The sequence below is a fragment of the Chryseobacterium sp. L12 genome (assembly GCF_056133985.1).
The window spans coordinates 1-57671 of the sequence record NZ_JBVYOF010000019.1; the positions used below are offsets into that span (position 1 = coordinate 1).

Below are 57671 nucleotides of genomic sequence, written 5' to 3' on the forward strand. Positions count from 1 at the left end.
GGTATCCCAACATGTTATTGTCTCCTACATTCACAAACCAATCCCAGCTTGTCTCTTTCTGCTTTAAAGTAGCTTCTGCAATCTTCATCTGTGCCAACATGTGCCGTAAAACTAAATAAATTCATCTCAATAATCTGATTTTAAACAAATATACAGAGATTATTGCTAATTACGGATATTCAAAAACTAAATAAACTCAGATGAAAAAAATCAGTTTTCTGATGCTTTTTGCATTCTTATGTATCTTGTTGAACTGTAGAGAAGAAGAGATCTACATTCAGAAAAACGAATCTGTTTCTGGCTCTCAAACCACAGATGTTCATAAAAGATACAGAACCTCTTACGAAAGTGATAAAAGTGTACAAAAAAATCTAAAAAAAGTACACATCAGCTCTTCTTTGCAAAAAGTATCTTCCGTAGTACATCAGGATAAAAATTCAAAATCAAAATTTGCGGCATTGCAGGTGTATGAGAAAGTTGTAGATACTTATACCAACATTACTACCTATACTTTGCCCATCATCAACTATACTCAGGATCATCCTTATTTTCTGAAACATATCATTACTGAGAAAGACGGAGTAGAAAAGGCAGGATTTCTGAAAATCATTCCCGACAATTACACAGCGTCTTCTTCTTTGTCATGGAACAATTTCTCAGGAACTGTGCAGATGTATAGCCACAAAATGACGCTCGTAAGCCAAAGCAGATATGTAAATGGTGTTGTACAGGCTTCACAGCCTTCGGCAGGAGCTTCTGCAAGAACAAGCAGCCAATGCTGGAATCAGACAGATATTATCGTGCATACCTGCAGCAACGGAGGATATCATTTACCGGGTGAAGTGTGTGATGTAGGGACGAATGACGCATACTATGAGATAAGAACCACTGTGAAGTGCGGGGTTTTTGTAGAGCAGGAGAATGAATATCTTACCCCGGACACGGGAACTTTAACGGGTGGTGGTTTTGCAGGGACATCTATTGCTCATCAGCTTCTTACGCACAGCCAATTTCTGCATGCTGATTTTCTGATGCAGCCCAACAGATCAGATCTTTTTAATTTTGTGATGAAGTATTTGTTTGACAATGGCTATCCTAACGGCACCACATTAGACAACAGCATCGTCAACAGCCTCAATCAGCTACTGGATGTTTTTGTCAATAATCCTCAGCTTTTCCATGATTTTGATTTTCTGCAGGATCAGTGGAATGCTACTAATTATTATTTTCAAGGAACTCCCAATTATTACGATCAAAGAATTGTACATCTGATCAAGAATTTATTTGAAAACCCTACACAGCAAAATGCAAACTTTACTTCTTGGGCAGTACAGTTTTATTCGCAAAATCCTACTATTAGCTGGGCGGAGTTTGAAAATTGGTTTATAGGGAAATCTGAAGGACAGGACGGAGATTACATTGACAATTTAGATGATATTTTAAATACTTTACAGTATCAAGTAAAGCAAATGCCAAATTATTCTAATTTTGTCAATGCTTTCCCTAAACAGGATTATCCTGGATATCCTGGTTATTATAAGCAATTGCCTGCATCGCAAGTTTACCCATTAGTTGGAGGTATACTTGAAAATTTGTATAATACATCCGGTAAGGATGCCGGTCCATATAGAAATGCATGTACTGTGAGATTTTCTTTAGCAATGAATAGGTTAGGATTCTATATCCCAAATAATTCATTAAGTAGAAAGGGAGCAATTGTGAATGGAAATCAATGGTATTATTATTTACAGGCAAAAACAGCTGGAGATTTTATGCAGAAAACGTTTGGAAATCCAACTCATAAATTAGAAGGTGCAAACGCAAACGATCCAAATCAGGTAGCGAGCTTTCTAAAAGGTAAAACAGGAATATATGTTATTGTAAATAATAATCATAAACCGACAGATCAAGGTGGAGCTGGGTATACAGGTCATGTAGACTTAATACAGAATGGTCATATTCCAGGAGGAGCGAACGCATTTAATGTTCCAGGCGGAATTAAATCAATAAGAATTTGGGAATTTACACCTTAAAAAAACTTTATGAAATCAACATTTTCTATACTAATTATTTTTATATTTTCTACATTTTACTCTCAAGAATATCAATCTAATAAAGTTAAAATTGGAAAATATAACTACGAAATCTATTTAAAAGGATTTTATAATTACGAAATTGATGAATATGGAATTAATTATTATATCCGATTAAAAGGTAAAGAAAGTTTTATCGGCTCTTTTTTATCGTACAGAACCTTCTTGAAATCTCGAAATACTCCAATATTAGATGATAAATTACCAACCAATCCTCTTTTAAAGTTTAAAGACCGAGAGGTAACAGGTGAGGGTAAAATAGAAATCAAAAAAGATAAGAAGGAAATTATAAATACTTTTATAAAATATACCAAAGCAAACGATGAAGATTCAGATTCAACAAAATCAGTTTACAGGCAAGGAAAAAATGGTTATTTCAGACTTGTTTCTTTTACAGAATACAGAAAGGGTACAAAAAAAACAGTAATCGAAAAGTAAAGAATTTTCCTAATCTAGCTAACTATTTAATTGAAGAAGGAACGTTCGTTGGAGCTGACAACCTTTGGAAAGGAATGCAGGATAAATTGTCATATTATATAAATAGTAACGGAGGGAATGCAAATAAGCTACCGGAAAAAACTTACAGACCTAATTATGTTAAAGTTAGAAAGTATCTCAAGGGTCAGGCTCCTATTAGTTCTTTAGGCTGTAACTAAATTCTAATTTATGAAACTTTTCAAAGATGGTTTAAAACTTATAGTGATAATGTATATTTTCATATTATCTAAAATCCTTTTGCAATTAGTTTTTGGATATGTGTTTAGTATAGAGACAGACATTAAATTTTATAAAATATACAATATTCAAAAAAGCGTTTATACAATAAATTATGTACTTCTTTTAGCCATCTTATATGAATGTATAATTTTTGTAATAGCCTATTTTTTATTTTTTTTTATTCTTTATTTCATTGTTGTAAATTATGGGAATAAATTATGGTTACACTCAATATATTTTAGTAGTATTTATGTCATTATAATATTTGCCATCAACAACAGAATGGATGATTTTAATATTTTTTATTTGTCAATGATGTTCATATTAGGAGTATTAAATTGGTACCTATTCAAAAAATGGATAATTCTTTAAAACACAACATTATGAGAAAAATTTTCGTATTGCTAATAATAAGCTTATCAACCTTTTTACACTCACAGGTCTTTAAAGAATCATATTATTATGTTGGTTCAGATGAAATGCATATATACAAGCAAAGCAACGATACACTGTATAAATCTAACACCTTTTCTTTACAGCCGGTAAACATCAAAAAATACAATGCACATTATAAGATATGGGATATAATAGAAAAACCCCAAAACTTAATCGCCGTTAAACTGGAAAGTCTGGACAGTATTCCGTTAACCACAGATCCTTATCCTGAAGATCGTTTTAAATTGCTTCTTTACAAAAAGATTAGTGAGAAAGAACTTTTGCTGATCAGAGATATTAATCACTTGAAGCAAGAGGAGATGACAACATATAATATTGATACGATTCAGACACAAAACAGCTATGGAATGACTTTGTTTAGCCTTTCATACCTGAAACAATTATCTACACTAAAAAAAGTAAAGAGTAAAAAAGATGCAAATGCAATAAACAATAAACTTAATAATTCTAAATATACAAGATTTGCGGAAAGTTATGTAAAATTCAATAGTTTATCTGACGCTTCTATTTTATCGGCATCATTAATTAATACAGCTTGTATAAATCTTGGATATAGTCCTATTGGTGCAAGTTTCTCAATCAACATACTCAACACTGATAGGAGGCAGGAAGAAAAGGAAAAAATTATTGATGAACTTTATAAGATGATTTATGATAAATAGCTATAATAAAAAAATCATACTAACTTTTTTATTCCTTATAGGATTGGGCATACACGCTCAATCCTATAAACCTATTAAACCTGCAAAAGGTGAAATAGTGTTTAGAGAGATTTCCAACATGAATATATGCCACAAAAGAAAATAATATGAAATATAGAGAAGGAGACTATTTGCGATACATTAAAATAAAAAATTGATGTTATTTGTAGCTATTTTTATAATCATTCTATTATTGCTTACAGGCATCTTTTTCATATTCCTTTTGGTTATTTCCATTCGTGGTTTTATGAAAGGTGATAAAAGTGTTGGTTATTTTTTTCTAATTGTCTTTCTGGTCTTTACATTGTTGCTTGGGTACTTTTTAGTAACGCAAAAAGAAAATAAACAAATCCTTACACATCATGAAGCAAAAGAAATACTAAAAAGGGAAAAGATTATTTTGAAAGATAGTATTTCTATTCTAAACTATAAATACGAAAATGATCTGTATTTCTATCGACTTCAATTTGATGTCAAGATATCAAACAATGATTATCAATTCTACTCAAATAAAGGACTTAAAGATCATATCATACAAGATTATACAAAAGAAGAAATTCAAATACATGACACTATCAAAATACATATCACAAATGATAAAATTTTGCATTTTTATAAGTGTCACTTTGATACAAATAATTAAAACAATTTTAATAGTTTCTGAGTTTTAGCCAAGCCATTTATCTTTAAATGAGTGGCTTCATAGCGAAAGAGAAAAATCTACGGAAAAATATAAAGAATGAGAAATCTAATAATTATAACATTTATATTAATTTCTTGTATTGCTTGTAAACCAATTATTGTAAAAGAACATTTAATGGATGATTTACCAGAATCGTTTGCAGGTAAATTAAAAAAAATTGAAGCTGAGAGAAATCTTTTCATTACAAATTCTACTTCGGAAAATACAACAATAGAATATTACAAAAATAGACCTATAAAAGGAATCATTATTTACCCAACTAATAAAAGTGAAATCGAGTTTATATATGGAAAACAGTCTAAAATTATGATTGATAAATCTGGTCAATCAGGAGAAATATTAAACAAATTTAATTTTTTATATGATAAATTTGGGAATGAAATTTATTTTGATCATTATTGTGAAGGTAAATTAGTTAGCTCTGTTACATTTGAAAATGATTCAAAAGGAAATCATATTAAAGAAGTATATCGACATTTTAATAGTAAAACAGAAGTTTCAAGTTTTGAAAGTGAATATAATTACAAACTAAAATATTTTATAACGAAAAAAGTTAATGGTAATAAGCCTTATTATTTTAAAAAATATTTTAATAAAAAAGGATTAATTATTAAAGATGGTGTTGTTGACGAGAATGGTGTTTTTATTAATGATTATAGCATTTATAATTATGATAAAAAAGGAAATATTTTAAGTGTGAATAGAAGAGGAAATAATGGTAGAATATTTGATAAAAACTACAAATATCTGTTTGACAAAAAAGGAAACATCATTGAGAGAGAAATATATCTGAATAATAAACTTATAGATAAACTGAAAATAAAGATTACATATAAGTAAATAAACCATAGTAATTAAATGCATACGGAAGTATTTATCTAGATTATACATGTGATAAGAAATTATAAATATCCACAATTTTTTCTAAATATTTTTTCATCTAAACCATTCTCCAAAATCCTCTAAAGGATTTTACCAAAAGCTCCCAGCGATTTTCCAAAATCCACGAGAGCTTTTCAAAAAAGCAGGCGTGCATTTTTAAAAAGCACGCCTGCTTTTAATTTTTGCTTATAGAGCTTTTTTAAATTATAAAAAGTAAGATTAGATTGCAGTAAAATTTCTGTAACAATAAAACCATTATCTTTACTAATGTTTAAAAGAAATCTACCATGTTTTTAAAATTTCTGAGATTAGAGATCAAAAGTTTTTTCCGGGGAACTTCATTAGGAATCAATCTGGCGATGAAGATTTTTCGCTTTTTGGGAATTCTGTCTTTCATTTTGTATTTCATTGGAGGAGCGTTTTTAGCGTTTTTTTACGTGGAAAAGGAGTTGGAGCAGGATCCTTTGAAAGTTGTTTCAAAATATCTGATTTTGGTTTGGGTAGCAGATCTCGTGTTTAAATACATGATGCAGCAAATTTCCGCACAGAATATCAAACCATTTCTTACTTTAAATATTCCGAAAAGAACATTGGTCAACTATACCTTGATTAAAACCTTTCTCTCGCCCTTCAGCTGGATGAATTCGTGGTTCTTCATCACGTTTTCTATTATTCTGCTGTATAACGGTTACAGTATTTCGGGAGTTTTGTGCTGGTTGGTCGGGATTTCGTCTCTGCTTTATCTGAACAACTTTCTCAATATATTTTTTAATGATAAAGAAAATGTTGCTATTGGAGTAGGAGTGGTTATTGCTGCTTTTGCTTTGCTGGAATATTATCAGATTGTTCCGGTACTCAATTATTCAGAAACATTATTTTACAGTCTGTATGAAAGCCCGTATTTTGCTCTGATTCCGGTTGGGCTTTTTATTGTGCTTTGGCAGTTGTGCTACCGTTATATCTTCAAAGAATTTTATCTTGATAAAGGTCTTGAGGTAAAACAGGAGGTAGGAAAAACGGAAAATATTGCTTTTTTAAATAAATATGGCTCTCTGGGTACATTCATCAACAATGATATCAAAATGCTCAGAAGGAACAAAGTAACCAAAGGGGTACTTCTTGGAAGTCTGATGTTTACTTTCTACGGTTTGTTGATGTTTACCTCACCTGTTTATAAAACGCCATATATGATGATGTTTATGGGATTATTCGTAACCGGAGGATTCCAGTTTCTATTCGGTCAGCGCGTTCCTGCATTCGACAGTTCTTATTATCCGCTCATGATGACGCTCAATGTACCTTATAAAGAGTATCTTAAGGCGAAATGGTGGCTGATGATTATTGTGACTTCTTTTTCTATGATTCTGGCTCTTTTTTATGCTTTGATAAGCTGGGAAATTTACATAACATTTTTTGCAGCAGGTCTGTATAATATAGGGGTGAACTCCCAGTTTACGCTTTGGTCCGGAGCATACAACAAAATGCAGGTTGACCTCAATTCTAAAGAAAAAAGAATGGGACAGAAGAATAGTTTTAACCTTAAAGCATTGTTGCTGTTAATTCCTAAATTAATTTTACCAATGGTGGTTTTTGGGATCATGAAATACTTTTCCGGAATGACTGCGGCAGTCATTAGTATTGCTGTTTTAGGATTAATTGGGTTCTTTTTAAGGGAAAAAATATTTGATATTATCGTGAAACACTATAAGAGAGAAAAATACACCACAATACAAGCATTCAAAAACAAAGATTAATACAATGATTACGATACAAAATTTATCTAAAACATACGGAAAGGCAACCGTTCTGAATATTGAAAACCTGGAAATTCCCAACGGAGAAACTTTTGGTCTTGTAGGAAACAACGGAGCCGGGAAAACAACACTTTTCAGCTTAATGCTTGATCTGATTCAGCCAAGTACCGGGTTTGTAAGTATTGACGGAATTAAAGTAAATGAATCTGAAGCCTGGAAATCCAAAGTTTCTGCATTTGTAGACGACAGTTTTTTGATTGGATATTTAACACCTGAAGAATATTTTTATTTTATCGGAGAACTGAGAGGTCAGAATAAAGCTACTGTGGATGAATTTCTCAAGCAGTTTCATGATCTTTTCAGCGGTGAAATTTTAAATTCGGGAAAATATGTAAGAGACTTATCGAAAGGTAATCAAAAGAAAGTTGGGATTGTAGGTGCGATCATCGGAAATCCTGAAATTATTATTCTTGATGAGCCATTTGCCAATCTTGACCCCTCTACCCAGATCAAGCTTAAAAATCTGATCAAAGTTTTATCCAGACAAAGCGGAGTTACTTTTCTGATTTCCAGTCACGATCTTTCTCATACCACTGAAGTATGTAACAGAATTGTTGTGGTTAACAAAGGAGTTATGGTAAAAGATATCCAAACCAATCCTGAAACTTTAAAAGATCTTGAGCAGTATTTTGCAGATCAGGTCAATATGATCAGCGAAATCTAACTAATTATTATTGATAAAAAAGGCTGTTCTCATGGAAAACAGCCTTTTTTTTATTGTTGATGAAATAATTATTTGTTAAGCTTTTTAATTCCCATTTCATACAAAGCAAAAGAAATTAAATCTGCATTTTCGCTGATTACCTGATCGGTTGCTCTTCCTGCACCATGTCCTGCATTTTTTTCAATTCTCATCAAAACAGGGTTGCTGCATCCTTGCTTTTCCTGCAATTCTGCTCCGAATTTGAAAGAATGTGCCGGAACCACCCTGTCATCATGATCGCTGGTTATAATCATGGTAGAAGGATAGCAGGTTCCTGCTTTTACATTATGTACAGGCGAATAAGATTTCAGATATTCAAACATTTCTTTGTTATCTTCCGCAGTTCCGTAATCATAAGACCAGCCTGCTCCTGCGGTAAACTTATTGTATCTCAGCATATCCAGAACACCCACTCCCGGAAAAGCAACTTTGGCTAAATCTGGTCGCATTGTCATTGTTGCTCCTACGAGAAGTCCGCCATTTGATCTTCCGGAGATTGCCATATACTCTTTTGAAGTGTAACCTTTCTGCTGCAAATATTCTCCTGCTGCAATAAAATCTTCAAAAACATTTTTCTTCTGCATTTTAGTTCCTGCATCATGCCATTTTTTACCGTATTCACCTCCGCCGCGAATATTAGGAACGGCATAAATTCCTCCGTTTTCCATCCATACTGCATTCACTACAGAGAAAGAAGGCTGTAAACTGACATTAAAGCCTCCGTATGAATATAGAATTGTCGGATTTTTTCCGTTCAGCTTGGTTCCTTTTTTATAATTAATCATCATCGGAATTTTAGTTCCGTCTTTAGAGGTATAAAACACCTGTTCAGAAACATAGTCTTCAGGATTAAACTTTACTTTCGGTTTCTGATAAACTTCTGATTTACCTGTATCTGCATTGAATTTATAGGTCGTTCCGGGAGTGATGTAGTTGCTGAAAGAATAGTAAAGTTCTTTTTCCTCTTTTTTACCACCAAAACCGCCGACATTTCCTTTTCCGGGAAGTGTAATTTCTCTGATGAGTTTTCCGTTTTTGTCATATTGTTTTACCTGATCAATGGCATCAATCATATAAGTAGCAAAAAAATAATCGCCGCCGCCGGAAATCCCAAGTACATTTTCCGTTTCAGGAATCACGTCTTTCCATGTTTCGGGAGAAGGATTCTGAATGGTAGTTTTTACCAGGCGCATATTTGGCGTATCTTTGTCTGTGAAAATATAAAGGTTGTCACCGTCCGTATCAACAATATTGGCATTGATATCAAAACCTTTATTGATCTGGATAAATTCTCCGCCTTTTTTTAAATCTTTAATATACAGTTCGTTTCCGTTGGTAGCGTTAGCGGCAGAAACAATCAGATATCTCTGATCTTCAGAAACTCCGGCTCCGATATATCTTCTCGGTGTTTTTTCTCCTCCGAAAATCAGCTGATCTGCAGATTGTTTGGTTCCGAGTTTGTGGAAATACACTTTATGTTTATCGGTCATTCCAGAAAGTACAGTTCCTTCTTTCGGCTTATCATAGCTGGAGTAATAGAATCCTTCATCTCCTAACCACGAGATTCCGCTGAATTTTACATCAACAATGGTTTCATCGATCTGTTTTTTGGTAACCGCATCCATGATGATAATTTTGTTCCAGTCGCTTCCTCCTTCTGAAATGGAGTAGGCTGCAAGATTGCCTTTTTTGTTGAATGATAGTCCGGAAAGAGAAGTGGTGCCTTTTTCTGAAAATTTATTGGGATCTAAAAAGACTTCGGTTGTTTTTGTTTTGTTATGAGTTCTGTACAGTACAGATTGTGCCTGCAGACCGTTGTTTTTATAATAGTATGTATAATCACCTTCTTTGAAAGGGGCTCCTATCTTTTCGTAGTTCCAGGTATCTGTTAATTGTTTTACGATTTCCTGTCTGTAAGGAATTTGCGATAAATATCTTTCGCTGAAAGTAACTTCCTGATCTACCCATTTTTTAGTAGCATCAGAATCATTTTCTAAATTTCTGTAAGGATCGGCAACAGAATTTCCGAAATATATATCGGTTTGATTTCCTTTGATAGCTTTAGGGTACTGCATTTTTTGAGCTGAAAATTGGGCCGAAAATAATACTCCAGCCGTTAATAAGATTGGTTTATAATTCATCTTAAAAGGATTTTATCAAAAATAAGGAAAGTTGAGTGAATAAAAAAGCTTCTGCCAATGAAGCTTTTTACATATTGAAAAAACATTAAATTGAAAGTTTACTAGCTCTTTGATTTCTTTGGTTTATAATTATTAACCCACCTACTATATAGTCTATGAAATTTGTTACTATTGCTTAAATTCTTGATTCCGTCGGAAAAAAACATTATAATTTTTTCTTTTTCTGAAGAAGTTTTAGCTAGGCAATCCTGATTATTTTCATTGAAAACAAGAACACTTGCATAGATTTCGTCCTGGTTTTCTTCACCATTTGCATACACAGAATACAATTTATCTTCATCTTTGAATAGTTTTATTTTTTCCCAAACAAGTATTGGATGAGAATCATCAATATTTGGTCTGATTTCTTTAGTCCATTTTCCAAAATTCTCATACATCATCTTTTTTGTATAAAAGCAAGAATAAACTGCATCAAATTTCAATTCGTTTAATTCTTTGGTGCTTCTATCCTTAAGTAGTATCTTTTTTGTCAAGATAGTGTATTTTCCGAAACCTTTTTTGTAAATAAATGGAGTATTTGGATTAAGAGTTCTTTGAGGATGGCCAACCGTCTTATTTTTTGTTGTGTCACCATTACTTTGAGCAAAGGAGTGTAATGAAAAATTAAACATTAATAAAATGCAGATAAATTTCCAATTCATATTATTGTATTTTACTGATAAATATAAGAAAATGCTTTAAAATAGCGTGTATTAAGTAAAGATTTAGTATCAATTACTCATCAGCTTCAACACATCAAATTTGCAGGAGTAAACATTCTGCTATCCGAAAACTCAATTTTTTAAAAATAGATTCTAATCATCCAATCAGTTCTCTTGCCTGCGTCAGAGCCGCTTCGGTAATTTTACTTCCGGAAAGAAGCTGTGCAATTTCGTTCAGCTTTTCTTCATCGTTCAACGGAATGATGGTAGACTGCGTTTTTCCTGCAACATCCTGCTTTACGACTTTGTAATTATTATTGCCTTTGGCGGCAACCTGTGCTAGGTGAGAAATGACAATCAATTGCATATCTTCAGACATTTCACGCATCAGATTTCCAATTTCTTCGGCAACTTTTCCGGAAACTCCGGTATCAATTTCATCTAAAATAAGCGTAGGAAGCTCATCACTTTCGGCAATAATTTTTTTAACAGCCAACATAACACGGGATCTCTCACCTCCTGAAATAGCTGTCTGAATCGGCTTCAAAGGAAAACCGGAATTTGCCTGAAACAACAGTTGGATATTTTCTTTTCCAAATTGATTAAAGTCTTGCGAGTCTGTAAGCTCAATATCAACTTTAGCTTTTTCCAGACCTAGTTTTTTAAGAAGATCTTCTGCTTTTTTGACGAAAACAGGAATGCTTTTTTTTCTGTTTCTGGAAAGTTTTTGGGCTAAATTCTCCATTGATTTTTCTTTTCGGAAAATATCTTCCTGCGTTTCCCGTATCTGAATTTCTATTTCTGCCGTTCCTCTCTGTTCGCCTGAAAGCTGATCCCGAATTTCAATTAAGCTCTTTACGTCAGAAACATTGTGTTTTAGAAATAAAGTGTTGATTTTATTATTCAGATCTAAAAGTTGGGCTAAATTTTCGGGATTGATTTCTACTTTTTCTGCCTCATCTTCCAGTTCAGAAATAATATCTTTTACTTCCACAAAAGAAGTTTCCAGTCTTTCATTAAGCTCTGTAAAGGTATTGGAAACATCTGCAATTTTAGAGAGTTTAGACCTTGCTTCGTTGAAAAATGTCAAAATTCCCATTTCTTCCTGATGAAATCTTGATAAAATCTGAGCAAGATTTTCCGAGATCATTCCTGCATTTTCCTGTACCGAAAGCTGGTTTTGAAGATCTTCAAAATTAATATCATCTAATTTAAGATCTTCGAGCTCATTCAGCAGAAACAGTTTGTAATCACTTTCTTTTGTGTTTTCAGAAAGCTGTATTTGTAGTTTTTTAAGCTGGGTTTTCAGGCTTTGGAATTCCAGGAAATCCTGCTGATAATTTTCTATTAAAGTCTTGTTTTCAGAAAGTCCGTCAATAATTTTGAACTGATATTCTGCCGTAAAAAGATTTGAGGTCTCGAACTGAGAATGAATATCAATCAGCTGTGAAGAAAGCTCTTTCAGAACATCAAGAGTAACCGGAACATCGTTGATAAAAGCTCTGGATTTTCCGGAAGGCAGAATTTCTCTTCTTATAATCGTGTGATGTTCATAATCAAGATCATTTTCGATGAAGAATTTCTTAAACTGATTGTTGAGGTTAAATTCCGTCTCAACAATGCTTTTCTCGTCGGTTTTTGAAATAGATTTACTGTCTGCTCTTTCTCCTAAGATCAATCGGAGTGCACCCAGAATAATAGATTTTCCAGCTCCTGTTTCACCGGTAATTACCTGTAAACCATTTTTTAAGGAAACATCAAGTGCATCAATCAGAGCAAAGTTTTTAATGTAAATTCTCGAAAGCATAAATCAGGAGCAGATTTCATTTTATACTGCAAAGATAAAATTTGGAATTCAGAATTTGGGAATTAAACTTTTTTATTTCCATTTATTCCATCGTGATTCTGTATTCTTGGGTGAAAAGACAATCATCTGCTGTTTCAGATTATTGATGTTGACAGAGCCGTTATTTCCGGAATTGAAAATATTGAAAATTTCGTCAGCTTTGGTATCCATAAATAAGTTGAAAAAATAATTCTGCTGAAAAGTATTTTCGTAAGTTTTCAACTGCATAATAGCATCGGCTATAATTTTTTTAGACTGCGTCTGATCCTGATTGTATAATCCGTCTAATCCGGCTCTGTGATAAGTATAAATCGTAGAGCGCAGCTGATTCATGTTCGGATTCAGGATTTCTCCTATTAAAATGGATCGGCTTCTTGGTTCGTTGATTTGATTCCAGCCATCGTAGCCTCTGTTTTGCGAGTTTTGGGCAATCTGCTGTGCTTTTGAAAACCACTGGCTTCCTCCCATTGATTGGAAACTGTCTGCATCATAGCCTAAAATAAGATAGACATAAAAACTGATAACGTCAATCAGGTTTCTGCCGGAGAATTGTCTTTCATTAAAGATTAAATTTTCGTTTTCAGCATATTCAAAGGCAAATCGTGTATCCTGGAGATTCAGTAAAGGAGATTCATAAGAACTGTTGAAAACCGGACGAACTGCCTGTACAACAATGGTTCCTTTGAACCGGTTTCCGTCTCTTTCGCTGAGAACAATGGCAAAATTTGATTTTATTTTCTCAAAATTCTGAAGTTTCTTGCCTGTCCAGCTTGTATTATTGATAAAATCCCGCAAACTTTTTTCTAAAGCTTTATAAGCCTGAGTATTACTTCCTCCAAGAAGCTGGGAATTTACCTGAACAGTAGCAAGAATTTCCTGCGAAAAGCTGAAATTAAACAGAATCAGGAAAAAAAGTATGATTATTTTTTTCATAAAGAGATTTCATTGTTTTGAAGCCATGCTGTTGCATTATAATCCTTATGCATCAACAGATATGGCAGTCTTATTTTTATATTAAATATTCAAAACGGAAATTTATAAAATTTATTTTAAAATCTGAGTTTCAATACAATCTAGGATGTCTATTGCTACATTTTCTTTAGATTTTAATCCAAATTCAAGTTTTTCTGTTCTGGTAAAAATTTTTATTTTGTTGGTGTCATTTTTAAAGCCGGCGCCTTCGTCTCTAAGAGAATTAAGAACGATTAAATCTAAATTTTTCTTTTTGAGTTTAGCTTTTGCATTTTCCTCTTCATTGTTGGTTTCCAAAGCGAATCCTACTAAAATCTGACGGGTTTTCTGCTCGCCCATTGCTTTAAGGATATCCGGATTTTTAACTAACTCTATTGTGAGTATATCATCATTTTTTTTAATTTTTTCTGCGGCAACTACTTTTGGAGCATAATCAGCAACCGCAGCACTTGCAATGGCAATGTCGGATGTTTCGTAGAATTCAAAAACCTTTTCGTACATTTCATTCGCTGAGGTAATTCTATGTATATCAATGTTTTCATTGATGGTTTTTAGAGAAGAAGGCCCCGAAATAAGAATCACTTTTGCGCCTCTTTTTGCTGCTTCTTCAGCTAAAGAATATCCCATTTTTCCTGATGAATGATTCCCGATAAACCTTACAGGATCAATCGCTTCGTAAGTAGGTCCTGCGGTTATCAGTACTGTTTTTCCGGCTAAACTTTTTTTGTAATTCAAATCGAAAAAACTTTCTATAGTTTTTATAATTGTTTCTGGTTCTGCCATTCTTCCCTGTCCGAAAAGACCGCTTGCCAATTCTCCGCTTTCAGCAGGAATAACAATGTGTCCGAAATCTTCTGCCATTTCCAGATTATTTTTGGTGGAAGGATGCTGATACATATCCAGATCCATTGCCGGAGCAATAAAAACTGGACATTTTGCAGACATATATGTAGCAATCAAAAGATTGTCGCACATTCCGTGGATCATTTTTGCCAACGTATTTGCCGTACACGGTGCAACCAAAATAATATCTGCCCAAAGTGCCATTTCCACATGGCTGTTCCACGTTCCGTTTTCACTATAAAACTCAGAATAAACAGGTTTTTTTGAAAGGGTTGAGAGGCTCAGCTTTGTAACGAAATGTTCTGTTTCCGGAGACATGATTACCTGTACTTCCGCTTCTTTTTTAATAAGCTCTCTGATCAGAAAATGAATTTTATAAGCTGCAATTCCGCCGGAAACTGCGATGAGAATTTTTTTTCCGGAAATACTCATGAAATATTTTTTAAACGTCTAAATTACTTATTTTTTTTCACAAACATTCATATAAACAGCAAAGGTCATAAAAGTATTCTTCTATGACCTTTGCCTATAATATAAAAATTTGATTATTTCTGTCTGTCTTCAGTTTTTCTGAAGTATACATCGTCATCAAGCCATTCCTGAATTGCGATAGATGTAGGTTTAGGAAGTTTTTCGTAATGTTTTGAGATTTCAATCTGCTCTCTGTTTTCAAAAACTTCTTCCAAAGTAGAGTTGTGTACTGCAAATTCGTCTAACTTGTTGTGCAATTCAGTACGGATCTCTGCATTGATCTGCTCTGCTCTTTTTCCCATGATGACAATAGCTTCGTAGATTGAGCCTACTTTGTCTTCAATCTTATCCTTATCGTAAGTAATGGTGTTTACTTCTGCTTTTGTATCTTTTACGCTCATTTTGAGAAAATTAATTTAATTATAAGTTGGCAAATCTACGAATTATCTTTGAATTCTGAAAGTTGCTGCGGGTGGAGGTGTATTTATTACTGCGCTGTCTCTCTGAATCTGCTTTGCCTGCTTTTCGTTGGAGATCTGGTCTTTAATCTGCTGTTCTGTTTTTGAGTCTGCAGCCAGTTTATCTGCCATTTTTTTCTGTTTTGCTGTAAGAACGGCAATTCTTTCTTCAGTTTGTTTTTTTACGACAGCAAAGTCTTTCTTTTCTTTTTCAAGTTTTTCCCTCAAATCTGCAGCTGTCTTGGAGTATTCTGTACCCGGAAGATCCTTTTCTACCTGTCTGGTGAATGCCAAAGCACTTTCAATACGTTCTTCTTTAAGGTCATAAACAGAGTTTTGAGCTAAAAGATAACGCGCCCTCATCATGTAGTCATAGATTTTCGGACGCAGTTTCGTACTTGGAAAGTCTTCCAGAACATTTTCAAAAGCAACGGACGTAGATTTGTAATCACCCATTTTGAAATATTGTCTGGCGTTTTCATAAGCTTTAAATTCCAGTTTATAAGACAATTCATCAATCATCGTATTGATGTTTTTTGATCTTTCAGAAGAAGGATAGTTGTTAATAAAATCCTGCAGCTCATTGATTGCCAATTCTGTGCTTGACTGATCTAGGTTATAATCCATAGAACCGTTGTAGTAGCATAAAGCCGACATATAGGCAGCTTCTTCTTTTCTGTTGTCCTGAGGAAAACTCACTGCGAAATTTTTAAACTGATTTCCTGCAAGTCTGTAGTTTTTATCATAATAATTGGCATAAGCAGAGTTGAATACTACATTCGGAGCATCGTCTGTTCCTGCAACAAGATTAGGAAGTCTGTCATATAATGCCAAAGCATTTTTCCATTTCTTTTTGGCGAAATTTTCGTTAGCGGTTTTCAGAATGAAGTTTTTGTCTGCACTTCTCAATGCTTTTTCCTGCTGACTTTTACATGCTGCCAAAACAGCTACGGCGAAAATACCTAAAAAATATTTTTTCATATACAATGTAACAGTTCACGGGTTTACCGTACTATCAATTTGCAAAAATATAACTTTTTTGCTAAAAGATTTTTTTTTATGATTATTTAACGTAAAAACAGAAGGTAAAGTATTTTCAAAAAGTCGAATTAATAAATTTCAACCATTTTTGATCAAAACTTCTTTAAATTTATTCTGATGCATATCCCAAAAGTGCAAAAACGCTCATCAGCAGATTCATTTTTACCTTTTTCTCTGCTTCTTTCTGATAGGATTCTGCATCTTTATGAGGAATATACAATTCGTAAAAATTTTTATTGCGGATCACAAACAGGGTAGAGCCAATCACCGTAGTAAGCAAATCTTCTGCTTTTGGAGTAAAAGTGAAAACGCCTGTTGTAACTCCTTTTTTGATTACCTCATCCAGTTTTCTTACAAAAAGCTGGTAAAATTCCATCAGTTCATCTTTAAGACTTTCGGTATGGCGAAGTTCCTGGGTGACAAAACCGTGGAAATAATTGTATTTAAAAAGTTGATTGACAATGTATTTGATCATTTCTTTCATTTGCATTTCAGGTTTGCCGTTTTTAATGGTATCGGCAAATTCAGAAAAATTTTCCCTTGTCTTAAGAACTCTGTATTGATATAATGATGCCATCATCTTCTCTTTCGAACCAAAATAATAGGAAATCATCGCTACGTTGATATTGGCTTTTGTCGAAATGTCTCTCACGGAAGTACCTTCAAATCCTTTTTGGGCAATCAGTTCTTCTGCAACATCCAAAATGTGCATTTGTTTTTCCGAAAATTTTTTTGCCATATATTCAGTTTTAGTAAAAATAGTCATTTTTTCTTCTCTTATAAACATTTGTTTAATTATTTTATGATTGTCTGTAACTTGACATAATTGAAAAACCTTTGAGTTCTTTGCTGAGTGAAACGCCTTTGCGAACTTAAAAACAGTTAGTATATAAAGGAATCTTAGCGATCCTTTGCGTTAAAAAGCGGTATGATTAATAACGGAGAATCAATATTATTTTTAATCAGGCTTAAAAACGTATTTTTGACAATGGAATTTTTTGATTTTCATCATCATAAAAAACAGGTAAGCTTCGGAATTTATAGTTTAAATTTAAATGAGAATCCGGATGACTTTCCTTATTCTGTAGGGATTCATCCTAAGGATATTAGTGTAGAAAATATTCATCAACAATTAGACTGGCTTCAATCTGCGATTTTGAAAAACTGTTTTGCAATAGGCGAGTGTGGTTTAGATTCCTTAGTTTCCATTGATGAGAAAATTCAGGAAGAAGTTTTTTTTAAGCAGATAGAAATTGCTAATGAAGTAAAAAAGCCGGTGATTATTCATTGTGTGAGAAAATATTACGAGGTGATTTCATTCAGGAAATTTTCTCAGCAGCCCATGATTATTCATGGTTTCAATAAAAAGCAGAATGTTGCTGATGATTTGCTGAAGAATAATTTCTATCTAAGTTTTGGAAAAGCGGTTCTCTATAATTTATCTTTGCAGAATACAGTGAAAAAAATTCCTTTAGATAAACTGTTTTTGGAAACGGATGACGGTAATTTTGCCGTCGAAGAGCTGTATGTTAAAGTTGCAGAACTTAAAGGAATTTCTTTGGAACAGCTTCAATCACAGATTTTAGAAAATTTAGAAACAATACAAAATGGATAAATACTGGCTGGAAAGAACAGAGCTTCTGATTAAAGAAGACGGTTTGGAAAAACTGAACAAAGCATCTGTTCTGGTTGTTGGACTCGGAGGTGTCGGGTCTTTTGCGGCAGAATTTCTTGCCAGAGCAGGCGTGGGAAATATGACGATTGTTGATGGAGACACGGTCGATATTACCAACATCAACAGACAATTGCCTGCTCTTCATTCAACTGTTGGAAAACATAAAGTAGAAGTGGTTGCGGAGAGGCTTTTAGATATTAATCCTAAACTTAATTTAGTTAAAATCAACGAATTTCTGAATCCTGAAAGAATGGATGAAATATTAGACAAAGGTAATTTTAACTATGTTTTAGATTGTATTGACAGCGTTACCCCAAAGCTTACCTTAATAAAGTCTGCAAAAAAAAGAAAGATTAAAATCATCAGTTCAATGGGAGCCGGCGGAAAAACCGATCCTTCTAAAGTAATGGTGAAAGATATCAGTAAAACTCAAAATTGCTATCTTGCTAAACAGGTGAGAAAAAGATTGAGAAAAGAAAAAATAAACAAAGGATTCAAATGTGTTTTTTCTGATGAACTTCAAAAAGATGACAGTCTTAAAATGACAGACGGAACCAATTACAAAAGGTCTTTCTATGGAACGATAAGTTTTATTCCGGCTATTTTTGGTTTGTATGCTGCTGCGGAAGTGATTAATTATTTAGTGAAAAAAAATTAATGCCTGATTATAAATATCCGAAAGCCGAAAAACTTAAAAAGAAGTCTGAAATTGACTTGCTTTTTGCAAAAGGTAAATGGAAAACCTCTGGGAATCTTCGGATTATTCTTCTTAAAAATCATCCGCAATTACAGGTTGACAGAACAAAATTCGGAGTTTCTGTTTCTAAAAGGTACTTTAAAAAGGCAGTACACCGAAATCGGATAAAACGTCTTTTAAGAGAATCTTACCGGTTAAATAAATCTTTGTTTACGGAAAGTTTCGGAGACAGAACAGTCGCAATGCTTTTTTGGGTTTCAAATGAAATGCCTGCAAATTTTCATGAGGTAGAGTCTCAGTTTATCACTCTTTGCAAATCCCAGAATAAAAGTAAAAGCTGATTTTACAGTACGTAGGAGCGCCGTTTTTTTCAAATAAATTTTATTAATGCATTGTTCAAAACAAATGGTATTTAACAATTCTGAATAATTTTTTACCAGAGATTGTATTATCTATATTTTTTGTAGCTTTAGTCAAACAATTGACGAATAAAATGTTAGATCAAATTCCCTATTTTTCTTTTTTATTAAGTGTATTTATAGGAGTCGGACTTGCTGCTGCAACGGGTTTCCGTGTTTTCTTACCTATGTTTGCTGTAAGTTTGGCATCTTACTTTCAGTGGATTCCTTCGCTTGAAACTTTTGAATGGCTTTCATCGCTTCCTGCACTTATTACCACCGGAATTGCAACTGTGGCAGAAATTTTAGCATATTATATCCCTGTTGTTGATAATTTTCTGGATACAATTTCGGTTCCTATGGCAACCGTTGCTGGTTCTGTCCTTTTTGCGAGCCAATTTTCAGATTTAGGAACTCTTCCGCAATGGGGATTGGCGCTTATTGCAGGCGGCGGAACTGCAGCAACCATCAGTTCGGGTTTTGCCGGGATTAGAGCAGCTTCTACGGCAACAACTGCAGGTCTTGGGAATAATTTTGTAGGAACTACAGAAACAGCAGGAGCCGGAATTATGACTGTTTTGGCAATGATTGCCCCGTTTGTAGCTGCTGTTTTAGCGATATTATGTGTGGTTTTAATTATTTTTTTCGGAAGAAAAGCTTGGCGGAAGTTAAGGAAAACAAAACAAATTTTGTAGATAAACTACATTCACATCTTTATCAGGAAATCATCTCTGTCGTTTAAAAACTGAAAGTGTTTTCTAAACTCGTTCAGTTCGGATAAATTTAATTCTGATGAGATCAGATTTCCTTTTTTTGTTGAAATTTCTCTTCCGTCTGCAAAAAAACAGTGAGAACTTTCTTTGTACAAAAAATTATTTCCGTCTGTGCCAATTCTATTTAAGCCAAAAACAAACGACAGATTCTCAATAGCTCTTGCCTTTAAAAGATGTTCCCACGCTCCGACTCTTTTTTCTGGCCAGTTGGCAACATATAATATGGCATCATAATCATCATTATTTCTTGAGAAAACAGGAAAGCGAAGATCATAGCAAACCTGTAACAGAAAACGGATTCCTGAATATTCAACAATAATGCGTTCCTTTCCCGGAGTATAAACTTTATCTTCGCCTGAAAATGAAAATAAGTGTCTTTTGTCATAATACGCAACTTCCGAATCGGGTTTCACAAAGTACATTCTATTGTAGAAGTTTCCTTCTGATTCTACCGGAACGCTTCCGCAAAAAGCAGCATTTTTTTCTTGTGCCATTTTCTTCAAAAACTCCAAAGATTCTCCGTTACGGTCTGAAACTTCAGCAGCATCCATGCAGAATCCTGTAGAAAACATTTCAGGAAGAATAAAAAGATCTGCTTTTTCATCTCTGATTTCGTGTGCTATATTGTCAAAGTTTTTTAGTTTATTTTTCCAGATAATATCTAAGTTAATTCCTGTGATTTTCATAATGCCTGTTTTATCTTCTATAAAAATACAGTTTTAAACTGATTTCGGTTTTATTTTTGATGCAGATATTTTTTTTATGATCTTTAAACAATAAATCTATTATGAAAAAAATGATTTTGATGCTGATGCTTTTTGCGGGAATCGCAGCCAATGCACAGGCTTATACTGGAAAAGGTGATCAGAAAGTCAATTTAGGACTTAATGCGTGGGGATATGGAACGGGAATAACAGCAACGTATGACTATGGCCTTAGTGACGTTATTTCTATTGGTGCGGGAGGTAATGCTTATTTTGACAATTACAGAGACAATAATAAAGATAACAGGGTTTTTATTTTTGGGCGGCTGAATTTTCACTTAAGAGAAGCATTGGATCTTCCGGAGCAATTGGATATTTATCCGGGTGTTGATCTGGGAGTTCTGGGAAGAGATTTCGGAATTGGAGCTCATATTGGAGCGAGATATTTTTTCACCGATAAAGTTGGTGTTTTTGCTGAAGTTGGGAATAACGGAAGCTTAGGCGTTTCATTTAATTTTTAATAGCAATATCAATATATGACAAAGCTTCTCATTACGAGAAGCTTTTTATTTGGCATCCTATTGATTATTGTTACCTTTGCAAATTAAAATCTAAAAACAATTAATGGAATTAGCAATCAAGATCTTTCAATTTATATTGAGTATTTCTATTTTAGTAATTCTTCACGAGCTTGGGCATTTTTTACCTGCAAAATGGTTTAAAACCAAAGTGGAGAAATTTTATCTTTTCTTTGATCCTTGGTTTTCTGTTGTAAAAAAGAAAGTAGGAGAAACCGAATACGGTATCGGATGGCTTCCTTTCGGAGGCTATGTAAAAATTGCAGGAATGGTTGATGAAAGCATGGATACTGAACAGCTTAAACAGCCTGCACAACCTTGGGAATTCAGAGCAAAACCGGCTTGGCAGAGATTAATCATCATGTTGGGCGGTGTTACGGTAAACTTTTTCCTGGCTTGGATTATTTATGGCTGTCTGTCGTTTTTTAATGGTGAAACAGTTTTTGACAGTACCAAGGAAGATGTACAAATGAACTATACGAATGTTGCTAAAGCAATGGGCTTTCAAGATGGAGATAAAATTCTAAAAGTAGATGGAAAAACTCAGAACAATCTTGATAAACTTTCTCTAGATATTTTACTCAGTGATGAAATTACCGTTTTGAGAGGAGGGAAAGAAGTAACATTCCCAACCAACGATGATGGTAAGGCTTTAGCTTTCAGGGACGAAAATCCAAAAGCTTTTCTCACTCCAAGATATCCTGCTGTGATTGATTCTATTTATAACCCTAAAACAGCTGAGGCTGGTTTGAAAGTTGGAGATCAGATAGTATCGGTAGATGGAAAAAGAATTAACTATTATGATGAATTTCAGGGTGTTGTAAAAAGCAATGCTGGAAAAGACATTAATGTTGAGGTATCCAGAGCGGGAACTATACAGCCTTTAGTTCTATCTGTTTCAAAAGAAGGGACTTTAGGATTAGCTTCTTTCAAGTATTTAGAGAAATTTGCAGAAACAAAACATTTTAATTTCTTTGAATCTATTGAAAGAGGATTTACGAGAAGTATTGAAAGTTTAACATATCAGGTTAAGCAATTCAAGCTTGTTTTCAATAGAAAAGTGCAGGGTTATAAGAAAGTAGGAGGTCCTTTGGCTATTATCAAAAATATGCCTGTTGATAAAGCAAAAGACGGAAGTGTTTCTATTGACTGGACGATGTTCTGGAGTTTTACAGCAATGTTTTCTGTGTGGCTGGCTTTTTTAAATCTAATCCCTATTCCCGGCTTAGATGGCGGTCATGTTATTTTTACATTGTATGAAATGATTGTTGGGAAACCTGTTCCGCAGAAAGTTTTGGAAAATGCTCAAATGGTGGGAGTTATATTTCTTTTAGGATTGATGCTGTTGATATTTGGAGCTGATATTTTTAAAATTTTCACTAATAAGCTTTAATTTTTAAAATTTTTTCACGTAAAAATTTGTGAGGTATAAATATCTGTCCTATATTTGCACCACTTAAAAACAAGGACATTCCTCCTTAGCTCAGTTGGTTAGAGCATCTGACTGTTAATCAGAGGGTCGCTGGTTCGAGCCCAGCAGGAGGAGCTTTGAAAACGAGACACTTACAGAAATGTGAGTGTCTTTTTTTATATTTGTCACGAACATTTCACGAACAAAAGTATTTTATTTTAATGCTATTTTTGTGTAAGAATATTTTAGTACGTTATCTATGACTAACTTCTATATCGCAATATATATTCTAATGGTAACCTTTACAATCCTTGTCCCCTTCTATCTTGCAGGGCGGCTTTGGTTTGCGTTCAGTCCGTTTGCGATAAACTATTACTCCAAGGAAAAGGCAAACTGGTATAACGAGTGGAACACCCAGCGGTTTTTAATCGTTTTGAATTTATTTTTGGTTTCATTGTCGCTTTCCTTTTTCTGGGGCGGGAAAATACTGGAAGATATCCATGCCGAGAAGATCGACTTTACCCAAATCCTATTCTATATCATTCTTCAAATTCTCGCCGTAATACTGTTCGAGGTAAAAATGGAACACCCATTTAAGCCAATTCAGGCATTCAAAAAATTCAAGAAAAACAGTTATAGCGAAAGGTTTGAGTTCCGAGAAAAGCAAGACGCGGCAGATAAAATAGAACACCATTCCAATGAGTTAAAAAGAGAATTTTTGAAAGTTGGCACTAAGATTTCAAACGAATTAAATAATCAACAAATCATTTTATCTGAAACCAACGAACTCGCAAAACACAACAATAATATCCTACAGGAATCCGATTTTGCTTTTGAAATAAAAAAGAATCCGAATATGGTCATTGATGATATTTTGCGGGCTTATTTTATTTCTAAAGATTCCGAGAGGGTTTTATCGGACTTTTTACTGCGGAAGAAAAACTCTGGAAAGATTCTGTTTACAAAGCCTGCAAGGAACGGCGTGAGCGTACAGCCTATTTTGGACTTTTTATCGGCCTTTACTAATGTTATGGAAAGTTGTAAATCCGGCACAATAACCCAAGCCGAAACCTGCAAAATTATCAACGCCGTCACCTCGGCAAAAGACAGGCTCGGAAATATCGCAGAAGAGCCAATAAACAGCAGGAACCTCTCAAAATATCTTTCCAACAGCGATGTTCAGGATGATATATAGTCTAAAATCCAAAAAAAACATTTTCTCTTTAAAAATCATATTTGTTTGATAACCATAATTATAAAGGCGACAGTTAGTCGCTTTTAATGGTTTATTGACTAAACCATTATCAAACAAAACCTCCTATTGAACGCACATTTCTTTAGGTTGTTTTATTTTACAAAAAACTTTTTAAGTCGCTTTTAGGCTGCTATTTCTTTGGGAAATATCTTGGGCTCAACAAAATTCAACGAAATGAAAGACCAAGAAAGACTAGCTGCGCTAGAAAGCCAAATGTCCACTTTGGTAAACTCGCAAAAAGAGTTTACCTCGAAGGCGCTACAGATGCTCGCCCTCGGAACCAAGAACATCTATTCTAAGGAAGAGGCCGCGCTGTTCCTCAACCTGGATCCGGACTATCTCTACCAACTCAAACACCACGGCAAATTGAAGGCCTACAAAAAGAAGGGGCAAAAGAAAATCTACTTTCGCAAAGAGGACCTCGAAGCTTATCTTCTGGGGGATAATGTGGAGGAAATACAAAATGATGACTATGACGCATTCGAGCAGGAAATTCTGGAGCGATGGAAGAAATAACCAACAAGCCGGCTGAAGAGCAAAAAATCCCAGTACTCTACCAAACCGCTTCCGAGACCACTACCATTTTCGATATGGTGATGAAGTATCTTGAAAGCAAGTATGACCTTCGCTTTAACGCCATCGCCCTGGAGATAGAAATATCGCTCAAGGGAAAGGACGACTGGACAGAGCTAAACATCAACTCCCTGCTGATAGAACTCGTACAGGCCGGGATGCAGATCACCATGCAGAAGCTGGAGATCCTCGTTCGGAGCCACCTGATAAAGAGATACAACCCGATAGCGGAATACTTTAAAAAACTCGCGGGCTGGGACGGCGAAGACCATATCCGGAAGCTGGCGGGATTTGTTCGGACCAACGACAGCGAAGCGTTCCGCTACCATCTCGAGAAGTGGCTGACCCGCGCCGTGCTTTGCGCATTGAAGAAAGACTATGTCAACAAGCAGTGCCTCGTGCTGGCAAGCTCCAAACAGAACACGGGCAAAACCACCTTCCTGCGATTCCTCATCCCGGACGGGCTCAGGGATTATTATTCCGAAAATGTCACAGTGGACAAGGACGGCATCATTGCCATCTGCAAAAATTTCATCCTCAACGCCGACGAGCTGGCCGTCCTGTCCAAATCGGATGTCAACACGCTGAAATCCTTTATCTCGATGGGCGGCGCAAAGGTGAGGGTGCCTTACGGGAGAAAGCCGGAGAACATGGACAGGATATGTTCCTTTGTTGCCTCCACCAACAGAACAGATTTCCTTACCGACGAGACAGGAAGCGTAAGGTGGCTGGTTTTCGAAGTTTACAGCATTGATTTCGCCTATGCGGAGGAAATAGACATAGACAAGGTATGGGCGCAGGCGTACCACAATGCTTTTGAAAGAAAAAATTACCAACCGGAAATGACGCTCTCGGACATAGAGGCTAATGAGCTGAGGAACGAGCAGTTTTCCCAGCTTTCACTTGAGCAGGAAATCGTTTCCGCACACTTCGAGAAATCGAAGGACATCAAGGACTTTCTTACGGCGACGGACATCGTTGTGGCAATGAACAACGCCCTGAATTTAAGATTGAACAACATCAAGGTCGGAAAGGCGCTCACCAGGCTCAAGTATGAAAGAATCAAGCATCCGAAACTGCAGGTTTACGGCTACCTGATCCGAAGAAAGATTGACTGAAAGAAAGTTTAAATCCTTGACATTCAATTTATCCTACCTACTTACCTAAGTGGACTTACAGAACTCATTTTCAAATTTTTATGAAGGTAATCAAATAGATAAGACTTTACCTAAACTACCATCGTTAAAGAAGGGATCCAATTAACAGGTAACAACAAGGTAAGTCATTAATTAATATAACTAACTGATATTCAATATTTAGGTAGGCAGGTATGGTAAAACGGTAAAAACATAACTGGATATAAAAAAATAAATTTTAAAAACACAAAAAATGAATTGCAAACAAGCCAACGAAAATATCAGCATCAAAGAAGTAATGGAAAGTTTTTCTCTATTCCCAAGTAAAGAACATCCGAAAACAGCCTATTATTATGCTATCAATCGACAAGAACGAACGCCAAGTTTATTAGTGAATTATGTGAAAAATATTGCCTTTGATTTTGGCACTGGAAAACAATACGATGTCGTGTCGATAGTTCAGGAGCTCAAACAATGCACTGTATCCGATGCTCTTGAATATCTTGAAAAGTTTGATTTTTCTTTTCAAAAGCAGAAGGGAAATTTAAACAATCCAAAAGAAGAAACTAAATCTTATCAAATATTAGAAGTAAAAGAAGTGTCACATCCAGCGTTGATTGAATATTTAAAATATAGAAAACTCGAATTTCAAAAATCTGAACTTCAGGAAATTCATTACGAAATGAATGGGAAGAACTATTTCGGATTAGGATTCAAAAACGATTCGGGAGGCTACGAGATCCGCAGCAGGTTTTCCAAAATCTGCCTTGGAAAAAAGGATATCACCACGATAAAAAATAATTCTGAAAACCTCAAGGTTTTCGAGGGCTTTACCGACTACCTCTCCTTTAAAATTTTAGAACCGGAAAAGACACCTTCCGACTATCTAATTCTGAACGCTGTCGCCATGGTTCACAAGACATCAGGGCTTTTTGGAAATTATAAATCTGTCGAAATGTACTTGGATAACGACCGCGCCGGCGAACAGTGCAGGGATTCAATTTTGAAAATATTCCCGGAGGCAGATGACCGGTCGAATGAATATTTCCCTCATCAAGATCTGAATGATTTCCTGATATCACAGGAAGAAAAGACACTTGAAAATAAGCTTGAAAAAAATCAAACAGCCATACACGAGTCCGAGGAAAACCGGAATATTTACAGGAGAAAAAGATGAAGATTCATACAAGCCGGCCTACGCAAAATAAGCACAGGTGGAATGCTCTAAAAAGGCTGGGTAAAAACTTGCCATGTGTCTAGTGCAAAAAGTACCCAATGTTTACAATAAGCGTATCCGCTCATCGTAAAATTGGAACATTTTGGTTTCCTCCTATCGTCGGAAACGCATGTCTGGAACTACGATTCAAGCCCATAGTTTAAAATTATAAAAAAATTAAACACCACATAAACACAATATGGAAAATGACTTTTTAAAACAGTTTGTAAGACAGATTTCCGAGCAGCAAATTGCAAAGGTTGCAGAAGAAAAAAGAAGGAACCGCTTTCGCGAAATCGGTAGAGAGGGAGGTTTGAAAAAGAAGACGGCGAACCACTTTTCAAAGGTAGTCTCAGTTCGTTTTACCGAAAAGGAGTTTGAGAAAATTCGAAAGGAAGCAGAAAAATATAACCTGAAAATTTCAAAATATTTAAGGCTGATTTCTACCGAAAAGGAACTTAAAGTAAACGAGTTCAAGACAGACGAAGTTCTATTGAATTACGGCAACAATTTTATAAGGATATCCAATCTGCTTAGGAACAGAGAATGGAACGAGTTTGAAAACAAGAAAGAGATCCTTGAGGAAATTCACACCGTCACCAAATTAATCAGAGAATACCTCTACCAACAAATTATCAAGCATGAACAATTCGGCAACGACGAGGAGGATTAGTAAGATCGCGATTGAATACAACGGCAACGACAAAGGCACGGCAGAATGTATTTATTCCAACAACCTGCTTTCAACAACGCCGGAGGAAAGATTTGAAGAGATGAAGATTGTCGCCGAGAGAAATCCCAATGTCAAGAAATGGGCGCTCACCGGCTACATCTCTCCACCAAAGGAAATCGGCGACAGGCTGACAAATGAAGAGTTGAAGGAACTGGCTATAAAATCATTGAAAGACGTGGGACTTACAAAAAATAACCAGGTTGTCCTGGACGTCCACCATTCCACGAAGCAGAAACATATCCACTTCATCGTGAACCGCATAGATGTTTATGGTAAATGCACGGTAAAATCTGCCAATATCGGAAAGCGCTTCGGTGAATCAGTGAGAAATGTTTGCAAAGAGATGAACCTGAAAACAGATGTGGAAATCGGAAAGGAGAAAAAGCAGCAGATGCTGAAAGTGCTGCAAAACTGTCTGAAGGTCTCAAGAAATTTTGATGACTTGGTCGATTATATGCGGCGATGTGGTTATAGAGTGACGCTCTCGCAGAATGTGAAGGACGGCGTGTCGGGGATGCGGATTGTGAAACTGAGCGATATTAACGACCAAACCCAGAGGCAGTACCATCCCGGTTACAAACTTTCCGAGATTACAAACAAACTGAAAATCAAAGATATCAAAGAAATTCTAAACCGGAATGCGGAAAGCCACCAGTCGGCAATTTTCAGTCAGAGTAATCCACAAACGAACGAAATAAAAAATCCGGAAAAATCAGCCCTCAGGGAGATTGAAAATGCCGTGAAGGAACTCCTCAAACCGAGCTACACACCGGCGGCTGACGACGAATTGCTGAGGAAAAGAAAAAGGAGGCGATAGGTCTTTAAAAAAAAACATCAAAAAAAACAAAATGAACAACAACGAATTTAACAACCAGGAGAATACAGAAAATTATTCTTCACAAGATGCAGGCATCGAACTTTTGCACCGCGTCATAGAAAGTAATAAGGCGGTAGAAATTTCGGGGAAGGCGATTTTCCACATGTACTGCGACATCAAGGAGGATGTAAAGAAAATCCAAGCACTGGCACATGAAGAAAATCTAAAACGGCAGGAATTGCTTAAATCCACCCCCAACAATATTATCGCAGAATTATCTCCAGACGTTATAAAGCATCTGGAAAAATTTCATCAGAAATCAGATACAGTTAAATATTGGTTTTTCGGAATCCTGGCTATATTGCTGGTTGCATTTTTTATTTTATCAGCAACTGTTTATCTAGGAAAAATCTGGTACCGCGAAAGCATCCGCACCAAGACCGAGGTTCGAGAGGAAATCCTCAAGGAGATCAAGAATGAAAACAAGGCGATTTATGAAACCGAGCAGGTAAAACAGCTGGAACACAATACCACGCTGATGAACAAATGGATGCAGAAAAATCCAAAGGACGCAGAAAAGTTTTTGAAGTTTAAGGAGGGGTATGAGAGTAGGTAGACTAAAAATTATTTGAATCTGTCTCACAATAAGAATTGAGGCGGATTTTTTATTGCAGTTCCAATCTTCAATGTTTTGGAAAAAGTGAAAAGTTGTCTTCTTCAGGCAACTTTCTTTCTTAAATTGTGTGCTAAAGCGTGTAATCCGAACTCCAATTCTACTTTTTTCAGACCTCTAAGTGTGAATCGCTTAAAATTGTTGCAATGTTTCAGGTGTGCAAACACAGGTTCTACTTCAACCGAGCGTTGTTTTCTTTTTTTAATGCCTTCTTGGCTGTTTAATAGTTCCCGGATTTTTTCTTTGTACTGTTCCAGATGATGGTTTCGCTCAATGCTCCGGTTTTCTTTGGAACTGTGACAAACGCCTCTGATTGGGCATCCATCACAGTTTTTAGCCTGATAATGGGAGAGTTTTTGAGGGTAACCGGTCTTGGTTTTCCGAGTGCTTTCGTGTGTTTTTTCCATCTTTTGACCCATCGCACAGACGTAATAATCTTTTTCCTGATTGTAGTGCAGATTTTCTTTGCTGAAAGTCTTGTGTTTCGCCTGATAATGGGCATTTTGCTCTTTATCGAAGGTGTTGTACTTTACAAATGGAATAATGTTTTTTTGTTCCAATAATTCATAATTTTCCTCGCTTCCGTAGCCCGCATCGGCAGTGAGTTCTTCCAATTCTCCGAGTTTTTTTTTGCCGAACAATTTCTCAAAATTCTCCAAATGACGCTTCAGGGTATTGAAGTCGTTGGTCTCTTGATGGATCGTGTAATTTACAATAAACTGATTCTCGGTAGAAATCTGTGCATTATAGGCCGGTTTGAGCTGTCCGTTTTGCATATGGTCATCCTTTAGCCTCATAAAAGTAGCGTCCTCATCAGTCTTGCTGTAGGAATTCCTCTCTGCCAAAATAGCCTCCTGAGCTTCGTATTTATCGAGGTTTTTCTCAAAATTATTTTTAATGTAATTCAGCTTGGCTTTAGCTTTTTTGTCGGAATCGGTCTTGCGGTCGCTGCCTTTCAATTTGGCATTGATATTTTCTACGGTTTGCTGAATTTTTTCTTTGCTGATTTCTTTAAATTCCGGCGGTTCAGGGTCTTTGTCCTCTTCCCTTGCCACGCTTTGGGCATATTTCCAAAGGTCCTCTAGTTGGCGGAGCATCTTTTCTTTGTTGGTTTTAATGGCATTGGCCCACACAAAAGTGTAGCGGTTTGACTGGGCTTCGATTTTCGTTCCGTCCACAAAAACCTGTTTCAAACTTACCAAACCTTCTTCGGCAAGAAGCAAAACCACTTGCGAGAAAATATCTTTGAAAGCCGCTTCAAGCTTGTGAGCCCGAAATCTGTTCACGGTATTATGATCCACGATGCTCATATTGGAGAGCCACATAAAGTTGATGTTTTCGCGAAGTGCTTTTTCGATTTTCCGGGAGGAATAAATGTTGTTCATATAGGCAAAAACCATCACCTTGAGCATCATCACGGGATGATAGCTGGGATTTCCCTCTTTGCTGTAGGCTTTTAGCAGCGGGTCTATATTGATCCTCTCCAAAATATCATTGACAATCCGAACAGGATGATTATCGGGAATCAACTCCTCAAAACTATACGGAAACAACACCGTCTAATTTTGGTTGTAATACTTGAAATTCATAGACAAATATCTGATTATCAGACATAAATATACGAAAACCCTCAATAATAACCAAAAAAAATCCGCCTCAGTTGTGAGACGGATTCATTTATTGACGTATTTATTACAGTTTGCTAAGAGTAACATTGTGAATAATTTAGGAAAAATAAATTTCGTAAATTTGAGCTTTGGGGTATAATGAATAAAAAATTACTTTCTGAACGCGATATGGAAATGGCGGAAATTGATGAACCTATTCGCGAAACCTACTATAAAGGTAATCAGAAATTCGATGAAGTTTCCCCAAAATACGCACTAATGAGTTCTCACGCCGGGAGACGAACTTTTATCTGCAACGCTTTGGCTTTAGGAATTCCACCGCAGGTCGTGATGAAGTGGACAGGTCACAGTGATTATGCTGCGATGAAGCCCTATATTGATATTGCAGATCAAACAAAAATAAATGCTATGGCAAAGTTTAGAGCCTGTTTAAAAATAATTAAAACCACATAGTCACATAGAAAAACTCAAGATTAATTGCAAAAAAGAAAAAATAGAAGTACAATATTTACTATTTTTTCTCTTATTTTTCCAAAAACTATGTGTCTATGTGGTTATAAAATTATTTCTGATACAAATTTAAACAGGCTCTTAATATGTTGTAAACCCTAACTTTTTTTAAGGAAGTAGTTTAACTTCTAAAATAATTTCCTATCTTTGTGCTGTTTACTTACAATGGTCGGAAATTTTAAAATACTGTTGCTTTCCCTTACACTAGCGTTATTTCTGGCGCCAGAGATTTCTCAGCCTTGCAGTACAAAGGAGAAGCAGGTTATTAAAACCACGACCAGTTCCCAAACTTTCATAAAACAGTCATTCGCACAGATACAGCCGTCTTGCGACAGCGACGATTGCAAAGAAGAATGCTGTCACCCAAAATCACACAATTGTCAAACCGATGGATGCTCAGGAAATTGCAGCGGAAACCTTTGCAGCTCTGCTCAGTACACCTTTCTAGCGGACAGCAAATTTTTAGAGGATTCTAAAAACGAAGCGTCCGGTTACGAAGACAAAAATGCTAATTTCTTTTATCAGAATCCTCATTACTCCGGTGGATTCCATACCATTTGGGAACCGCCCAAAATAGGTTAAGATCTTCTTTTACAGCCCGAATTGTGTCTGGTCGTGAAGTGTTTATGACACTTTAGCCCGTTCTTTTTTAGCGGCGCTGTAAATACATTTGAACTTCAAACGCTCCTTTAAGCTCTTTCAAAATAGACTTTCCTTTTTTAGTAAAGGATAATTTGAGGAACCGGATGTTCAAAAGCACTTTCTCAAACAAGGAGGCTCACTATTAACCTATAATATAAAATTTAATGAAGAATATTCTTTTGGGAATACTCGCTTTTATAGCGGTGTTCCTCGTTTCCTGCAACAATTCAAAAGCTGAAGGTACACAAATTGCGGTCGCAAAGTTCACCACCGGTGACATTGTTCCCAACGATGAGGTATGTATGGTAAACAATGCCTATATGGGCAAAAAACAGCTCGAAGTAAAACATGACGGCAAAACCTATTATGGTTGCTGTGAAAACTGCAAACTCAGAATCCCGCAGGAAGAAAATGCCCGCATGGCATACGATCCCATATCTCATCAACTCATCGATAAAGCGACCGCAATTATCGCAATCTCTGATAAAAATGATAATGTCGTGTACTTCGAAAATAAAGCAAACTACGAAGCCTTTTTTAATAAATAAAAATAATCTTTAAACTTATAAAATAATGAAAACACTAGTATTCAGCCTTTTGGCAATCGGAACATTGGCACTCACTTCTTGTAAAGAAAACAAAGAACAGAAAAGCACTACTGAAACATCCATGCAGCACGATATGAGCATGATGTCTGACAATTCAGCAATGGGCGATATGCCTATGGATGAAAAGGTAACCGTTACCGACGCAAAAAAAACTTCCGCTGACCTCACGGAGCTTTATTCTCATTACACCCACCTTACATTCGCGTTGTCCGGTGATGATGATAAGGAAGCGGTGAGTGCGGCCAAAGGGATCCTCGCTTCTTTTCCCAAAATAGACAAAAACGGTTTTTCTGCTGAACAGAAAAAAGAATTTGCTGATCTCGAATCAAGCATCAGTGAAAACGTCGAGCACATTGCAGATAACGCCGGAAAGATTGATCATCAGCGCGAACACCTGGATTTAATGAGCGCCGATTTTTACGACCTGCTGAAAGACTTCGGAACTCCAAAACCGGTGTACAAAGTATTTTGTCCAATGTATAACGATAACAAAGGCGCTTTTTGGCTTAGCGATTCACGTGAGGTGAAGAATCCTTATTTAGGCAAAGAAATGCTGTCATGTGGCGAGGTTCAGGAAGAAATTAAGTAAACAGATTCTAAATCATGATTCAAAATTTAATCAAACTCTCCCTCCGCAACAGGTATTTCGTTTTGCTGATTGCAATCGGCCTTTTTATCTGGGGTATTTTTGCGGTAAGGGACAATCCCATCGATGCCATTCCGGATCTGAGTGAGAACCAGGTCATCGTTTTTACGGAGTGGATGGGCAGAAGTCCCCAGATTATGGAAGATCAGGTGACTTTCCCTCTGGTAAGCAACCTTCAGGGAATTCCGAAAATTAAGAACATCCGCGCCGCTTCCATGTTTGGGATGAGCTTCGTATATGTTATTTTCGAAGATAACGTGGACATTTACTGGGCCAGAACCCGGGTACTGGAACGGCTCAACTATGCCCAACGCCTACTCCCGCAAGGCGTAACGCCTACGCTCGGACCGGATGGCACCGGTGTTGGTCACGTTTTCTGGTACCATTTCGATGCACCTAAAATGGATTTGGGAGACCAGCGCGCCCTCCAGGACTGGTATGTGAAATTTGCTCTGCAGACGGTTCCCGGTGTGGCGGAAGTAGCCTCCTTTGGCGGCTTCGAAAAACAGTACCAACTCATTGTAGATCCTGTAAAACTCCAGTACTATAACGTCTCTCTGATGGATGTCATGAACAAAGTGAAAGCCAACAATAATGATGTGGGCGGACGTAAATTTGAAGTGGCTGATATGGCCTATGTCATTCGCGGTCTTGGTTACATCAAGAACGTAGCCGATATCGAAGAAATCGCGGTGGGAAATTACAACGGTATTCCCGTGCGGGTGAAAGATATTGGCTCGGTACAAATGGGTGGAGATCTTCGGCTGGGTATTTTTGATGCGGACGGTGAAGGCGAAGTTGTGGGCGGTATCGTGGTGGCACGGTATGGCGAAAATGCGGATAAGGTCATCAACGATGTGAAAGAGAAAATGAAGGACGTTGAAAAAGGACTCCCTGAAGGCGTCACCTTCAAGACATCGTACGACCGCAGTACGCTGATTGAAGGGGCAATAGACAATATTAAAACCAAGCTGATTGAAGAAATTATCGTGGTGGCAATCATTGTTATTCTGTTCCTATTCCACTGGCGAAGTGCATTGAGCATCATCATTCAGATTCCGGTCACCATTGCCATCAGTTTTATTCTGCTCAATGCGTTTGGACTTTCCTCCAATATCATGTCCCTTACAGGAATTGCGCTGGCAATTGGGGTGATCGTGGATAACGGAATTATCATGTCCGAAAATGCCTATAAAAATCTCTCCGATTGGCAGAACCATCAACAAAATAAAAACCCATAACAATGAAGACCAACTGGTTTAAAAATATATTCAGAAAAAAAGACAAAGAGAAAGACAGTTACGTTAAAATTCCCGAAGACATTCGGTTGAAGATTATCGAAAAATCATCCTTCCAGGTATCTAGAGGCGTATTTTTTTCTACGGTAATCATCGTGGTTTCTTTTCTCCCGGTATTTATGTTGACCGGTCAGGAAGGTAAACTTTTTCATCCGCTGGCGTACACTAAAACATTCATCCTGATTGTTGATGCAATCCTGGTGCTTACCCTTGCCCCGGTGCTCATCTCCTTTTTCATGAAGGGAAAATTTAAGGACGATAATAAAAACCCAATAAACAGAGGCTTGGAACGGATTTACGAACCGCTGATAAGATGGTGCATGAAATGGAAAAAAACCACGCTGGGAATTAATATTTTGGCACTGCTCATCAGTATTCCAATGATAATGAACCTTGGACGTGAGTTTATGCCGCCTTTGGATGAAGGATCCCTGCTCTTTATGCCGGTTACCCTTCCCGATATTTCAAACTCTGAAGCCAAAAGATTACTGCAGGTACAGGATAAAATCATTAAGGGAATTCCGGAAGTGGATCATGTCCTCGGAAAAGCCGGAAGAGCCAACACGGCGACTGATAATTCACCCATCTCCATGATTGAAACCATTATTTTGTTGAAACCGCAAAGCGAATGGCGCGAGGGCAAAACAAAAGATGATCTCATCAATGAGCTGAATGCCAAACTGCAGATTCCAGGCGTAACCAATGGCTGGACCATGCCGATTACCAACCGGATCAATATGCTTTCAACAGGGATTAGAACGGATGTGGGCGTAAAAGTGTACGGACAGAACCTGGACAGTATCGCGGTCCTTTCCGAAAAAATAAAAAAGGAACTCACCGGTATTGAAGGAATAAAAGACATGTACGTAGAACCCATTACCGGCGGAAAATATGTGGACATTCAAGTGAAACGCGAAGAAATAGGAAGATACGGGCTAAGCGTGGATGATGTAAATGCCGTCGTGGAAAGTGCCCTCGGCGGAATGAAACTCACCACCACCGTGGAAGGCCGACAGCGCTTTTCGGTAAATGCCAGATACGGCCAGGATTTCAGAAATAATGTGGAATCTCTGAGAAGATTGCCCATGCAGACGATGGAATTTGGTTCCATTCCGCTAAGTGCTGTGGCTGACATTCGTCTTACAGAAGGACCACCAATGATCAATTCTGAAAATGCCATGTTACGCGGAACTGTTCTGTTCAACGTCCGTGATCGGGATTTAGGCAGTACCGTAGCAGAAGCACAGAAAAAACTCAACAGCATGGTCACCAAAATGCCAAAAGGTTATTTCGTGGAATGGAGCGGTCAGTACGAAAACCTGATTCGCGGTGAGCAGACTTTAAAAATGATTATGCCCCTCGTACTAATAGTGATTTTCCTTTCGATGTATTTTGCGTTCAATTCCTACCGCGAGGCTTTCTTTAATCTCATCAGTATTCCTTTTGCCTTAATCGGCGGCGTATTCATGATTTCGCTTTGGGGCGTCAATCTCTCTGTAGCAGTAGCAGTCGGCTTTATTGCCCTGTTCGGACTTGCGGTAGAAACCGGAATTGTGATGGTCATTTACCTGAACGATGCCATGATTCAGCTTATTGCCAAAAATGGCAACTCACGGGAGACCATTACCAATGAAGAACTTCGTGAATATGTCATTCATGGTGCAGCCAAAAGATTAAGACCAAAGATTATGACGGTTTGCGTGACCCTATTCGGGCTTGTACCCATCCTGTGGAGCCACGGCGTGGGAAGTGATATGATGAAACCAATCGTATTACCGATGGTTGGTGGTGTTTTCACTTCGGCCATTCACATCCTTTTGGTAACACCAATTATCTTTTATATGCAGAAGGAATGGGAACTGAACAAACTAGGGAAAATTGACGTCCTCGACGCTGCCCATTAATCCTTAAATGATTACAAAATGAAAAAATTAATAATAACAGCAGTACTTACCTTGCTTTTTACCGCCACTTTTGCTCAGCAAATGTCCCTGCCCGCTGTAATGGACAGTATCGCAGCCAACCATCCGGTGGTAAAGATGTACAATGCCGAAATCCGGTCAATGGATGCTGCCGCCAAAGGTGCAAGAAGCTGGATGCCGCCCACAGTGGGTGCCGGTTTCTTCATGACGCCCTATAATGCAAAACTCTGGCAGCGGGATGGCGAAATGCTCGGCATGGGTTCCGTGGCTGTATCTGTGGAGCAGATGTTTCCCAATAAACAAAAACTCGATGCCAACGAGAATCTGATGAAGGCAATGTCCTCTGTGGAAAAGGAAAAACTTTTTGCCGCCCTCAATGAAAACTTTCAGGATGCGAAAAAACTGTATTACAGTTCAATCGTCTTGGATAAAAAGCTGCAGGTCGTAAAGGAAAACGAAAAGATGCTGGACTTTATGATTAGAAACGCCGAAATCCGGTACAAAAACGGGCTTTCCAAAATATCTGCATATTACAAAGCCAAAGCCGCCCTCGGAAGCACCACAAACATGCAGCTCATGTACGAGAATGACCTCCGCGTCAACCGGATCCGGTTGAATGCCCTCATGGGAAGAGACCCGCTCGCGCTACTGGAGATTGAACCGGAATACAATCTGAATGATTATTCTCTCATGACTTTTGGTCAGGATCTATTTTATCAGAACAGAAGTGATCTCCGCGGCATCGACCGGGAAATCAATATTGCCAAACTCAAACAGGATCTGGAAAAGCAGAATCTAAAGCCGGAATTTGGCGTAAAGTTCGAAAACATGTTTGGTTTTGGTGGCCAGCCCATGCAGTTTTCTCTGATGCTGATGGCAAAACTGCCTTTCGTATCCTGGGCTTCAGGCATGAATAAAGCCAATATTGAAAGTCTCAAACTGAAAGAAGAGGCCTTGCAGGCACAGAAAGAAATGATGGTGAACGAATACAGTGGAATGGCCTACGGAATGCGCAATGAACTGGACCTGAATAAAAATCAGCTCAAACTCTATGAAGACACCATTATTCCGGCCTTAAAAAACAACTACAAATCCATGCAGTTGGGCTATGAGCAGAATACGGAAGAACTCTTCATGTTATATGACGCATGGGAACAGCTGAATATGGCCCAACTGGAATATTTCGAGATCCTTACCAAAGCACTGCAGACGCAAACTGAAATTGACCGCTTAATTGAAAGAAGATGAGAAAAATTATAATATTCACTATGCTTTTATTTGCTTTGACGGCGTGTGACAAAGTTAAGTTCTGGGAAGATGACTCCCTCTATTAAGCAAGTAAAAAAGTAGGGGCTTTGAGAAACAAATAAGTTTCTGAAAAAAAGACAGTTACAAAAGGTAAAATAATGTAAGAGATTCTATATCAAAGCATTCGNNGAATGCTTTGATATAGAATTCAAATGATTCTTTTTAGAAAGAATTTATAAGAAAAAAGTATATTTGAACATCTGAATTTTCAGAATGTTTCAAAAGAGAAAATGATCTTTGATATTTTAGAAAATAGAGGAAAAAAAATGCAATGAAATCTTGAATCTTGGTTATTTGCTCTTGATTCTTTATTTCTTACTCAGAAATTTTACAGCAGAAATTGCGATTTTCTTCCAGCCTTTGCTGGTTAGAATTTTCTAAAACCAGTTTGAAATTTGCCAGTTCGGGATTATTATGAACTTCGTTTGGAGTGTAAATCTTATGCTTGTAACAAGGTCGATTATTGTTGTAATCTTCAATAAAAAATTTCAATTCCGGATAAATCGTTGTTGAAAGAATTTCTTTGGAACGGAAGTAATACGACTTCATAATCTTGTAAGGTCCCTCCACAATGGAATTAGAAAAAGTAACATCCTTCAAAGCGATCTTTTTGCTGATATTGACGTGGCAATTTTTGATAAATTCAGTAATCGTTTTGTTGTTGTTTTCACTTCCGCCGTCAACAATAAGTTCAAGGTTTTGATCTTTCAAATCAACATCAAATTCATTTTTGATAGCTTGCTTTACGGTTTCCATTCTGATCTTCGAGCATTTCTTGGTAGAAATATCCCAAGACAGAATCTTTCGAGAAAAGTTGTCGACCACGGTGTAAATGTAGAAGGTAATATTATCCAGAGTTTTATATTGGGAAATATCCATGTGCCAAGTCTCATTCGGTCGTTTTGCATTGTAAGAGCCTTTCTTTCTAGGTTTCTTCTTAGGCTTTCTAACTTCTGAATATCCGAGTTTTCTAGCATACTTATACCAAGTGGACTCCGCCATAGAAATGACTCCATCACGAATTGCCTTCCCCCAAATGGAACGGATGCACCAAGTTTTGTGTTTACTCAGATTCATATATTTTTTGAGGATGGAAATTTCTCTGTTGGAAATCTGTTTGGGTCTTCTTTTAAAGCAGTGTCCAACTAATGATGTATTACAAGCGAATTTCCTATCGCTTAACCAAAATGAATATTGCCTTTTTGAAATCATCAAAAAACGAAGAATGTCTTTTTTAGCAATGGGAAAATCTTCAGAAAGATTTTCGATTAGAGTTACAAAAACATTTCGATTGGCTTTAATTACTTTCCGAATGTTTTCTTTTCCAAGAAGAGTAATCAAGGTAATGTATATTCTGGCAAATTGAATGAATGCTTTTCGGCTGAAATACAATCGCGAATCAAGAAATACTTTGGTATCTTCTAAATTGTTCTGAATGCTTTTGGAAAATTCAGATCCAACATATTTTTCGGAATGTTCATTTTTCCAATAATGGGAAGTTGAACCGGGAATTTCCTTGATGAATCGTTGTGGTAAAACTTCATTCTGAATTCCTAAAGCATAGCAGGTTTTGATATCCGTATGATACTTTTTGTATTTTTGCATCGGTGTGTTTTTAAAATCAATTGTAAAGATATGGCAAATAAAAAAATAATTCCTCAGAACAAATGATGGCAAAATTGGTTCAGGAAATGGAAAAGCAGGGTCTTCGCTCAGAAGAGGATATTAGAGCTTTTCTAAACGGAATGGTAGGAAAAAATATAAATGAGTTTAATTTCGGATTAAATGAAAGCAATGAAGATCAGGCGCAAGATTTGATTTATGAAGCGTGGGAAAGTACTCCGAAAAAAGCAAAGCAGCTTATTTTACAAGCCAAAGAATTAGATCCCGGCAATGCAGATGTATACAATTATCTTGGAGATATAGAGAATACTCCTGAAAAAGCATTAGATTTTTATGAGCAGGGAATCAACGCCGGAGAAAAAAAACTAGGAAAAAAATTCATTAAAGAAAATGAAGGACATTTTTGGTTGATGATTGAAACCCGTCCTTACATGCGTTCACTCTTTAATTCTGCAAGATGTTTAGCACTTTTAGACAAAATGAAGAAGCGGCTGAAAAATATTTCAGAATTTTGAAGCTTAATCCTGATGATAATATGGGAGCAAGATATGAGCTGTTCACAGTATCATTAGAAATAAATGCTTTCAAAATAATAGAGGCTCTTCTTAAAGAATATCCTGATGAGTATGGTGCAAATTGGACTTACAATAAGGTATTGTACCATATTAAGAAAAATGAAATCAAAAAAGCTGAAGAAGAATGGTTTATGGCAATTAATACCAACAGGCATGTTCCAAGATATTTGTTAGGGAAAACAAAATTACCAAAAAAGCTACCGGATTATATGAGTATCGGTTATGCAGATGAGGCTCAGTGTTATGTTGCAGAAAACCTTCATCTATGGGAAGAAACAGAAGGAGCTTTAGATTTTATAAAATCGAAAATCTGAATTGTTTTTTTTCACTTACTGCGAATTTTCGAATCCAAAATATTTCTCATTTCAAATGTTTCGAGCCTTATAAGGGGTTGTAAATTAGGCTAATATGTTGATTTATAATAGCAAGCGGTTCGAGTTCTTGTCAATAGGGGGAGCCGCCCAGTATGTGACTATGAATTAAGATAATTCATTGAATATCATCACTAATCGGTTCGAGTTAGTGTCAGTAGGGGGAGCAAAAAAGACTTACAGCAATGGGAGTTTTTTTTATTTTGTTTGTAAATGATTATTACAATAAATATTAAAATTTAATTTACTGAAAGTTAGTACCATAAGCGCTTTGCGTTAATTTTGAAGAAAAAATATTTGCGTGATATTGTTTTTCATTTTATATTTGCACCACTAAAACAATAGGACATTCCTCCTTAGCTCAGTTGGTTAGAGCATCTGACTGTTAATCAGAGGGTCGCTGGTTCGAGCCCAGCAGGAGGAGCAAAAGGCTTACAGTAATGTAGGTCTTTTTTTATGTTCAAAATTAAGCTCGCATTTTTTTCAAGAAGCTTTTATATAACTAATAAAAAACCGAGCGTTAAAGCCCGGTTGATATTATTTTTTAATTAATCCTAATTCTATTAATCTTTCATGTAAAAACTCTCCTGCAGTTGTGTCCTCATATAATTTAGGATTATTTTCATCTACACAGTTTTCCAGTGCATTCAGCGACATTTCGCTTACAGGATGCATAAAGAATGGGATAGAATATCTTGAAGTTCCCCATAATTCTCTAGGCGGATTTACCACTCTGTGAATCGTAGATTTCAATTTATTATTGGTGTGTCTGGATAGCATATCTCCAACGTTAATCATCAATTCATCAGGTTCTGCAATCGCATCAATCCATTCTCCTTTATGGTTTTGAACCTGAAGACCTTTTCCTTGAGAACCCATTAGAAGGGTAATCAGATTGATGTCTCCGTGTGCTGCAGCTCTTACCGCATCATCTGGCTCCTCCGTAATTGGCGGGTAATGAATAGGTCTTAAAATAGAATTTCCTTCTGCAATTTTATCATCAAAATAAAACTCATCAAGACCAAGGTATAAAGCTAGGGCTCTTAAAACATATTTTCCTGTTTTTTCGAGCATCTGGTAGGTTTCTTTTCCTACTTCGTTGAATTTTGGAAGTTCTTCAACGATGACGTTATCGGGATATTCGCTTTTGTATTTTGAATCATCCGAAACATACTGTCCGAAATGCCAAAACTCTTTCAAATCTCCTTTTTTAAATCCTTTTGCAGTTTCTTTTCCGAAACCGACGTAGCCTCTTTGTCCTCCAATTCCAGGAATCTCATACTTTTGTTTGGTTTCCGCGGGAAGATCAAAAAAGTTTTTCACCTCACCATACAATTCACTCACAAGCTTATCATCCAGGAAATGTCCCTTTAAGGCAACAAAGCCAATTTCTTCATAAGCTTTTCCGATTTCATTTACAAATTTCTGTTTGCGTTCCGGGTTGTCCGAAAGGAAATCACGCAGGTCTACACTAGGTATTTTATCCATTTTATAGAAATTTTACGTGGGGCTAAAATACAGAATTTTAAATACATTTGCTGTAATTAATTATAAATGAAAAAATTTTTCTCGAGTGTTTACGGAGCAATAATTGTCGTCTCACTATATGTAGCGTTTTGGTATTGGTATCTCAAGAGTGTCGTAATGGCTTTGTTTCCGATAGTCTTAATAAGCTCTTTTTATGGGATTGATTTTGTTATCAAAAGTATTGCGAGAAACCCTACATTTATCCATTATCATTTTTTTCCGAAGAAGCTACCTTTACAGCAAAGAAAAATCATTCTGGAAAATTTTTCTTTTTACAAAAGGTTGCATCCAAAATTTCAGACTAGTTTTGATCACCGTGTGGTTTGTTTCTTAAATAAGTATAAATTAATTGAAAGAGAAGGTTTTCAACTGAGTGAAGAGCGAAAAATTATGATTGCAGCCTGCTATGTACAGCTCACTTTCGGTATGTATTCTTATCTAATTGATTCTTTCAGAAATATTCTTATTTATCCTGATTTCTATTATTCTCCTATTACAGGAAAACATCATTACGGTGAATATAATCCCAAAATGAAGATTGTTGTGTTGTCATGGAATAAATTTTACGAAGGGATACAATTTGAAAGTAGTAATTATAATCTGGGAATCCATGAATTCTCTCATGCTATTCTTGGCTCTTTCAAACATAAAAGAAAAAACAGACAAAGTATTGCCGAGAACGACTTTAATCTGGGCTGTAGAAAAATACTAGTCTTATGGTCAGATTCTGGAAAAAGAAACTTAATTATCGATTCGGATTATTTCAGGACTTATGCGTTTACTAATCTCGGAGAATTTACCTCCGTTGTTCTGGAACACTTTTTTGAAACACCTGAAGATTTTAAGGCAAAATTTCCTGATCTTTTTGTAATTGTTAAAAAGATGATTAATTATAGAGAAGATTGGTTTCAGTATTAATGAATTATAGATTAATTTTGCTTTATGAAAAAATATTCTTCCAAGCGAAGTATTCAGGTGCTTGCCAATCTTCTTCAGCAATATGGCATTTTAGATGTTGTTATTTCTCCGGGATCCAGAAACGCTCCGTTGGCAATTCATTTTTCAGAGATGGATGATTTCAACTGTTACAGTATTGTAGACGAGAGAAGTGCGGCATTTGTTGCTCTTGGGATGGCAATGAGTGAGAAAAAACCAGTCGCAATTACCTGCACAAGCGGTTCTGCGGCAACAAATTATTATCCTGCAGTTACAGAAGCTTTTTATTCTAATATTCCGCTGCTGATTTTCACGGCAGACCGTCCTACAGATTATGTAGACCTTTTTGACGGACAGACCATTCGCCAAAACAATCTTTTTCAGCAGCATTCATACGGAGATTTTCAGTTGGTAGAAGACTCTAAAGACAATGCAGAAGAGATCAATTCAGAAATTATTAAAAAAGCTATTGAGCTTTGTTTTGGAAAAAGAGGTCCGGTTCATATCAATATTCCGTTGGAAGAGCCTTTATATGATTTGGTTTCAGAACTTCCGACTTTTCCGGTGGTGGAGAAAACCATTAAGCAAAAAGAATATGAAATTCCCTCAGGTCTTATCGCAGATTGGAACACCTCACAGCGTATCATGATTTTAGTGGGAACTAGAGATTATAGTGCGGAACTTGAAAATCAACTGTCGCAATTGGTGAAAAATCATTCTGTGGTGGTTTTATCGGAAGCCAATTCTAATCTTTATCACGAAAAGTTTTTCAGACATATTGACCGTTATATTTTTGGTTTCACAGAGCAGGATTTTAAAACCTATGCTCCGGATTTGCTTATCACGGTAGGACAAAATGTAGTTTCCAAAAAAGTAAAGCAATTTCTGAGATCTGCCAATCCCAAACAGCATTGGCATCTTGATGAAATATGGCAGCCGGATACTTATTTTTCTCTGACACAGAAAATTGAAACCAAACCTGAAAATTTCTTTTCAAAACTGCTGAACTTTATTAATCTTGAACCAAGACCTTTTTATAACCTTTGGGATGTATTAAGAGATAAAAAAGATAAAAAACATCGTGAGTTTTTAAATTTGATTGAATTTTCAGATTTTTATTTTTTCAACAGAATTTCAGAAAGTGTTCCGGAGAATTATAACCTGCATTTCAGCAACAGTTCGGCAATACGGTATGCTCAGTTATTTGATTTTGGAAAAAGAAAGATGTACTGTAACAGAGGGACAAGCGGAATCGACGGATCCACATCAACCGCCATGGGTTTTGCCATAAAAAATCCGAACCCAACTTTGCTGGTGACGGGAGATTTAAGCTTTTTCTATGATATTAATGGTCTTTGGAATCAATACATTCCGCCATTTACAAGAATTATCATTTTTAATAACGGAGAAGGAAATATTTTCAAAATAATCCCTGGTCCCGGAAATGCCAATTCCAATACGGTAGATGAATTTATTTCTACCAAACATCAGAAGAATGCTGAGTTTTTAGCAAAACATTTTGGTTTTTCTTATGTGAAAGTAGATGATGACGGAACGCTTGATCGTGTTTTAGGAAACTTTTTCAAGCCCGACGTTCAGCCTAAGATATTGGAAGTTAATACGCAGGGCAAAACAAATGCAGATACACAGAAAGCTTACTTCAACTTCCTGAAAGATATGTAATTATTGTTGCTGATTAAGCTCAAGAAGAGGGTCAATATATTCTCTGTCGTTGCTTAAACGGGGAACTTTGTTCTGTCCGCCCAGTTTTCCTTTAGATTCCAGCCAGCAATAGAAAAGATTGGGTCTGGCTATGTGAACTACGGGCTTTCTCAACGTGATATTGTTGTATCTTTTGGCTTCGTAATCAGAATTTATGGATTTTAAATGACGGTCAAAAATATCTGTGAACTCATCTAGATTTTCGGGTGCTTTGCTAAATTCAAAGATCCATTCGTGTGCGCCGCTTTCATTTTCTTTCATGAAAATAGGAGCACCGGTAAAATCGGTTACAGAAGAATTGGTTTCCTCACATGCTTTTGTAAGAGCCGATTCTACATTGGTGATCATGAGTTCTTCACCAAAGGCATTGATGTAATGTTTCGTTCTTCCTGTAATTTTTATTCTGAAAGGATCCAGAGAAGTAAAAATAACAGTGTCTCCGATTAGATATCGCCAAAGTCCGCCATTAGTGGTAATTACCATAGCATAATTTTTCCCGATTTCCACATCTTCCAGAGATACCACTTTAGGATTAGAACGGTGGAACTGATCCATAGGAATAAATTCATAAAAAATTCCGTAATCCAGCATCAGAAGCATTTCGTCACTATTTGATCTGTCCTGAATTCCAAAGAAGCCTTCGGAAGCATTGTAGATTTCATAATAATTAATATCTTTTCCGATAATCGGTTTATACTGTTCCCTGTATGGTTTGAAACTGATTCCACCATGGAAAAATACTTCAAGATTGGGCCAGAGTTCAGAAACGCTGTTGGCATCGGTTTCCTTCAGTACTCTTTGTAAAAGTACCATCATCCAGCTGGGAACTCCCAGAATGCTTCCTACATCTTCATTTTTCACTTCTGCAACAATAGCTTTCAGCTTGCTTTCCCATTCTCCCATGAGCGAAACTTTTTTGCTCGGAGTGGTGGTAATTTCTACCCAGAAAGGAAGATTGTCGATCAAAATTGCCGAGAGATCACCAAATTTTGTGTTGAAGTCTGCGTATAGCTCAGAGCTGCCGCCTAGACGTAAGTTTTTGTTAGTGAAAAGCTGATTTTCGGGATGATTGTTTGCGTAAATGGAAACCATGTCTTTGCCTGCTTTCAAATGGCAGTATTCAAGACTTTCGGAAGAGATGGGGATGAACTTGCTTTTTGCATTTGTTGTTCCAGAAGATTTTGCAAAATGCTTGATATATCCGGGCCAGCTTACATCTTTTTGTCCTTGTCTGGCTTTTTCTATATAGGGCTCAAAGTCTTCATAAGCGACAACAGGAACTTTGTTGATAAAATCCTGATAGCTGGAAATAGAATTGAAACCGTATTTTTTACCATATTCCGTATCTTCTGCATGAAATAACTGCGAAAACAATATTCCGTTTTGAGTTTCAACAGGATATTTCATAAAATTTTGGATCTGATCTATTCTCTGACGAATAAACCAGTTGACGACGGTGTTAAAAAGTGCTTTGGTTGCCATTAGGACAAATATAATAATATTTGAATTTCCTGAGCATGATTTCAACAAAAAAACCGCTACAAATTTTGTAACGGTTTGATTATTTCAAGGGTTAATTTTAGCAGTACTCATCATAAGCTGCCTGAAGATTGGCTGCAATTGCTCCGGCAGGATTTCCTTCAATATGGTGTCTTTCCAGCATGTGAACCAACTCGCCATCCTTGAAAAGAGCTACACATGGAGAACTTGGAGGAAACGGAGCCAGGTGTTTTCTTGCCTCTGCAACGGCTTCCGTATCATAACCGGCAAAAACGGTCGTTAAATGATCGGGTTTTTTATCTCCTGTTAAAGAATATACAACTCCGGGTCTTGCTGCTCCAGCTGCACAACCGCATACAGAGTTGATAACCAAAAGGGTAGTCCCTGTTTTTTTTAAGGCATCTTCTACCTGTGCTGGTGTTGCCAAATCTTCAAAACCTTTATCTGTAAGTTCAGCCTTCATCGGCATTACTAAATCTGTTGGATACATTTTTTATAAGTTTTATTACTGCAAATTTACAAATTTTCATTTGCTTAGAGTAATTAATAATAACTATCAGAATGGTATAAAGAAAGAATAAATGTGATATTGAAATTAATTCTATATAAAGTATTCGTTAAATATTTGCTGAAATACCACATATATTGAAATTATTTTATTAAATTTGAAATGATTCTGAAAACAATTTCCATGAAAAGAACTTTATTAATCAAATTTGGAAGAACATTTGAGTTCCGATGACATTGTAATTTCCCTCAGCTTTATCAATGATTTTAGTTTTTAGAATTGCTCAAGAGTATTACTCAGGAGAACATTGGTAAAGATATTACAAAATAACCCGAAAGAATGTTTCGGGTTTATTTATTATTTTAAATTTTTATTTTCTGGGTAAGCCTTTTTTTAAGGCATAATTGGCTCTTTCAATAGCTTTTTTCTCTTTCCAGTCCATGTATTTTTTCTTAAATCTTGCTTTCATAAAATTATCTAGATTCCTCTGAATTGTCAGATTGTAAAGAGATTTGGTTTTTACTGCCCAGGATTTATCCCATGCACGAAGAGAAATAGAGAAGCTGCCGTCTAAATATTTCATCCAGTGCCACCATCCTGTCGGCATAAACAGCGTGTCGCCATGCTCCAAAAAGCATTCTATCCCTTCAACTCCGTCCAATGCCGGAAATTTTTCAAAATCAGGATTTGAAATATCAAAATCCTCCAAGGCATAAGTTGCATACGGTAATTTGTATAGTCTGTCTTTCCACTTATAATCAAAAAGCAGAATGTGTTTTCGTCCGTTAAAATGAGTATGGAAGATATGTGCTAAATCTATATCATAATGCAGAAATGTCACAGAGCCTTTTCCTCCAAAAAACATAGAAGGAAATTTGTCCAGAAAACCTCCCATCAATTCTTTAGGTGAAATATAATCATCCAGAAGTCTGTTAGCTTTTTTAATAGGATCGAAGAAGAAGATTCTTAGATCGGTAGGCTCTCTTTGGATCAGATCTATATAATCTGCAAATTTCATTTCTGAAGTGGGAGCATTAATCGGAGCGGCAGGATCTGCTTTGGAACTGTCATATAGAGGAACAGTAACGTCGCCTACTACCTCTTTCATGTAATCCATCGTCCATTTTTGGTAAGCCGGCCACTTCCTTGCCATATTCTTGATGACCACCGGTTTTCTCGGCTTTAGGTATTTCTCGAAGAAGTCTTCCTTAGAAATATCATCTACTATATCAATAGGTTTTAGAATAACCCCCATTCTTTAAATTTTATGTTACAAAATTATTAAATAAATAAATATCCGCGCTTGTTTAAGATTTTTTTAATCTATGAAGATTATCATTTTTTCATTCAAAATGAAGATCATGCAAAAAGATTATTTCTTTACGACGGTAGTTTTTGATCTTAAAAAAAGAAGACCTGCAATAATAACGGCTGCACCCGAAGATTGAAAAAGGGTGAGTTTTTCACCGTCCAAAACTCCCCAGATAATGGCTACAATAGGCATCAGTAAAGTGACCGTCGAAGCAAAAAGCGGCGTAGAAACTTTCAGAAGCCGGTAATTCATCATCATGGCCAGACCAGTACCAAAGACGGAAAGCAGACTTACAAACCCAATTCCGATCATATTTTCTTTACTGAAGGTAAATTGCGATGCAAAGCCTGTTGATAATAATGAAAACACGGATGGCAAAAATAAAACAAAAGAAAAGACAAATGCTGATAAAATAGTAGAAGGCACTTCCATCAGCTTAGATTTTACTGTTGTTGTGCTTATTGCGTAGCAAAGAGTTGCCAAAAGAAGAAATGCAATCGGTAAAATCTTGAATTTTGTTCCGTCATCTCCTCCGAAAGCAAGAATGCATACTCCGGTAAAGCTTATCAATACTCCCGTAGTCTGACGTTTTGTAGTGCTGAATTTCCAGACCAGTGCACCCACGATGATCACAAATATCGGCATCATAGAATTGACAATTCCTGCAATGCTGCTGCTGATTTCCTTTTCTGCCATCGGAAATAAGAACATCGGAAAAAAATTTCCTGTAAATGCAGCTAGTATGAGCCATTTTAAATGCTTTTTAGGAAAAAGTTTATAGTTGGCAATGGCAACCGGCATCAGGATAATGCCTGCAATTAAAACACGCAGTGCTCCCACCTGATAAGGGCTGAAATGATCTAAAGATTTTTTAATTAATATAAAAGACGATCCCCAAATAATGCTTAATAATATCAGGAGAACCCATTTTTCTTTATCTGAATTCATTTTTTATGTTGATGTAAAATATTTAAAAAATCTTTTTTTGAAATCATTCTTCCACCCAGACTCTCAAGATGATGGGTGTGAGACTGGCAGTCTATCAAGGTGAAATCGCTTGCGTGTTGTTGTACAAAATGTATAAAACCTGCTTTTGATGCATTGCTTACTTTAGAAAACATACTTTCTCCGCAAAAAACATTACCAACCTGCAGGCCGTAAAGTCCGCCAACAAGATCGCCATCCAGCCAGACTTCTACGCTTTTTGCCAGACCATAATGGTGCAGCTGCTTAAAGGAATCCATCAGCTCCTGGGAAAGCCAGGTTCCGTCCTGATCTTTTCTTCTTATGATACTGCAATTATATATAACTTCGTCAAAGTTTTGATTTTCCGTGATCGTAAAAATATTCCGGGCTAAAATCTTTTGCATTGATTTTGAAATTTTCAGTTCATCAGGAAATAAAACAAATCTTGGGTCGGGGCACCACCATAGGATTTCTTCGTCAGGATTATACCATGGAAAAATACCATTTTGATACGCAAACCAGATTCTTTCTATAGATAAATCACCGCCGAAAGCGATAATGCCTTCATGACCGTCATATGTTGCCGGATCAGGAAATGAGATTTCGTTTTTATTCAGTCTTACCATTCGCAGAAAAAATCCTGCTTTCAAAAAGCAGGATTGTTATTTAGATTTATTTTTTTTAATTAGAATGGCAAATCATCATCGTCATCATTCGCAAAAGGATTCTCGTTAGATACCGGTGCAGCAGATTGTGAAGGTGAAGCTTGTGTAGGTTCTGATCCGTTATCAGCCACTTTTTCTACTCTCCATCCTGTAATAGAATTAAAATATTTTGTTTCGCCCTGCGGAGAAACCCATTCTCTTCCTCTGATGTTGATTCCTACCTTTACATTTTCACCTTCTCTTAAAGAATCCAGTAAATTTATTTTATCCTGTAAAAATTCAATGTTAATCGGCTGAGGATACTGTTCCTGTGTAAGAATAACCATTTCCTTTTTCTGAAACCCGCTTGCAAATGTTTGTGTTTCAGAGATTTTCTTTATCGTTCCTTGTAATTCCATATCATAAATATTAACCGTGTAAAAGTAATAAAATGAAATTTAAAAAAAATGGTTTCAAACAATTTTTAGAAAAATTTATTTTTTTTTGAAATAATTCTTGCAAATAAAAATAATTGCCCTATATTTGCACTCACAAAAACGAAAGAAGTTCTTTAAAATATTTCAATAACCATGCGGATGTGGTGTAATTGGTAGCCACGCCAGACTTAGGATCTGGTGCCGTGAGGCGTGGGGGTTCGAGTCCCTTCATCCGCACAAGTTTGCGAAAATAGCTCAGCTGGTAGAGCACAACCTTGCCAAGGTTGGGGTCGCGGGTTCGAATCCCGTTTTTCGCTCCATGCCATGCCCTGGTGGTGGAATTGGTAGACACGCAGGACTTAAAATCCTGTGTCCGCAAGGACGTACGGGTTCAAGTCCCGTCTGGGGTACTTAAAAAGACTGTTAATCATTGATTAGCAGTCTTTTTTGTTTTAAAAGCTTTTGCAATATGAAGCTGTAGGTTTTTGCACATAATATCCGTCACTTATTTTCGTTAGATTTGCAGTTTTGTACAAAATGATGAACTTTAATAATATAAACCGTAAAATGCAGCACGCTTTTTGTTTATGCTAAATGCTCGAAAAAACGAATGATGTTTACCCATTACTTTAAATACTGTATACTCTATATTGCCATCGTTTTTACAGGATTACTACACGCACAAAATACAGCAATCGGAAGGATTGTTGACGAAAAGACCAACAAACCAGTTTCTGGTGTGGAAGTTTTTATTAATGATCAGTCTGCATCTTATTTAACAACTGTCTCCGGAAATTTCACAGTAAAAACAGATACGATTATCTATAAGCTGAGATTCTCAAAAAAGAATTATTCTCTGGAAACTGTAGAGGTTACTCCGGAAAATGCCGCCGATATTTTAGTTAAACTGTCTTCAGAAAAAGTAAGCAATATTGAGGAAGTTGTTATTAACAATCAGAAAACAAGATTTAAGAATAAAAAAGAAAACCCTGCATACAGAATTATGCAGGAAGTCTGGAAGCGTAAAAGAAACAACGGTCTGGAAAAATTTGATACATATAGTTTTAAAGAATACGAGAAAATTCAGTTTGATGCAAATAACCTGGATAGTGCTTTTATGAATCGTAAAATTTTCAATAAGCTTGATTTTATTTTCGACTATGCAGATTCTACAGCCAATGGCAAAATGGCTTTGCCGGTTTTTCTGAACGAATCCATTTATCATAATTTTGGAGAGAATAAGCCGTCTAAAAGAAACAAAAAACTTTTGGTGGCACAAAAAACTTCCGGTTTTCAGGATAATCAGGTGGTAACTCTTACCGCAAAAAATCTATACAGGGATATCAATATTTATGATAATACCTTAAACTATTTCGACATCGGCTTTCCAAGCCCGGTAGGAACAGATGGTTTCAGTACGTATGATTATAATTTGATAGATACTGTCTCAGTCCGGGGAGAAAACGCATATAAAATCCGGTATCAGCCGAGAAGAACTGAAGTATTGGCATTTCAGGGATACTTATATATTGATACGGACTCTTATGCTGTTCTTGAAGCTACGTTAAAATCGACCAACAAAATCAATGTCAATTTTATTAACGCTATTTCAACAGAACTGGAATATGATAATCCTGATGATGAAACATTTCTTCCCAAAAAATTTGTGACTGCAATTGAGATGACACCTTTCTCTAAAAAGAAAACGGCAAAAAGTCTTATTGCAAGAAGGTCTGTGGATTATTCTGATTATGAGTTTGATAAACCATTGGCTGATTCTGTTTTTACAAGAAAAAAGGAAGAATATGATGCTGATTTTGTAGATAAAGATGAAGCTTACTGGAGCCAGGCAAGACCAGATTCTCTCTCTAAAGAAGAAAAAGGAGTGTATGAAATGCTTGATAAACTGCAGCAGACTCCAAAATTTAACAGAATTGTAAAGCTTTACGAAACACTGGCTTCCAGGTATTACAATATTACAAAAGGAATTGATTTGGGTCCTATTACTTCTGTATATGGCAAAAATGAAGTAGAAGGTGACAGAATAAGAATTGGGGCAAGAACCTATTTTGGGCAGAATGATCCATGGAGGATTGAGTTTTATAATGCTTATGGTTTCAAAGACCAGCAATTCAAATACGGTGTTGAAGGTCGTTATATGTTTAATAGAGTCAACCGATTCATGATCGGGGCGGGAACCAAAAGGGATATTACTCAGCTCGGAGTGCAGTTAACTACCGAAGATGGCATCTTATCGCGATCGTTCGCTTCATCAACAGTCTTTGCGAGAGGAGAAAACGCATCTTTAAGCTCGGTAAATCAAACCAGTTTTTTTACTTCGATTGAGCCTTGGAAAAACTTTCAGGTGAGAGTAGACGGAACTTTACAGAGTATTAAATCTGCCAATCCTTCAGGATTTAATCTCATGTATTATCAAAACGGAAATCTTAGAAAAACTACCAACGATTCCCGGGTTACATTAAGCTTGATTGCAAGACCGGGAGCAAAATTTTCTCAAACGGGTGTTGACAGATACGAACATGGAACTTTAGCACCTACTATAGTATTGAAATATACAAGAGGTATAGAAGGCTTATTTAATGCAGATTTTAATTATAACAAGCTTCAGTTTATGTTTTACAAGCCTATTATTTTAGGTAACTTAGGCAAAACTTTTTTAAGTTTTGAAGCTGGGAAAACATTTGATGCTGTTCCGTTAGCTTTGCAGAATATTATACCGGGCAACCAGTCTTACGGCATCGTTCCCAATACTTTTGCACAGCTGAATTATTACGAATTTGTAGCTGATACCTATACAACACTCCATATTGAGCATCACTTCAATGGTAAAATTTTATCTTTTATTCCTTTAATAAAAAAATTAAAGCTTAGAGAAGTAGCTTTTATCCGTGGAGCATACGGATCATTAAGTGATGCAGCTAAAAATATTAATGTGGAAGGTTTTAAGTATTCTGCTCCGAACGAACAGGTATATTACGAGTATGGGTTCGGAATTGAAAACATCGGCTTCGGTAATATCAGGCTTTTGCGCGTAGACTTTAACTGGCGGGGAAATTATCTGGATCGCCCGGATATTTCAAAATTTGGAATTAAAGCAGGTCTTCAGTTTAATTTTTAAATAAATTATCTTTCGCTTAAAATTTGAAGTTTTCTATAAATTAATAATACTCACAAATTTCAGTGGGTATTTTTATTTCACCATTTTTTCTTTTATTGTTGAAAATCAGTATTGATATATTCTTTCAAAATTGCTTATTTTTAAAATCTTAAATCTGAACTCATGCGAAAGGAAATTAAAAATAAAATTCCGCAATTTAATATACCTGAAACACAGCAAACTATCTATCCTTTTGAGAAAGACGGATTAGAATTAAAATCAAGATATATCAGCGAAGATATAAAAGATAAAAGCATTGCAGAAAGTTCTCCGGGAATTGAACCGTATCTTCGTGGTCCATATTCTACGATGTACGTTCAAAAACCCTGGACCATCCGTCAATATGCAGGTTTTTCTACAGCTGAAGAATCCAATGCATTTTACAGACGAAATCTCGCTGCCGGACAAAAAGGACTTTCAGTAGCCTTCGATCTGGCAACACACAGAGGTTATGATTCAGACCACGCAAGAGTGGTTGGTGATGTCGGGAAAGCAGGTGTTGCAATTGATTCTGTCGAAGATATGAAAATCCTTTTCGACCAGATTCCTTTAGATGAAATTTCAGTTTCAATGACAATGAACGGTGCCGTTTTGCCGATTTTGTCTTTTTATATTGTGGCAGCAGAAGAGCAGGGTGTTTCTCAGGATAAATTGTCAGGTACGATTCAGAATGATATTCTGAAAGAATTTATGGTGCGGAACACCTACATTTATCCGCCAACACCGTCAATGAAAATTATTGCTGATATTTTTGAATACACTTCCAGAAATATTCCGAAATTCAATTCGATTTCTATTTCAGGCTATCATATGCAGGAAGCGGGTGCTACGCCGGTTCTGGAAATGGCTTATACGTTAGCCGATGGTCTGGAATATGTAAGAACAGGAATAAAAGCAGGAATGAACGTGGATGATTTTGCACCGAGATTATCCTTTTTTTGGGCTATCGGGATGAATCATTTTATGGAAATTGCCAAGATGCGTGCAGCAAGATATATTTGGACAAATCTTTTAAAACAGTTTAATCCTCAAAATCCTAAATCTTTAGCTTTAAGAACGCATTCGCAGACTTCTGGTTGGTCTTTAACCGAACAGGAGCCCTTTAATAATATAACCAGAACTGCTATTGAAGCGTTGTCTTCAGCCTTGGGTGGAACACAATCTTTACATACGAATGCTTTGGATGAAGCCATTGCTTTGCCTACAGATTATTCGGCAAAAATTGCAAGAAATACTCAAATCATTCTTCAGCAGGAAAGCGGCATTTGTGATGTTGTGGATCCAATGGGCGGAAGTAATCTTGTCGAATCTCTCACACAACAGATGATTGAAGAAGCAATGAAATATATTGATGAGGTAGAAAAAGAAGGCGGGATGACCAAAGCCATCGAAGCTGGGATTCCGAAAATGAGAATTGAGGAAGCTGCCGCCAGAAAACAGGCAAAAATTGACAGCGGAGAAGAGTTTATCATCGGGGTAAATTCTTTTAAATCTTCATTAGAACAAAATCCGATCGAAATTCTTGATATTGACAATACTGAAGTCCGCAGAAAGCAGATTGAAAGATTAGAAAAAATAAAGTCTGAAAGAGATTCTTTAAAAGTTGAAGAAATATTAAATCAAATCCGTGAAACGGCAAGAACCGGCAGTGGAAATCTTTTGGAGCTTTGTGTTGAGGCCGCAAGAAGAAGGGTGACTTTAGGTGAAATGAGTGATGCGATGGAAGAAAGTTTCGGACGTTATAAAGCCAATATCAGAACTATACAAGGTGTTTACGCAATGAATGCAGGTAAAAACGAATACTTCGGAAAAGCGCTCGCACTTACTCAGAAATTTGAGGAAGAAGAGGGCAGAAGACCAAGAATTATGGTTGCTAAAATGGGGCAGGACGGTCATGACAGAGGTGCCAAAGTAGTGGCAACAGCGTTTGCTGATATGGGATTTGATGTGGATGTTGCTCCGCTATTCCAGACTCCGGAGGAAGTTGCTAAACAGGCGGTTGAAAATGATATTCATATTTTAGGTGTTTCTTCTTTAGCAGCAGGTCACAAAACTCTGGTTCCGCAGGTTGTTGAGGAGCTGAAAAAATTGGGTGCAGATGATATTACGATTGTAGTCGGAGGAGTAATTCCGCAACAAGATTATGAGTTTTTATATGCCAATGGAGCAGATTTTATCTTCGGACCAGGAACCAATCTTCCTAAATGTGCAGTAGATATTTTAAATAGGTTTTTAGATTAAAATGTGATTAGAATCTGATAAGTTGCACAGCTTTTGTACTCTAAGTCATAATCAAAAACAAAATATTATGGCTTATACAGTAATTTCAGTGTTTCCTTCAACTGTAAACTCGGAGGATATTATTTCAAAACTGCATAATCTTGGAATTAATAATGATGATATTATCGTTTCGAGATCCAATGTAGAAAATACCGAAACGGATCACCAATATGAAGAGGATGAAAATACAAAAAACTTTTGGGATCATATGTTTGTCAATGACAATGAGCTTTTACATGCTTATAAAACCAAAAGTATTGGAAGCATTAATATAATAGTCTACGCCAATACATTTGAGCAGGCTCAGAAAGCAAAAGCAACTTTAGATGATAATGGAGCTATTGAAGTGTACAAAAAAGAAGACGAAAGCAGAGTCGAAAATAATAATTCAGATCTTCCGCAAGATGTTTATAACGGAATCATCGCTAAGGCGAGACACAATCTCTACTTTTTAGGATCGGAGCGTGTTTATCACTCTAATGTAATAAAAGGAATGGATGATCCTATGGATGATTTAGGATCTAAAGACTAAATAAAAAAGGTGCTGACAAAATCTGTCAGCGCCTTTTTTAGTATTTAAAATTCAAAAATAAGTCCGAAATAGGGAAGCGGTGTATTCCTGTCCTGCTTTCCGGTTTCCAGAAGATAGGTTTGCTGATCTTGAGGAGCAGAAGGATTACTGATGATTCCGTTGTAATTTTCATCACGCTGAAGATTTACGACTGGCAGATTACTAGGACTTTCAGAACCATAAATGTTTACAACATCTACATAAGCAGTTAGCTGCCATTTTTTAAAAATCCATTTTTTCTCTGCACGAATATCCAGCTGATGCGCTACATTTCCTCTTAATGAATTAAGTTGAGCGAAATTCTGAAGCGGACCATTATTGATATTCCAGATGTTTACGAAAGCACTTCTCTGCAAGTCATACGGTGTTTCAGGGAGTCCGCTCTGTAAACGAAATCTTGCACCGATGTTCCAGTTCTTATTGAAATATTTTCCGGTTGTTAACGTCAAAATATGTCGGCTGTCCCACGAGGAAGGCAGCAGATTTTCATTCACATTACTAAATTTTGAATATCCGAAAGTATAGGCAGCAATACCGTAAAAATTATTAAGTGTTCTTTTTTGAGCCAATACTTCAAACCCATAGGTTTCTCCGCTGCCTCTTGAATCCAGAGGTTCATTTCCTACTACCCCAAAATCAGCACCAATGTTTGCAATACTGATCTGATTTCTCAGTGAGAAAGGATAATTTTTGTAGCGCTTGTAATACCCTTCAAGGGTAATTCTCAGATTATTTTTACCGTTAAATTCAAAACCACCTACTAAATGTGAATTTTTGATATAGCTTAAGGTATTTTTGTTGGTGAAGTTTCCGTTTTCAGAAAAGCCCAAAGCCGTGTAAGCCGGAAGCTGATAAAAGATTCCTGAATTAAAATTAAATGCAAACTGCGGCGCAAAACGATAGCTCAATGATAATCTCGGCGAAAATTGCTCAAGCGGATTATTGGTCTTATCAGAATAATTACTTGCATCAAAACGTGTTCCTGCAGAAATCTGAACTTTCTCGTCAAAGAACTTTTTTGCTGCCTGAATATAAACTCCGTATTGCATTACATTAAGATTTACATCAAGATTATCAAAATTAACGGCATTTTGAGTGACATTCTTTATGGTGGAATTATTTTTGTAAGTGGCAAAATTCAAATTGGTTCCGAAGCTTACCTGAACATCTTTAATGCTTAGGTTCCGGTCTATACGCAACTTGTTTTCTATTTCCTGAGATTTGTAATCGTACAATAGGTTTTCAGGAGTTTCAATATTCCTAAAATATTTTATTGCCTGATTATCAAGTGTATTTCTGCTTACCGTAAACAGCCAGTTGCCATTTTCAGCAAGATGTCTGTAGCCGGCTCCTACCGTGTAGTTCCATTGAGGAGATTTTGGAAGACGTTCTATTAAGGTAAGGTTCGTTAATGTTTTTTCTGCGTTATTATTAAATTCAAAACGGTCTATTGCTCCAATTCCGATAAAATATAATTCATCACCGCTTTTATATTTTTTAGCAACTTTAAAATTAGCATCATAATAAGAAGGCAAAAATGGCAATCCGATTGCTTTGAATAGTAATTGTAAGTTAGATTTTCTCACGGAAAAAAGTCCGCTCCAGCTTTGATCTTTACTCAACGGTCCGTCTGCCATCAACTGAAGATCATCCAGACCGACAATTGCTTTGTAGCCCAATTTATCTTTTCTTGCCTGCTTCAGATTGAATTCGAAGAGAGAAGACAAAACACCATTTCGTCTTGCCGGAAAAGCACCGCTGTAAAAATCAACATCTTT

At 36.4% G+C, this 57671-nt stretch carries 52 protein-coding genes, 5 tRNA genes and 2 pseudogenes (1 of these 59 running past the window's edge); 39 read left to right on the forward strand and 20 right to left on the reverse strand.

Annotated features, from left to right (window positions below; translation table 11 throughout):
* Positions 1-26 precede the first annotated feature (26 nt).
* Positions 27-125 (reverse strand): annotated as a pseudogene (locus tag AC0NBN_RS11760) (IS1595 family transposase); the annotation flags it as partial.
* 75 nt (positions 126-200) lie between these two features.
* Between AC0NBN_RS11760 and AC0NBN_RS11765 the strand changes: the two are divergent.
* The 7 genes from AC0NBN_RS11765 to AC0NBN_RS11795 all read left to right on the forward strand — a co-directional run bounded on the left by AC0NBN_RS11765 (position 201) and on the right by AC0NBN_RS11795 (position 8030).
* The gene (locus AC0NBN_RS11765) at positions 201-2033 is read left to right on the forward strand and encodes a T6SS effector amidase Tae4 family protein (RefSeq protein WP_474468439.1); all 1833 of its coding nucleotides are present in this window, start codon (positions 201-203) and stop codon (positions 2031-2033) included.
* A 9-nt stretch (positions 2034-2042) separates the two neighbouring features.
* Positions 2043-2531, forward strand: a complete 489-nt coding sequence (locus tag AC0NBN_RS11770) for a hypothetical protein (RefSeq protein WP_160813773.1) — start codon at positions 2043-2045, stop codon at positions 2529-2531.
* A 662-nt stretch (positions 2532-3193) separates the two neighbouring features.
* A complete protein-coding gene (locus AC0NBN_RS11775) occupies positions 3194-3928 on the forward strand; it encodes a hypothetical protein (RefSeq protein WP_160813772.1) in 735 nt (244 codons plus the stop codon).
* Positions 3929-4124: 196 nt separating this feature from the next.
* Positions 4125-4610, forward strand: coding sequence for a hypothetical protein (locus tag AC0NBN_RS11780; RefSeq protein WP_160813771.1), 486 nt, complete (start codon positions 4125-4127; stop codon positions 4608-4610).
* Positions 4611-4706: 96 nt separating this feature from the next.
* Entirely contained in the window at positions 4707-5510 is an 804-nt protein-coding gene (locus tag AC0NBN_RS11785) for a hypothetical protein (protein WP_160813770.1), read from the forward strand.
* A 329-nt stretch (positions 5511-5839) separates the two neighbouring features.
* Positions 5840-7306 carry a DUF5687 family protein gene (locus tag AC0NBN_RS11790; RefSeq protein WP_160813769.1) on the forward strand — a complete coding sequence of 489 codons (1467 nt, stop codon included), beginning with the start codon at positions 5840-5842 and terminating at the stop codon, positions 7304-7306.
* Between the two features lie 4 nt (positions 7307-7310).
* Complete coding sequence (locus tag AC0NBN_RS11795; RefSeq protein WP_143882832.1) at positions 7311-8030, forward strand: ABC transporter ATP-binding protein; 720 nt, start codon at positions 7311-7313, stop codon at positions 8028-8030.
* A 68-nt stretch (positions 8031-8098) separates the two neighbouring features.
* Here the strand turns inward: AC0NBN_RS11795 and AC0NBN_RS11800 are convergent, their stop codons facing one another.
* The 8 genes from AC0NBN_RS11800 to AC0NBN_RS11835 all read right to left on the reverse strand — a co-directional run bounded on the left by AC0NBN_RS11800 (position 8099) and on the right by AC0NBN_RS11835 (position 17281).
* Positions 8099-10144, reverse strand: a complete 2046-nt coding sequence (locus AC0NBN_RS11800; RefSeq protein WP_474468444.1) for a prolyl oligopeptidase family serine peptidase — start codon at positions 10142-10144, stop codon at positions 8099-8101.
* A 167-nt stretch (positions 10145-10311) separates the two neighbouring features.
* Positions 10312-10911, reverse strand: coding sequence for a hypothetical protein (locus tag AC0NBN_RS11805; protein WP_160813767.1), 600 nt, complete (start codon positions 10909-10911; stop codon positions 10312-10314).
* A gap of 157 nt (positions 10912-11068) precedes the next feature.
* Positions 11069-12718, reverse strand: a complete 1650-nt coding sequence (locus AC0NBN_RS11810; RefSeq protein ID WP_143882829.1) for a DNA repair protein RecN — start codon at positions 12716-12718, stop codon at positions 11069-11071.
* A gap of 72 nt (positions 12719-12790) precedes the next feature.
* Positions 12791-13690, reverse strand: a complete 900-nt coding sequence (gene porD, locus AC0NBN_RS11815; protein WP_143882828.1) for a type IX secretion system protein PorD — start codon at positions 13688-13690, stop codon at positions 12791-12793.
* Between the two features lie 111 nt (positions 13691-13801).
* The gene (gene coaBC, locus AC0NBN_RS11820; protein ID WP_143882827.1) at positions 13802-15004 is read right to left on the reverse strand and encodes a bifunctional phosphopantothenoylcysteine decarboxylase/phosphopantothenate--cysteine ligase CoaBC; all 1203 of its coding nucleotides are present in this window, start codon (positions 15002-15004) and stop codon (positions 13802-13804) included.
* Positions 15005-15117: 113 nt separating this feature from the next.
* Positions 15118-15444, reverse strand: coding sequence for a DNA-directed RNA polymerase subunit omega (locus AC0NBN_RS11825; RefSeq protein WP_089743415.1), 327 nt, complete (start codon positions 15442-15444; stop codon positions 15118-15120).
* Positions 15445-15486: 42 nt separating this feature from the next.
* Positions 15487-16482 carry an outer membrane protein assembly factor BamD gene (locus AC0NBN_RS11830; RefSeq protein WP_143882826.1) on the reverse strand — a complete coding sequence of 332 codons (996 nt, stop codon included), beginning with the start codon at positions 16480-16482 and terminating at the stop codon, positions 15487-15489.
* Between the two features lie 169 nt (positions 16483-16651).
* Entirely contained in the window at positions 16652-17281 is a 630-nt protein-coding gene (locus AC0NBN_RS11835; protein WP_160813766.1) for a TetR family transcriptional regulator, read from the reverse strand.
* 249 nt (positions 17282-17530) lie between these two features.
* Here AC0NBN_RS11835 and AC0NBN_RS11840 point away from each other — a divergent pair, with 249 nt between their 5' ends.
* The 4 genes from AC0NBN_RS11840 to AC0NBN_RS11855 all read left to right on the forward strand — a co-directional run bounded on the left by AC0NBN_RS11840 (position 17531) and on the right by AC0NBN_RS11855 (position 20007).
* Positions 17531-18157 carry a TatD family hydrolase gene (locus tag AC0NBN_RS11840; RefSeq protein WP_160813765.1) on the forward strand — a complete coding sequence of 209 codons (627 nt, stop codon included), beginning with the start codon at positions 17531-17533 and terminating at the stop codon, positions 18155-18157.
* Entirely contained in the window at positions 18150-18875 is a 726-nt protein-coding gene (locus tag AC0NBN_RS11845) for a tRNA threonylcarbamoyladenosine dehydratase (RefSeq protein WP_143882823.1), read from the forward strand. The genes AC0NBN_RS11840 and AC0NBN_RS11845 overlap by 8 nt, the downstream gene beginning before the upstream one ends.
* Complete coding sequence (rnpA, locus tag AC0NBN_RS11850; RefSeq protein WP_160813764.1) at positions 18875-19255, forward strand: ribonuclease P protein component; 381 nt, start codon at positions 18875-18877, stop codon at positions 19253-19255. The genes AC0NBN_RS11845 and rnpA overlap by 1 nt, the downstream gene beginning before the upstream one ends.
* Before the next feature lie 152 nt (positions 19256-19407).
* The gene (locus AC0NBN_RS11855) at positions 19408-20007 is read left to right on the forward strand and encodes a DUF4126 domain-containing protein (protein ID WP_160813763.1); all 600 of its coding nucleotides are present in this window, start codon (positions 19408-19410) and stop codon (positions 20005-20007) included.
* Between the two features lie 11 nt (positions 20008-20018).
* On the opposite strand, the gene AC0NBN_RS11860 is transcribed toward AC0NBN_RS11855, so the two are convergent.
* Positions 20019-20771 (reverse strand): nitrilase-related carbon-nitrogen hydrolase, encoded by a 753-nt coding sequence (locus AC0NBN_RS11860; RefSeq protein ID WP_160813762.1) that lies wholly within the window; start codon positions 20769-20771, stop codon positions 20019-20021.
* Between the two features lie 101 nt (positions 20772-20872).
* On the opposite strand from AC0NBN_RS11860, the gene AC0NBN_RS11865 reads away from it, so the two are divergent.
* The 10 genes from AC0NBN_RS11865 to AC0NBN_RS11910 all read left to right on the forward strand — a co-directional run bounded on the left by AC0NBN_RS11865 (position 20873) and on the right by AC0NBN_RS11910 (position 29124).
* The gene (locus AC0NBN_RS11865; RefSeq protein WP_160813761.1) at positions 20873-21310 is read left to right on the forward strand and encodes a DUF6646 family protein; all 438 of its coding nucleotides are present in this window, start codon (positions 20873-20875) and stop codon (positions 21308-21310) included.
* A 103-nt stretch (positions 21311-21413) separates the two neighbouring features.
* Complete coding sequence (rseP, locus tag AC0NBN_RS11870; RefSeq protein ID WP_160813760.1) at positions 21414-22760, forward strand: RIP metalloprotease RseP; 1347 nt, start codon at positions 21414-21416, stop codon at positions 22758-22760.
* A gap of 79 nt (positions 22761-22839) precedes the next feature.
* Positions 22840-22913: transfer RNA gene (locus AC0NBN_RS11875), tRNA-Asn, on the forward strand.
* A 157-nt stretch (positions 22914-23070) separates the two neighbouring features.
* On the forward strand, positions 23071-23973 hold the full coding sequence (locus tag AC0NBN_RS11880; RefSeq protein WP_160813759.1) for a hypothetical protein: 903 nt from the start codon (positions 23071-23073) through the stop codon (positions 23971-23973).
* A gap of 234 nt (positions 23974-24207) precedes the next feature.
* Positions 24208-24549: a helix-turn-helix domain-containing protein gene (locus AC0NBN_RS11885; protein ID WP_078704759.1), complete on the forward strand. Its 342-nt coding sequence runs from the start codon at positions 24208-24210 to the stop codon at positions 24547-24549.
* Positions 24537-25724: a VapE domain-containing protein gene (locus AC0NBN_RS11890; RefSeq protein ID WP_160813758.1), complete on the forward strand. Its 1188-nt coding sequence runs from the start codon at positions 24537-24539 to the stop codon at positions 25722-25724. Before AC0NBN_RS11885 ends, AC0NBN_RS11890 begins: the two co-directional genes overlap by 13 nt.
* Positions 25725-25995: 271 nt before the next feature.
* Positions 25996-26919 (forward strand): toprim domain-containing protein, encoded by a 924-nt coding sequence (locus AC0NBN_RS11895; protein ID WP_160813757.1) that lies wholly within the window; start codon positions 25996-25998, stop codon positions 26917-26919.
* 238 nt (positions 26920-27157) lie between these two features.
* Positions 27158-27631, forward strand: coding sequence for a plasmid mobilization protein (locus AC0NBN_RS11900; RefSeq protein ID WP_474468452.1), 474 nt, complete (start codon positions 27158-27160; stop codon positions 27629-27631).
* Entirely contained in the window at positions 27600-28508 is a 909-nt protein-coding gene (locus tag AC0NBN_RS11905) for a relaxase/mobilization nuclease domain-containing protein (RefSeq protein WP_160813756.1), read from the forward strand. Before AC0NBN_RS11900 ends, AC0NBN_RS11905 begins: the two co-directional genes overlap by 32 nt.
* Before the next feature lie 31 nt (positions 28509-28539).
* Positions 28540-29124 (forward strand): hypothetical protein, encoded by a 585-nt coding sequence (locus AC0NBN_RS11910; protein ID WP_160813755.1) that lies wholly within the window; start codon positions 28540-28542, stop codon positions 29122-29124.
* 101 nt (positions 29125-29225) lie between these two features.
* Here AC0NBN_RS11910 and AC0NBN_RS11915 read toward each other — a convergent pair whose 3' ends face one another.
* Positions 29226-30737 carry an IS1182 family transposase gene (locus tag AC0NBN_RS11915; protein ID WP_474468455.1) on the reverse strand — a complete coding sequence of 504 codons (1512 nt, stop codon included), beginning with the start codon at positions 30735-30737 and terminating at the stop codon, positions 29226-29228.
* Between the two features lie 243 nt (positions 30738-30980).
* On the opposite strand from AC0NBN_RS11915, the pseudogene AC0NBN_RS11920 reads away from it, so the two are divergent.
* The 7 genes and pseudogenes from AC0NBN_RS11920 to AC0NBN_RS11950 form a co-directional block, all read left to right on the forward strand.
* Positions 30981-31262, forward strand: a pseudogene (locus AC0NBN_RS11920) (hypothetical protein); the annotation flags it as partial.
* A 222-nt stretch (positions 31263-31484) separates the two neighbouring features.
* Entirely contained in the window at positions 31485-31901 is a 417-nt protein-coding gene (locus AC0NBN_RS11925) for a hypothetical protein (protein ID WP_160813754.1), read from the forward strand.
* Between the two features lie 224 nt (positions 31902-32125).
* Positions 32126-32509, forward strand: a complete 384-nt coding sequence (locus tag AC0NBN_RS11930) for a hypothetical protein (protein ID WP_160813753.1) — start codon at positions 32126-32128, stop codon at positions 32507-32509.
* A gap of 25 nt (positions 32510-32534) precedes the next feature.
* Positions 32535-33158, forward strand: a complete 624-nt coding sequence (locus AC0NBN_RS11935; protein WP_160813752.1) for a DUF3347 domain-containing protein — start codon at positions 32535-32537, stop codon at positions 33156-33158.
* 14 nt (positions 33159-33172) lie between these two features.
* A complete protein-coding gene (locus tag AC0NBN_RS11940; RefSeq protein ID WP_124801108.1) occupies positions 33173-34456 on the forward strand; it encodes an efflux RND transporter permease subunit in 1284 nt (427 codons plus the stop codon).
* A 2-nt stretch (positions 34457-34458) separates the two neighbouring features.
* A complete protein-coding gene (locus AC0NBN_RS11945) occupies positions 34459-36417 on the forward strand; it encodes an efflux RND transporter permease subunit (RefSeq protein ID WP_160813751.1) in 1959 nt (652 codons plus the stop codon).
* Positions 36418-36435: 18 nt separating this feature from the next.
* Positions 36436-37683, forward strand: a complete 1248-nt coding sequence (locus tag AC0NBN_RS11950) for a TolC family protein (RefSeq protein WP_160813750.1) — start codon at positions 36436-36438, stop codon at positions 37681-37683.
* Positions 37684-38058: 375 nt separating this feature from the next.
* On the opposite strand, the gene AC0NBN_RS11955 is transcribed toward AC0NBN_RS11950, so the two are convergent.
* Positions 38059-39348 (reverse strand): DDE-type integrase/transposase/recombinase, encoded by a 1290-nt coding sequence (locus AC0NBN_RS11955; protein ID WP_160813290.1) that lies wholly within the window; start codon positions 39346-39348, stop codon positions 38059-38061.
* A 62-nt stretch (positions 39349-39410) separates the two neighbouring features.
* On the opposite strand from AC0NBN_RS11955, the gene AC0NBN_RS11960 reads away from it, so the two are divergent.
* The 3 genes from AC0NBN_RS11960 to AC0NBN_RS11970 all read left to right on the forward strand — a co-directional run bounded on the left by AC0NBN_RS11960 (position 39411) and on the right by AC0NBN_RS11970 (position 40736).
* Entirely contained in the window at positions 39411-39881 is a 471-nt protein-coding gene (locus tag AC0NBN_RS11960; protein ID WP_160813291.1) for a hypothetical protein, read from the forward strand.
* Positions 39824-40255 (forward strand): hypothetical protein, encoded by a 432-nt coding sequence (locus AC0NBN_RS11965; RefSeq protein WP_474468460.1) that lies wholly within the window; start codon positions 39824-39826, stop codon positions 40253-40255. Before AC0NBN_RS11960 ends, AC0NBN_RS11965 begins: the two co-directional genes overlap by 58 nt.
* A 407-nt stretch (positions 40256-40662) precedes the next feature.
* Positions 40663-40736: transfer RNA gene (locus AC0NBN_RS11970), tRNA-Asn, on the forward strand.
* Between the two features lie 113 nt (positions 40737-40849).
* Here AC0NBN_RS11970 and AC0NBN_RS11975 read toward each other — a convergent pair.
* A complete protein-coding gene (locus AC0NBN_RS11975) occupies positions 40850-41800 on the reverse strand; it encodes a 2-oxoglutarate and iron-dependent oxygenase domain-containing protein (protein WP_160813293.1) in 951 nt (316 codons plus the stop codon).
* Positions 41801-41866: 66 nt separating this feature from the next.
* Between AC0NBN_RS11975 and AC0NBN_RS11980 the strand changes: the two genes are divergently transcribed.
* Positions 41867-42757 carry a zinc-dependent peptidase gene (locus AC0NBN_RS11980; protein WP_160813294.1) on the forward strand — a complete coding sequence of 297 codons (891 nt, stop codon included), beginning with the start codon at positions 41867-41869 and terminating at the stop codon, positions 42755-42757.
* Positions 42758-42781: 24 nt separating this feature from the next.
* Positions 42782-44458, forward strand: a complete 1677-nt coding sequence (menD, locus tag AC0NBN_RS11985; RefSeq protein WP_160813295.1) for a 2-succinyl-5-enolpyruvyl-6-hydroxy-3-cyclohexene-1-carboxylic-acid synthase — start codon at positions 42782-42784, stop codon at positions 44456-44458.
* Here menD and AC0NBN_RS11990 read toward each other — a convergent pair whose 3' ends face one another.
* The 6 genes from AC0NBN_RS11990 to AC0NBN_RS12015 all read right to left on the reverse strand — a co-directional run bounded on the left by AC0NBN_RS11990 (position 44459) and on the right by AC0NBN_RS12015 (position 49846).
* Positions 44459-45979, reverse strand: coding sequence for a GH3 auxin-responsive promoter family protein (locus AC0NBN_RS11990; protein WP_160813296.1), 1521 nt, complete (start codon positions 45977-45979; stop codon positions 44459-44461).
* 97 nt (positions 45980-46076) lie between these two features.
* Entirely contained in the window at positions 46077-46487 is a 411-nt protein-coding gene (locus AC0NBN_RS11995; protein WP_143882813.1) for a BrxA/BrxB family bacilliredoxin, read from the reverse strand.
* Between the two features lie 388 nt (positions 46488-46875).
* Positions 46876-47760 carry a cupin-like domain-containing protein gene (locus tag AC0NBN_RS12000; RefSeq protein WP_160813297.1) on the reverse strand — a complete coding sequence of 295 codons (885 nt, stop codon included), beginning with the start codon at positions 47758-47760 and terminating at the stop codon, positions 46876-46878.
* Between the two features lie 117 nt (positions 47761-47877).
* Positions 47878-48765: a DMT family transporter gene (locus tag AC0NBN_RS12005; RefSeq protein ID WP_160813298.1), complete on the reverse strand. Its 888-nt coding sequence runs from the start codon at positions 48763-48765 to the stop codon at positions 47878-47880.
* Complete coding sequence (aat, locus tag AC0NBN_RS12010; RefSeq protein WP_143883790.1) at positions 48762-49409, reverse strand: leucyl/phenylalanyl-tRNA--protein transferase; 648 nt, start codon at positions 49407-49409, stop codon at positions 48762-48764. The genes AC0NBN_RS12005 and aat overlap by 4 nt, the downstream gene beginning before the upstream one ends.
* A gap of 59 nt (positions 49410-49468) precedes the next feature.
* Complete coding sequence (locus AC0NBN_RS12015) at positions 49469-49846, reverse strand: DUF3127 domain-containing protein (RefSeq protein ID WP_089743450.1); 378 nt, start codon at positions 49844-49846, stop codon at positions 49469-49471.
* Between the two features lie 173 nt (positions 49847-50019).
* Between AC0NBN_RS12015 and AC0NBN_RS12020 the strand changes: the two genes are divergently transcribed.
* The 6 genes from AC0NBN_RS12020 to AC0NBN_RS12045 all read left to right on the forward strand — a co-directional run bounded on the left by AC0NBN_RS12020 (position 50020) and on the right by AC0NBN_RS12045 (position 55854).
* Positions 50020-50101: transfer RNA gene (locus AC0NBN_RS12020), tRNA-Leu, on the forward strand.
* Between the two features lie 7 nt (positions 50102-50108).
* Positions 50109-50184, forward strand: a tRNA-Gly gene (locus AC0NBN_RS12025).
* A 6-nt stretch (positions 50185-50190) separates the two neighbouring features.
* A tRNA-Leu gene (locus tag AC0NBN_RS12030) sits at positions 50191-50274 on the forward strand.
* Between the two features lie 200 nt (positions 50275-50474).
* Positions 50475-53003: a DUF5686 family protein gene (locus tag AC0NBN_RS12035; protein WP_474468466.1), complete on the forward strand. Its 2529-nt coding sequence runs from the start codon at positions 50475-50477 to the stop codon at positions 53001-53003.
* Positions 53004-53165: 162 nt separating this feature from the next.
* Complete coding sequence (gene scpA / locus AC0NBN_RS12040) at positions 53166-55283, forward strand: methylmalonyl-CoA mutase (protein ID WP_143882810.1); 2118 nt, start codon at positions 53166-53168, stop codon at positions 55281-55283.
* 67 nt (positions 55284-55350) lie between these two features.
* On the forward strand, positions 55351-55854 hold the full coding sequence (locus tag AC0NBN_RS12045; protein ID WP_143882809.1) for a hypothetical protein: 504 nt from the start codon (positions 55351-55353) through the stop codon (positions 55852-55854).
* Positions 55855-55898: 44 nt separating this feature from the next.
* Here AC0NBN_RS12045 and AC0NBN_RS12050 read toward each other — a convergent pair whose 3' ends face one another.
* Positions 55899-57671, reverse strand: partial view of a TonB-dependent receptor domain-containing protein gene (locus AC0NBN_RS12050; RefSeq protein ID WP_160813299.1) — the 3' portion only. 612 nt of this gene lie beyond the right edge of the window; only the last 1773 of its 2385 coding nucleotides appear in the window; its start codon lies beyond the right edge, outside the window; its stop codon occupies positions 55899-55901.

Excerpts from the sequence above, each read along its gene's own strand:
- AC0NBN_RS11765 (WP_474468439.1), top strand. The coding sequence starts at position 201 with ATGAAAAAAATCAGTTTTCTGATGCTTTTTGCATTCTTATGTATCTTG.
- AC0NBN_RS11770 (WP_160813773.1), top strand. The coding sequence starts at position 2,043 with ATGAAATCAACATTTTCTATACTAATTATTTTTATATTTTCTACATTT.
- AC0NBN_RS11775 (WP_160813772.1), top strand. The coding sequence starts at position 3,194 with ATGAGAAAAATTTTCGTATTGCTAATAATAAGCTTATCAACCTTTTTA.
- AC0NBN_RS11780 (WP_160813771.1), top strand. The coding sequence starts at position 4,125 with ATGTTATTTGTAGCTATTTTTATAATCATTCTATTATTGCTTACAGGC.
- AC0NBN_RS11785 (WP_160813770.1), top strand. The coding sequence starts at position 4,707 with ATGAGAAATCTAATAATTATAACATTTATATTAATTTCTTGTATTGCT.
- AC0NBN_RS11790 (WP_160813769.1), top strand. The coding sequence starts at position 5,840 with ATGTTTTTAAAATTTCTGAGATTAGAGATCAAAAGTTTTTTCCGGGGA.
- AC0NBN_RS11795 (WP_143882832.1), top strand. The coding sequence starts at position 7,311 with ATGATTACGATACAAAATTTATCTAAAACATACGGAAAGGCAACCGTT.
- AC0NBN_RS11800 (WP_474468444.1), bottom strand. The coding sequence starts at position 10,144 with ATGCAGTACCCTAAAGCTATCAAAGGAAATCAAACCGATATATATTTC.
- AC0NBN_RS11805 (WP_160813767.1), bottom strand. The coding sequence starts at position 10,911 with ATGAATTGGAAATTTATCTGCATTTTATTAATGTTTAATTTTTCATTA.
- AC0NBN_RS11810 (WP_143882829.1), bottom strand. The coding sequence starts at position 12,718 with ATGCTTTCGAGAATTTACATTAAAAACTTTGCTCTGATTGATGCACTT.
- porD (WP_143882828.1), bottom strand. The coding sequence starts at position 13,690 with ATGAAAAAAATAATCATACTTTTTTTCCTGATTCTGTTTAATTTCAGC.
- coaBC (WP_143882827.1), bottom strand. The coding sequence starts at position 15,004 with ATGAGTATTTCCGGAAAAAAAATTCTCATCGCAGTTTCCGGCGGAATT.
- AC0NBN_RS11825 (WP_089743415.1), bottom strand. The coding sequence starts at position 15,444 with ATGAGCGTAAAAGATACAAAAGCAGAAGTAAACACCATTACTTACGAT.
- AC0NBN_RS11830 (WP_143882826.1), bottom strand. The coding sequence starts at position 16,482 with ATGAAAAAATATTTTTTAGGTATTTTCGCCGTAGCTGTTTTGGCAGCA.
- AC0NBN_RS11835 (WP_160813766.1), bottom strand. The coding sequence starts at position 17,281 with ATGGCAAAAAAATTTTCGGAAAAACAAATGCACATTTTGGATGTTGCA.
- AC0NBN_RS11840 (WP_160813765.1), top strand. The coding sequence starts at position 17,531 with ATGGAATTTTTTGATTTTCATCATCATAAAAAACAGGTAAGCTTCGGA.
- AC0NBN_RS11845 (WP_143882823.1), top strand. The coding sequence starts at position 18,150 with ATGGATAAATACTGGCTGGAAAGAACAGAGCTTCTGATTAAAGAAGAC.
- rnpA (WP_160813764.1), top strand. The coding sequence starts at position 18,875 with ATGCCTGATTATAAATATCCGAAAGCCGAAAAACTTAAAAAGAAGTCT.
- AC0NBN_RS11855 (WP_160813763.1), top strand. The coding sequence starts at position 19,408 with ATGTTAGATCAAATTCCCTATTTTTCTTTTTTATTAAGTGTATTTATA.
- AC0NBN_RS11860 (WP_160813762.1), bottom strand. The coding sequence starts at position 20,771 with ATGAAAATCACAGGAATTAACTTAGATATTATCTGGAAAAATAAACTA.
- AC0NBN_RS11865 (WP_160813761.1), top strand. The coding sequence starts at position 20,873 with ATGAAAAAAATGATTTTGATGCTGATGCTTTTTGCGGGAATCGCAGCC.
- rseP (WP_160813760.1), top strand. The coding sequence starts at position 21,414 with ATGGAATTAGCAATCAAGATCTTTCAATTTATATTGAGTATTTCTATT.
- AC0NBN_RS11880 (WP_160813759.1), top strand. The coding sequence starts at position 23,071 with ATGGTAACCTTTACAATCCTTGTCCCCTTCTATCTTGCAGGGCGGCTT.
- AC0NBN_RS11885 (WP_078704759.1), top strand. The coding sequence starts at position 24,208 with ATGAAAGACCAAGAAAGACTAGCTGCGCTAGAAAGCCAAATGTCCACT.
- AC0NBN_RS11890 (WP_160813758.1), top strand. The coding sequence starts at position 24,537 with ATGGAAGAAATAACCAACAAGCCGGCTGAAGAGCAAAAAATCCCAGTA.
- AC0NBN_RS11895 (WP_160813757.1), top strand. The coding sequence starts at position 25,996 with ATGAATTGCAAACAAGCCAACGAAAATATCAGCATCAAAGAAGTAATG.
- AC0NBN_RS11900 (WP_474468452.1), top strand. The coding sequence starts at position 27,158 with ATGGAAAATGACTTTTTAAAACAGTTTGTAAGACAGATTTCCGAGCAG.
- AC0NBN_RS11905 (WP_160813756.1), top strand. The coding sequence starts at position 27,600 with ATGAACAATTCGGCAACGACGAGGAGGATTAGTAAGATCGCGATTGAA.
- AC0NBN_RS11910 (WP_160813755.1), top strand. The coding sequence starts at position 28,540 with ATGAACAACAACGAATTTAACAACCAGGAGAATACAGAAAATTATTCT.
- AC0NBN_RS11925 (WP_160813754.1), top strand. The coding sequence starts at position 31,485 with ATGGTCGGAAATTTTAAAATACTGTTGCTTTCCCTTACACTAGCGTTA.
- AC0NBN_RS11930 (WP_160813753.1), top strand. The coding sequence starts at position 32,126 with ATGAAGAATATTCTTTTGGGAATACTCGCTTTTATAGCGGTGTTCCTC.
- AC0NBN_RS11935 (WP_160813752.1), top strand. The coding sequence starts at position 32,535 with ATGAAAACACTAGTATTCAGCCTTTTGGCAATCGGAACATTGGCACTC.
- AC0NBN_RS11940 (WP_124801108.1), top strand. The coding sequence starts at position 33,173 with ATGATTCAAAATTTAATCAAACTCTCCCTCCGCAACAGGTATTTCGTT.
- AC0NBN_RS11945 (WP_160813751.1), top strand. The coding sequence starts at position 34,459 with ATGAAGACCAACTGGTTTAAAAATATATTCAGAAAAAAAGACAAAGAG.
- AC0NBN_RS11950 (WP_160813750.1), top strand. The coding sequence starts at position 36,436 with ATGAAAAAATTAATAATAACAGCAGTACTTACCTTGCTTTTTACCGCC.
- AC0NBN_RS11955 (WP_160813290.1), bottom strand. The coding sequence starts at position 39,348 with ATGCAAAAATACAAAAAGTATCATACGGATATCAAAACCTGCTATGCT.
- AC0NBN_RS11960 (WP_160813291.1), top strand. The coding sequence starts at position 39,411 with ATGATGGCAAAATTGGTTCAGGAAATGGAAAAGCAGGGTCTTCGCTCA.
- AC0NBN_RS11965 (WP_474468460.1), top strand. The coding sequence starts at position 39,824 with ATGTTTAGCACTTTTAGACAAAATGAAGAAGCGGCTGAAAAATATTTC.
- AC0NBN_RS11975 (WP_160813293.1), bottom strand. The coding sequence starts at position 41,800 with ATGGATAAAATACCTAGTGTAGACCTGCGTGATTTCCTTTCGGACAAC.
- AC0NBN_RS11980 (WP_160813294.1), top strand. The coding sequence starts at position 41,867 with ATGAAAAAATTTTTCTCGAGTGTTTACGGAGCAATAATTGTCGTCTCA.
- menD (WP_160813295.1), top strand. The coding sequence starts at position 42,782 with ATGAAAAAATATTCTTCCAAGCGAAGTATTCAGGTGCTTGCCAATCTT.
- AC0NBN_RS11990 (WP_160813296.1), bottom strand. The coding sequence starts at position 45,979 with ATGGCAACCAAAGCACTTTTTAACACCGTCGTCAACTGGTTTATTCGT.
- AC0NBN_RS11995 (WP_143882813.1), bottom strand. The coding sequence starts at position 46,487 with ATGTATCCAACAGATTTAGTAATGCCGATGAAGGCTGAACTTACAGAT.
- AC0NBN_RS12000 (WP_160813297.1), bottom strand. The coding sequence starts at position 47,760 with ATGGGGGTTATTCTAAAACCTATTGATATAGTAGATGATATTTCTAAG.
- AC0NBN_RS12005 (WP_160813298.1), bottom strand. The coding sequence starts at position 48,765 with ATGAATTCAGATAAAGAAAAATGGGTTCTCCTGATATTATTAAGCATT.
- aat (WP_143883790.1), bottom strand. The coding sequence starts at position 49,409 with ATGGTAAGACTGAATAAAAACGAAATCTCATTTCCTGATCCGGCAACA.
- AC0NBN_RS12015 (WP_089743450.1), bottom strand. The coding sequence starts at position 49,846 with ATGGAATTACAAGGAACGATAAAGAAAATCTCTGAAACACAAACATTT.
- AC0NBN_RS12035 (WP_474468466.1), top strand. The coding sequence starts at position 50,475 with ATGATGTTTACCCATTACTTTAAATACTGTATACTCTATATTGCCATC.
- scpA (WP_143882810.1), top strand. The coding sequence starts at position 53,166 with ATGCGAAAGGAAATTAAAAATAAAATTCCGCAATTTAATATACCTGAA.
- AC0NBN_RS12045 (WP_143882809.1), top strand. The coding sequence starts at position 55,351 with ATGGCTTATACAGTAATTTCAGTGTTTCCTTCAACTGTAAACTCGGAG.